The 57,671-nt window shown below is 44.8% G+C and carries 59 protein-coding genes (1 of these 59 cut by a window edge); 51 read left to right on the forward strand and 8 right to left on the reverse strand.

Annotated features, from left to right (window positions below; all coding sequences use genetic code 11):
* Window positions 1-225 precede the first annotated feature (225 nt).
* From BK582_RS28045 to spoIID, 26 genes are all read left to right on the forward strand, one after another.
* Complete coding sequence (locus BK582_RS28045; protein WP_078593514.1) at window positions 226-2,532, forward strand: S8 family serine peptidase; 2,307 nt, start codon at window positions 226-228, stop codon at window positions 2,530-2,532.
* 418 nt (window positions 2,533-2,950) lie between these two features.
* Window positions 2,951-3,172 (forward strand): AtpZ/AtpI family protein, encoded by a 222-nt coding sequence (locus BK582_RS06425; protein ID WP_088036773.1) that lies wholly within the window; start codon window positions 2,951-2,953, stop codon window positions 3,170-3,172.
* Window positions 3,169-3,555: an ATP synthase subunit I gene (locus BK582_RS06430; RefSeq protein WP_078593516.1), complete on the forward strand. Its 387-nt coding sequence runs from the start codon at window positions 3,169-3,171 to the stop codon at window positions 3,553-3,555. The genes BK582_RS06425 and BK582_RS06430 overlap by 4 nt, the downstream gene beginning before the upstream one ends.
* Window positions 3,556-3,630: 75 nt before the next feature.
* A complete protein-coding gene (atpB, locus tag BK582_RS06435; protein WP_078593517.1) occupies window positions 3,631-4,356 on the forward strand; it encodes a F0F1 ATP synthase subunit A in 726 nt (241 codons plus the stop codon).
* 89 nt (window positions 4,357-4,445) lie between these two features.
* Window positions 4,446-4,667, forward strand: a complete 222-nt coding sequence (gene atpE, locus BK582_RS06440) for a F0F1 ATP synthase subunit C (protein ID WP_078593518.1) — start codon at window positions 4,446-4,448, stop codon at window positions 4,665-4,667.
* A 196-nt stretch (window positions 4,668-4,863) separates the two neighbouring features.
* Window positions 4,864-5,379, forward strand: coding sequence for a F0F1 ATP synthase subunit B (gene atpF, locus BK582_RS06445; protein WP_078597828.1), 516 nt, complete (start codon window positions 4,864-4,866; stop codon window positions 5,377-5,379).
* Window positions 5,376-5,924, forward strand: a complete 549-nt coding sequence (locus BK582_RS06450) for a F0F1 ATP synthase subunit delta (RefSeq protein ID WP_078593519.1) — start codon at window positions 5,376-5,378, stop codon at window positions 5,922-5,924. Before atpF ends, BK582_RS06450 begins: the two co-directional genes overlap by 4 nt.
* Window positions 5,925-5,942: 18 nt before the next feature.
* Complete coding sequence (atpA, locus tag BK582_RS06455; protein ID WP_078593520.1) at window positions 5,943-7,448, forward strand: F0F1 ATP synthase subunit alpha; 1,506 nt, start codon at window positions 5,943-5,945, stop codon at window positions 7,446-7,448.
* 196 nt (window positions 7,449-7,644) lie between these two features.
* Window positions 7,645-8,523, forward strand: a complete 879-nt coding sequence (gene atpG / locus BK582_RS06460; RefSeq protein ID WP_078593521.1) for an ATP synthase F1 subunit gamma — start codon at window positions 7,645-7,647, stop codon at window positions 8,521-8,523.
* A 102-nt stretch (window positions 8,524-8,625) separates the two neighbouring features.
* Window positions 8,626-10,038, forward strand: coding sequence for a F0F1 ATP synthase subunit beta (gene atpD, locus BK582_RS06465; protein ID WP_078593522.1), 1,413 nt, complete (start codon window positions 8,626-8,628; stop codon window positions 10,036-10,038).
* 106 nt (window positions 10,039-10,144) lie between these two features.
* Window positions 10,145-10,555: a F0F1 ATP synthase subunit epsilon gene (locus tag BK582_RS06470; RefSeq protein ID WP_134163621.1), complete on the forward strand. Its 411-nt coding sequence runs from the start codon at window positions 10,145-10,147 to the stop codon at window positions 10,553-10,555.
* Window positions 10,556-11,680: 1,125 nt separating this feature from the next.
* On the forward strand, window positions 11,681-12,049 hold the full coding sequence (gene ndhC / locus BK582_RS06475) for an NADH-quinone oxidoreductase subunit A (RefSeq protein WP_078593523.1): 369 nt from the start codon (window positions 11,681-11,683) through the stop codon (window positions 12,047-12,049).
* Window positions 12,040-12,567 carry a NuoB/complex I 20 kDa subunit family protein gene (locus BK582_RS06480; protein ID WP_078593524.1) on the forward strand — a complete coding sequence of 176 codons (528 nt, stop codon included), beginning with the start codon at window positions 12,040-12,042 and terminating at the stop codon, window positions 12,565-12,567. The genes ndhC and BK582_RS06480 overlap by 10 nt, the downstream gene beginning before the upstream one ends.
* Window positions 12,564-13,130, forward strand: coding sequence for an NADH-quinone oxidoreductase subunit C (locus BK582_RS06485; RefSeq protein WP_078593525.1), 567 nt, complete (start codon window positions 12,564-12,566; stop codon window positions 13,128-13,130). Before BK582_RS06480 ends, BK582_RS06485 begins: the two co-directional genes overlap by 4 nt.
* Before the next feature lie 13 nt (window positions 13,131-13,143).
* Window positions 13,144-14,256, forward strand: a complete 1,113-nt coding sequence (locus BK582_RS06490; protein WP_078593526.1) for an NADH-quinone oxidoreductase subunit D — start codon at window positions 13,144-13,146, stop codon at window positions 14,254-14,256.
* On the forward strand, window positions 14,256-15,215 hold the full coding sequence (gene nuoH / locus BK582_RS06495; protein ID WP_078593527.1) for an NADH-quinone oxidoreductase subunit NuoH: 960 nt from the start codon (window positions 14,256-14,258) through the stop codon (window positions 15,213-15,215). Before BK582_RS06490 ends, nuoH begins: the two co-directional genes overlap by 1 nt.
* A 4-nt stretch (window positions 15,216-15,219) precedes the next feature.
* A complete protein-coding gene (locus tag BK582_RS06500; protein ID WP_078593528.1) occupies window positions 15,220-15,675 on the forward strand; it encodes a NuoI/complex I 23 kDa subunit family protein in 456 nt (151 codons plus the stop codon).
* Window positions 15,672-16,166: an NADH-quinone oxidoreductase subunit J family protein gene (locus tag BK582_RS06505; RefSeq protein WP_088036777.1), complete on the forward strand. Its 495-nt coding sequence runs from the start codon at window positions 15,672-15,674 to the stop codon at window positions 16,164-16,166. The genes BK582_RS06500 and BK582_RS06505 overlap by 4 nt, the downstream gene beginning before the upstream one ends.
* Entirely contained in the window at window positions 16,167-16,475 is a 309-nt protein-coding gene (nuoK, locus tag BK582_RS06510) for an NADH-quinone oxidoreductase subunit NuoK (RefSeq protein ID WP_078593529.1), read from the forward strand. It abuts the gene before it with no gap.
* Window positions 16,476-16,618: 143 nt separating this feature from the next.
* A complete protein-coding gene (nuoL, locus tag BK582_RS06515) occupies window positions 16,619-18,478 on the forward strand; it encodes an NADH-quinone oxidoreductase subunit L (RefSeq protein WP_078593530.1) in 1,860 nt (619 codons plus the stop codon).
* The gene (locus BK582_RS06520; protein ID WP_078593531.1) at window positions 18,475-20,007 is read left to right on the forward strand and encodes a complex I subunit 4 family protein; all 1,533 of its coding nucleotides are present in this window, start codon (window positions 18,475-18,477) and stop codon (window positions 20,005-20,007) included. The genes nuoL and BK582_RS06520 overlap by 4 nt, the downstream gene beginning before the upstream one ends.
* A gap of 5 nt (window positions 20,008-20,012) precedes the next feature.
* On the forward strand, window positions 20,013-21,491 hold the full coding sequence (locus tag BK582_RS06525) for an NADH-quinone oxidoreductase subunit N (protein ID WP_244895349.1): 1,479 nt from the start codon (window positions 20,013-20,015) through the stop codon (window positions 21,489-21,491).
* A gap of 1,216 nt (window positions 21,492-22,707) precedes the next feature.
* Window positions 22,708-22,941, forward strand: coding sequence for a DUF1146 family protein (locus tag BK582_RS06530; protein ID WP_078593532.1), 234 nt, complete (start codon window positions 22,708-22,710; stop codon window positions 22,939-22,941).
* 154 nt (window positions 22,942-23,095) lie between these two features.
* Entirely contained in the window at window positions 23,096-23,875 is a 780-nt protein-coding gene (locus BK582_RS06535) for a YwmB family TATA-box binding protein (protein ID WP_078593533.1), read from the forward strand.
* Between the two features lie 32 nt (window positions 23,876-23,907).
* Window positions 23,908-25,233 (forward strand): UDP-N-acetylglucosamine 1-carboxyvinyltransferase, encoded by a 1,326-nt coding sequence (gene murA / locus BK582_RS06540; protein WP_078593534.1) that lies wholly within the window; start codon window positions 23,908-23,910, stop codon window positions 25,231-25,233.
* A gap of 965 nt (window positions 25,234-26,198) precedes the next feature.
* Window positions 26,199-27,344, forward strand: a complete 1,146-nt coding sequence (gene spoIID / locus BK582_RS06550; RefSeq protein WP_244895350.1) for a stage II sporulation protein D — start codon at window positions 26,199-26,201, stop codon at window positions 27,342-27,344.
* A 510-nt stretch (window positions 27,345-27,854) separates the two neighbouring features.
* On the opposite strand, the gene BK582_RS06555 is transcribed toward spoIID, so the two are convergent.
* From BK582_RS06555 to BK582_RS06580, 6 genes are read right to left on the reverse strand one after another with little or no spacing between them, the layout of a single operon-like run.
* Window positions 27,855-29,114: an ABC transporter permease gene (locus BK582_RS06555; RefSeq protein WP_078593537.1), complete on the reverse strand. Its 1,260-nt coding sequence runs from the start codon at window positions 29,112-29,114 to the stop codon at window positions 27,855-27,857.
* On the reverse strand, window positions 29,107-30,009 hold the full coding sequence (locus BK582_RS06560) for an ABC transporter ATP-binding protein (protein ID WP_078593539.1): 903 nt from the start codon (window positions 30,007-30,009) through the stop codon (window positions 29,107-29,109). Before BK582_RS06560 ends, BK582_RS06555 begins: the two co-directional genes overlap by 8 nt.
* Window positions 29,993-30,916: an ATP-binding cassette domain-containing protein gene (locus BK582_RS06565; protein ID WP_078593541.1), complete on the reverse strand. Its 924-nt coding sequence runs from the start codon at window positions 30,914-30,916 to the stop codon at window positions 29,993-29,995. The genes BK582_RS06560 and BK582_RS06565 overlap by 17 nt, the downstream gene beginning before the upstream one ends.
* Window positions 30,909-31,313, reverse strand: a complete 405-nt coding sequence (locus BK582_RS06570) for a GntR family transcriptional regulator (protein ID WP_078593544.1) — start codon at window positions 31,311-31,313, stop codon at window positions 30,909-30,911. Before BK582_RS06570 ends, BK582_RS06565 begins: the two co-directional genes overlap by 8 nt.
* Window positions 31,306-32,040 (reverse strand): hypothetical protein, encoded by a 735-nt coding sequence (locus BK582_RS06575; RefSeq protein ID WP_078593547.1) that lies wholly within the window; start codon window positions 32,038-32,040, stop codon window positions 31,306-31,308. The genes BK582_RS06570 and BK582_RS06575 overlap by 8 nt, the downstream gene beginning before the upstream one ends.
* A gap of 16 nt (window positions 32,041-32,056) precedes the next feature.
* Window positions 32,057-32,788, reverse strand: coding sequence for a hypothetical protein (locus tag BK582_RS06580; RefSeq protein WP_078593549.1), 732 nt, complete (start codon window positions 32,786-32,788; stop codon window positions 32,057-32,059).
* A 236-nt stretch (window positions 32,789-33,024) separates the two neighbouring features.
* Here BK582_RS06580 and BK582_RS06585 point away from each other — a divergent pair, with 236 nt between their 5' ends.
* Complete coding sequence (locus tag BK582_RS06585; protein ID WP_078593552.1) at window positions 33,025-33,825, forward strand: stage II sporulation protein SpoIIQ; 801 nt, start codon at window positions 33,025-33,027, stop codon at window positions 33,823-33,825.
* Window positions 33,826-34,773: 948 nt separating this feature from the next.
* Here BK582_RS06585 and BK582_RS06590 read toward each other — a convergent pair.
* Window positions 34,774-35,748 carry a nuclease-related domain-containing protein gene (locus BK582_RS06590; protein WP_078593554.1) on the reverse strand — a complete coding sequence of 325 codons (975 nt, stop codon included), beginning with the start codon at window positions 35,746-35,748 and terminating at the stop codon, window positions 34,774-34,776.
* Between the two features lie 662 nt (window positions 35,749-36,410).
* Here BK582_RS06590 and spoIIID point away from each other — a divergent pair.
* From spoIIID to BK582_RS26835, 17 genes are all read left to right on the forward strand, one after another.
* Window positions 36,411-36,695: a sporulation transcriptional regulator SpoIIID gene (spoIIID, locus tag BK582_RS06595; protein ID WP_078593557.1), complete on the forward strand. Its 285-nt coding sequence runs from the start codon at window positions 36,411-36,413 to the stop codon at window positions 36,693-36,695.
* A gap of 124 nt (window positions 36,696-36,819) precedes the next feature.
* Window positions 36,820-37,824 (forward strand): rod shape-determining protein, encoded by a 1,005-nt coding sequence (gene mreB / locus BK582_RS06600; RefSeq protein WP_078593560.1) that lies wholly within the window; start codon window positions 36,820-36,822, stop codon window positions 37,822-37,824.
* Between the two features lie 377 nt (window positions 37,825-38,201).
* Window positions 38,202-39,029, forward strand: a complete 828-nt coding sequence (locus BK582_RS06605; protein ID WP_078593562.1) for a flagellar hook-basal body protein — start codon at window positions 38,202-38,204, stop codon at window positions 39,027-39,029.
* 61 nt (window positions 39,030-39,090) lie between these two features.
* Window positions 39,091-39,921 (forward strand): flagellar hook-basal body protein, encoded by an 831-nt coding sequence (locus BK582_RS06610; protein WP_078593564.1) that lies wholly within the window; start codon window positions 39,091-39,093, stop codon window positions 39,919-39,921.
* A gap of 41 nt (window positions 39,922-39,962) precedes the next feature.
* Entirely contained in the window at window positions 39,963-40,874 is a 912-nt protein-coding gene (locus BK582_RS27800) for a DNA-directed RNA polymerase subunit beta (RefSeq protein WP_244895351.1), read from the forward strand.
* Between the two features lie 170 nt (window positions 40,875-41,044).
* A complete protein-coding gene (gene fabZ / locus BK582_RS06620; protein ID WP_078593566.1) occupies window positions 41,045-41,476 on the forward strand; it encodes a 3-hydroxyacyl-ACP dehydratase FabZ in 432 nt (143 codons plus the stop codon).
* A gap of 679 nt (window positions 41,477-42,155) precedes the next feature.
* The gene (locus BK582_RS06625; RefSeq protein ID WP_078593568.1) at window positions 42,156-42,437 is read left to right on the forward strand and encodes a hypothetical protein; all 282 of its coding nucleotides are present in this window, start codon (window positions 42,156-42,158) and stop codon (window positions 42,435-42,437) included.
* 154 nt (window positions 42,438-42,591) lie between these two features.
* Window positions 42,592-42,741 (forward strand): hypothetical protein, encoded by a 150-nt coding sequence (locus tag BK582_RS26825; RefSeq protein WP_169910865.1) that lies wholly within the window; start codon window positions 42,592-42,594, stop codon window positions 42,739-42,741.
* Between the two features lie 57 nt (window positions 42,742-42,798).
* Window positions 42,799-42,957 carry a hypothetical protein gene (locus tag BK582_RS26830; RefSeq protein ID WP_167553026.1) on the forward strand — a complete coding sequence of 53 codons (159 nt, stop codon included), beginning with the start codon at window positions 42,799-42,801 and terminating at the stop codon, window positions 42,955-42,957.
* A gap of 234 nt (window positions 42,958-43,191) precedes the next feature.
* The gene (locus tag BK582_RS06630) at window positions 43,192-43,527 is read left to right on the forward strand and encodes a hypothetical protein (protein ID WP_078593570.1); all 336 of its coding nucleotides are present in this window, start codon (window positions 43,192-43,194) and stop codon (window positions 43,525-43,527) included.
* A 155-nt stretch (window positions 43,528-43,682) separates the two neighbouring features.
* A complete protein-coding gene (locus BK582_RS06635; RefSeq protein ID WP_078593572.1) occupies window positions 43,683-43,958 on the forward strand; it encodes a hypothetical protein in 276 nt (91 codons plus the stop codon).
* A 1,044-nt stretch (window positions 43,959-45,002) separates the two neighbouring features.
* The gene (locus tag BK582_RS06645; RefSeq protein ID WP_078593577.1) at window positions 45,003-46,673 is read left to right on the forward strand and encodes a C40 family peptidase; all 1,671 of its coding nucleotides are present in this window, start codon (window positions 45,003-45,005) and stop codon (window positions 46,671-46,673) included.
* Window positions 46,674-46,924: 251 nt separating this feature from the next.
* A complete protein-coding gene (locus tag BK582_RS27625) occupies window positions 46,925-47,233 on the forward strand; it encodes a helix-turn-helix domain-containing protein (RefSeq protein WP_139368201.1) in 309 nt (102 codons plus the stop codon).
* A gap of 29 nt (window positions 47,234-47,262) precedes the next feature.
* On the forward strand, window positions 47,263-48,171 hold the full coding sequence (locus BK582_RS06655; RefSeq protein ID WP_078592736.1) for an IS3 family transposase: 909 nt from the start codon (window positions 47,263-47,265) through the stop codon (window positions 48,169-48,171).
* A 247-nt stretch (window positions 48,172-48,418) separates the two neighbouring features.
* The gene (locus tag BK582_RS28050; protein WP_276328199.1) at window positions 48,419-48,550 is read left to right on the forward strand and encodes a hypothetical protein; all 132 of its coding nucleotides are present in this window, start codon (window positions 48,419-48,421) and stop codon (window positions 48,548-48,550) included.
* Window positions 48,551-49,022: 472 nt separating this feature from the next.
* A complete protein-coding gene (locus BK582_RS06660) occupies window positions 49,023-50,000 on the forward strand; it encodes a nuclease-related domain-containing protein (RefSeq protein WP_078593579.1) in 978 nt (325 codons plus the stop codon).
* Between the two features lie 22 nt (window positions 50,001-50,022).
* Window positions 50,023-50,196, forward strand: coding sequence for a hypothetical protein (locus BK582_RS26835; RefSeq protein WP_169910868.1), 174 nt, complete (start codon window positions 50,023-50,025; stop codon window positions 50,194-50,196).
* A 284-nt stretch (window positions 50,197-50,480) separates the two neighbouring features.
* On the opposite strand, the gene BK582_RS06665 is transcribed toward BK582_RS26835, so the two are convergent.
* The gene (locus BK582_RS06665; protein ID WP_078593582.1) at window positions 50,481-50,810 is read right to left on the reverse strand and encodes a four-helix bundle copper-binding protein; all 330 of its coding nucleotides are present in this window, start codon (window positions 50,808-50,810) and stop codon (window positions 50,481-50,483) included.
* A 316-nt stretch (window positions 50,811-51,126) separates the two neighbouring features.
* Here BK582_RS06665 and BK582_RS06670 point away from each other — a divergent pair, with 316 nt between their 5' ends.
* The 7 genes from BK582_RS06670 to BK582_RS06695 form a co-directional block, all read left to right on the forward strand.
* Window positions 51,127-52,332 carry a YncE family protein gene (locus BK582_RS06670; protein ID WP_078593584.1) on the forward strand — a complete coding sequence of 402 codons (1,206 nt, stop codon included), beginning with the start codon at window positions 51,127-51,129 and terminating at the stop codon, window positions 52,330-52,332.
* Window positions 52,333-52,504: 172 nt separating this feature from the next.
* Entirely contained in the window at window positions 52,505-53,197 is a 693-nt protein-coding gene (locus BK582_RS06675) for a response regulator transcription factor (protein ID WP_078593586.1), read from the forward strand.
* A gap of 382 nt (window positions 53,198-53,579) precedes the next feature.
* Window positions 53,580-54,206, forward strand: coding sequence for a nitrite reductase (locus tag BK582_RS06680; RefSeq protein WP_078593588.1), 627 nt, complete (start codon window positions 53,580-53,582; stop codon window positions 54,204-54,206).
* 184 nt (window positions 54,207-54,390) lie between these two features.
* Window positions 54,391-54,567, forward strand: a complete 177-nt coding sequence (locus BK582_RS26840; RefSeq protein ID WP_169910870.1) for a hypothetical protein — start codon at window positions 54,391-54,393, stop codon at window positions 54,565-54,567.
* A 214-nt stretch (window positions 54,568-54,781) separates the two neighbouring features.
* Entirely contained in the window at window positions 54,782-55,492 is a 711-nt protein-coding gene (locus tag BK582_RS06685) for a C40 family peptidase (RefSeq protein ID WP_078593590.1), read from the forward strand.
* Window positions 55,493-55,844: 352 nt separating this feature from the next.
* Window positions 55,845-57,278 (forward strand): sensor histidine kinase, encoded by a 1,434-nt coding sequence (locus BK582_RS06690; RefSeq protein WP_078593592.1) that lies wholly within the window; start codon window positions 55,845-55,847, stop codon window positions 57,276-57,278.
* A gap of 105 nt (window positions 57,279-57,383) precedes the next feature.
* Window positions 57,384-57,671, forward strand: partial view of a F510_1955 family glycosylhydrolase gene (locus BK582_RS06695; protein ID WP_078593594.1) — the 5' portion only. The gene runs 717 nt beyond the window's last position; only the first 288 of its 1,005 coding nucleotides appear in the window; the start codon lies at window positions 57,384-57,386; its stop codon lies off the right edge, out of view.

Consider the following 57,671-nt stretch of genomic DNA (forward strand, 5'->3'; position numbering starts at 1 on the left):
ACCAGCCGCTCACTTCCTCAATAAAAAAACTGCCGGCTCCACATTACAAACCCCTTCACATAACTCTTTCTGAATGAAATAACTGAGGCTTGGAATGATAAAAATAGTTCGATTATGAGCGCGTTTTTCATCAGCCCGCCCGTATACAATATTTCCTCTGTATCACAGTTAGTCACAGCTGTACCATGCCAGTCAACTTGCGGATGAGGGAGGGATTTATCAGTAATGAGGAAAAATAGTTTGTCGTTACTACTCGTTTATATTCTCATATTCAGCCTGTCTGTTCCGGCACTGCCATTACAGATCCAGTCCGTTTCAGCAGCAGGCAGTGGAACTGAAGCCATAAACAATGATGTTATGTTCCCCGACCGTCCTGAACCGCCGGATAAGGACGATGAAGCTGCGGTTTTTATTATCCAGGCAGAGGTTTCTCCATCGGAAATCGCAAAGCGTGTACAGGAATTGGTCCCTGAGGTGGAAATCCGTAAAACATTTACAACTCTGTATAATGGTTTTTCTTTGAAAATGCAGCGGAAGGATATTTCTAAAGTAAAGCAGATTGAAGGAATCAGCCGTATTGACGAAGTCGCATATTATGAGCCTTCGCTTGATGAAAGCATACCATTCATCGGCGGGGACGAGGTAAGGCAGATGCTCGATGAAGAAGGGCAGAAGCTGACAGGAAAAGGAGTTAGAGTTGCTGTAATAGATACAGGAGTAGACTACCGGCATCCTGATCTGAAAAATAATTTTCGGGGCGGCTATGATGTTATCGATGAAGATGCGGACCCGATGGAGACGGAACAAGGACAGGGAATGCCGACCCTTCATGGCACACATGTAGCCGGGATTATTGCAGCAAATGGAAGGCTGCAGGGAGTAGCCCCTGAAGCAGAAATATACGCATACCGGACTCTCGGGCCTACGGGTATGGGGACGACTGAACAAGTGATTTCGGCAATTGAAAAAGCTGTGGAAGACGGGGCGGACGTCCTCAACCTTTCCCTTGGAAACATGGTGAATGGTCCAGACTGGCCTACGAGTGTAGCTTTAGATAAAGCGGTGGAAAAGGGTGTCGTTGCCGTTACTTCAAATGGTAACAGCGGTCCGAACCTATGGACAGTGGGATCCCCTGGAACTTCCGCAAAAGCATTGTCTGTCGGGGCTTCCACACCGCCAATGCGCATACCTTACATTACAATTGACGTTTTTAAAGATAAAGAAATATCCATACAGCCGATGCAAAAAGCGGAAGAATGGAAAATGCAGAGAGACTATCCTCTTCAGTTTGTTGGCCTGGGCAGAAAAGAGGATTATGAAAACGTGGATGTAAAGGGGAAGATTGTCCTTGCTGAACGGGGGCAGATAAGCTTTACTTATAAAGCTAAACTGGCTAAAAAAGCAGGCGCTGTGGGGCTGATAGTATTCAACCATACGCACGGAGAGTTCGCCGGAATGCTTGAGGAACCTGTAGGTCTCCCTGTGGTGAGCATTTCCAAGGAGGACGGAGAAGAACTGAAGGCGAGCCTTGGGAAAAAAGAGGCGCATCTGCGTACTGTATACCGGGAGGAAGAAGATTTGATTGCTCCTTTCAGCTCCAGAGGGCCGGTGACACATACATGGGATATAAAACCGGATGTAGTTGCTCCTGGTGTTGCGATAGACAGCACGGTACCGAGAGGATATCTGGGAATGAATGGAACAAGCATGTCTGCTCCTCATGTTGCAGGTGCAGCTGCTCTTCTTAAACAGAAGCACCCTGACTGGACGCCTGACCAAATAAAGGCGGCGTTAATGAACACGGCTAAGCCCCTTTTCGACAGTGATGGAGAGCCATATCCGCCTCATATCCAGGGGACAGGGAGAATCCAGCTGACAGAGGCGCTTAAGGCGGAGACCCTCGTTTATCCAGGTGCTGTATCCTTTGGGAAGTGGGAGCGGACAGACAGCCGCCTTGAAAAAACAGTGGATATTACAATTGAAAATATCTCCGGGGAAAGAAAAAGGTATACGATAGAACCTCCGTTTGAAATACCCGATGGGATTCAGTGGAAGGTACCTTTCTCTCTTTATTTATCTCCCGGGGAAAAAAAGACCGTACAGCTTACGATGGATGTATTCCCGGCTGTTTTTAACGAAGGGATTTATCATGATACGATTCTGGTGAAAAGCGGTAAGGAGGAAATTCGGGTTCCATACATGTTTTTTGTGGAGGAGCCGGATTACCCAAGACTAATGGCGTTCATCTTTGAACAGACGACTGAGCCGTATACTTACAATTATGAAGTGTACTTTCCAGGCGGAGTCGACAAATTCGGCATAGCGGTATATGACCCTGATATTTTCCGGTTCCTTACCTATATCGATACACAGGAGGATATAGAGAGAGGAATGTTCGAACATGAGATCCAGGTGAGCGGCCTTGAACCAGGGATATATAAAGCATTAATTTATGCTGAAAAACAGGGACACGAAGACACAATAGAGAGGGATATATATATAGGAGCGCCAGGGGACGGAGAGCATGAGTAGGCTCTCCTTTTCCTCTTTTAGGGTTTCATAGGCAATACCCGGCTTTTGGTTTGCCTGGAGGAGCGTTCAGTATAAAGAAAACCTTAAAAGTTTTTAAAAAGTAGGCCTTAATTCCTGTGCCAATATTCGATTAATTAAGCGAATTTTCAAACATTAATTTATACCGTTTTTAAGAAAGACATTTTCTATACTTTTATGTATAATAATAATTGTGCTGAAAAGAGAGCAGTATTTACATCTTAGTGGAAGCGCTTTTAATTCAGGACAAATATTCGCAAATAATGGCGTTTTTATGCCGGTAAATCATTGACACCGCCCCACCCCTATTGTACGATTACTAAGGATATTTTCTGATTTTTTGCAAACAGACAAAAAGTGACAAAGAAAAGCCTCCAGACAAATTTCGAGGATGGTTAAGATGGATTTCCAAAGAATTGTCAGGTCCCTCGCAATTATGACCACAATAAGCTCTTATTTCATTGGCTCTATCCTTATGGGAATTATTGCAGGAAGGTGGCTGGACAACCACTTTGGCACTGGCGGGTTATTCCTTGCCGGCGGGTTGCTCCTCGGGATCGGTGCTGCTGTTACAGGAATATATTATGCCGTCCGCCGATTCTTAAAGGATGATTCATCATGAACGACTATGCTGTTATTGCAAGAAGGCACAGTATCTGGACAAGCATATTGATCGTACTGTTTGTTTTAGCCGCTTTTTTAACCGGACAAACTACTTTTTTTAACGGACTTGCACTGGGTGCTTTCTTCAGTTTGTTAAATATGCTCAGTACATACAGCCAGGTTAAACGGACTGGGGAAGCAGCTGTGCAGGGTGAACCCGGAAGATTGAAGAAAACCGGCTGTTCATTCGGAACAGTTACCCGGATAGCATTTGCGGTTGCCGCAGTGTACATTGCGGTTACATTCCCGATGCTGTTCGACGTAAGAGGTGTGATCATAGGTTTGTTAATAACCTATATCATGATATTAATTGAACCACTATTCCACATTAAGCGTTTGTAATCACTGGGTGTATGCTTGTTTGTTCAGCATTGAACGTCCCGGGGATACTACGATACAAAAGAGAGGTGAAATAACTTGGAATCACATTATTTTCCAATCGTGTACCTTTTTGGCAATGAAAACCTCGCAGTCAATCTTTCGAACATTCTGATGATTACTGTATCTATGGCAATTGTGTTTTTTGTCTGTTTTTTCATGGCCAGAAAAATCAGTATGTACCCTACAGGAGCGCAAAACGCGCTGGAGTATCTGGTCCAGTTTATTAAAAACATCATCTCAAGCAACATGGACTGGAAGCAGGGGAAACACTTTGTAATGCTCGGGCTTACGATTATCCTGTACGTATTTGTCGCCAACATGGCGGGTATTCCGTTTGAGCTTGCGACACAGGATCACGTCGTCTGGTGGAAATCTCCAACATCCGATCCGATTCTGACAATATCTCTTGCGATTATGGTAATCGTTTTAACGCATGTATATGGTATTAAGATGCGCGGCCTGAAAGAGTACGGAAAAGATTACTTCCGTCCGGCACCATTCCTTGCACCGTTTAAAGTACTTGAGGACTTAGCCAACACTTTAACTCTTGGAATGCGTTTATTTGGTAACGTGTACGCGAAGGAAGTGCTCATGCTTATGCTTGTTGCACTTGGTACATCCTCTCTAATGTGGGGAATATTCGCGTTTCTTCCAACGATTATCTGGCAGGCGTTCGGAGTATTTATCGGAAGCTTGCAGGCATTCATTTTCTGTATGTTAACTATGGTTTATATGGCACACAAAGTAAGTGCGGACCATTAATAAAACATACCTTTCCAATTGGTAATTATGCTCTAATAGAGCGTTACAAATAAAAATTTATTGTGAGAAATTAAAGGAGGATTTTTTAAATGGGTACAGTCGCTATTGCAGTCGCAATCGTAGCAGGTTTAGCAGCAATCGGAGGAGCATTCGGTGTTGCTATGGTAGTTAGTGCAACACTTCAGGGGATCACTCGTCAGCCAGAAATCAGAGGTAACCTGCAAACAGTAATGTTCATTGGTATTCCGCTTGTTGAGGCACTTCCAATCATCGCTATCGTTGTTGCGTTCTTACTTTACGGACAACTTTAATTCGGTTAACTTACAGTCCGGCCAGCGTATACGCCTGATCAAAGTAATCAGCGCAAATTAATACATGGCCACTCTGATAAAAACAAGACAAGGTTAGTGAGTACACTCAGTTTGTACTATATACAAGCTGGAAAAGTGAAAAGCTGTAATGGCGGAGAACGTATGTATGTCTATCTTCGCCATTCCTTATGTAAGGATGAATGATAAGGAGGCGAATCCATTGATTCAGGAATTCACATGGTTAGATGCGATCTACCAGCTCGCAGCATTTGCCGTCCTGCTACTTCTTCTGAAAAAGTTTGCCTTCGGTCCAATTATGGGCATGATGGAAAAACGGGAAAAACATATCGCCGATCAAATATCTTCCGCGGAGAAAAACCGTGAAGAAACTGAAAAACAACTTGCGGAACAGCGTCGTCTTATTGAAGAAGCACGCCGTGAAGCAAAGGAAATCGTCGAGAATTCCAGGAAGATGAGCAGCCAGCAAGCTGATGAAGTTCTTGCAAGTGCAAAACAGGAAGCAGAGCGTATTAAAGAAACGGCTCTTGCTGAAATATATCAGGAAAAAACGCAGGCTATCAATGCACTTCGTGAACAGGTGTCCACATTGTCTGTTCTTGTAGCGTCCAAAATTATTGAGAAAGAAATGGATGAGAAGGAACAGGAAAAACTTATCCAGGAAACTCTTAAAGAAGTGGGCGAAGAACTATGAGAAAGCATCCAGTAGCTTTCCGGTATGCCAGTGCTGTTTTTGAGTATGCGCAGGAGCGCAATGTGCTGGATCAGACAGCAGAAGAGCTTGAAGTGATTGCAAAAGTTTTAGAAGATACAAACTTATATGAAGAGCTGTTCAGGCACCCTAAAATCAGTACAGAAGAAAAGAAGAGAGTGCTGACTGAGAGTTTCACGGGAAAGGTTAGTGATTCTTCTCTTAATCTCCTTCTTCTCTTAGCTGATAAGAACCGCCTGGATATTTTCGGTGACATAGCCGGAGAATTCAAAGCTTTAGCATATGAGGCAAAAGGGGTAGCTGAAGCAACTGTATACAGTGCCAAGCCGCTCACCGGGGATGAAGAAACAGCTGTAGCTGAAGTTTTCACCAGGAAATCCGGTAAGCAGCAGCTGCTCATTAATAATGTTGTGGACAAAGAAATTATCGGCGGTTTGAAAGTTCGAATCGGCGATCGTGTATATGATGGAAGTGTAGCGAAAAGGCTTGAGCGCTTCCAGCAGCGAATGATATTTGGGAAACGTTAGCAGATAGGGGTGAACGATATGAGTATCAGAGCCGATGAAATCAGCTCTTTAATTAAGAAGCAGATTGAAGGATATCAATCTGAAATAGAAGTAAATGATGTCGGTACTGTCATCCGGATTGGTGACGGAATCGCTGTTGCACACGGCCTTGAAAACGTCATGGCTGGTGAGCTGTTGGAATTTTCCAACGGAGTAATGGGTATGGCTCAGAACCTTGAGGAAAATGCGGTAGGTATTATCATCTTAGGTCCGTATACAGAAATCCGTGAAGGTGACGAAGTTCGCCGTACAGGACGAATCATGGAGGTTCCGGTTGGTGAGCAGCTTCTTGGACGTGTTGTTAACTCTCTCGGACAGCCAGTAGACGGACAAGGACCTATTGAAACGTCTAAAACCCGTCCAATCGAAAGCCCGGCACCAGGAGTTATGGATCGTAAGTCTGTTCACGAACCATTACAGACAGGGGTAAAAGCAATTGACTCCCTGATTCCTATCGGGCGCGGACAGCGTGAGCTTATTATCGGTGACCGCCAGACTGGTAAAACAGCAATTGCCATCGATACAATCATTAACCAGAAAGATCAGGACATGATCTGTATTTATGTAGCAATCGGACAGAAAGAATCCACAGTTGCAGGTGTAGTTGACACGCTTCGCCAGCACGGTGCTCTGGATTACACAATCGTTGTTACAGCAAGTGCATCTCAGCCTGCACCGCTTTTATATCTGGCTCCTTACGCCGGTGTAACAATGGGTGAGGAATTCATGTATGACGGAAAGCATGTACTGGTTATTTATGACGACCTTACAAAACAGGCGTCTGCATACCGTGAACTTTCCTTGTTACTACGCCGTCCTCCAGGTCGTGAAGCATACCCAGGGGATGTTTTCTACCTTCACTCCCGTCTGCTTGAAAGAGCAGCTAAGCTAAGTGATGCAAAGGGAGCAGGTTCTTTAACAGCCCTTCCGTTTATTGAAACTCAGGCTGGTGACGTATCAGCTTATATTCCAACAAACGTTATTTCCATCACAGACGGACAGATCTTCCTGCAGTCTGACTTGTTCTTCTCAGGTGTACGCCCGGCCGTTAACGCTGGTCTTTCCGTATCCCGTGTAGGTGGTTCCGCACAGATCAAAGCAATGAAAAAAGTTGCTGGTACGCTGCGTCTTGACCTGGCGTCTTACCGTGAGCTGGAAGCATTCGCACAGTTCGGTTCTGACCTTGATAAAGCAACACAGGCGAAACTTAACCGTGGTGCACGTACTGTTGAAGTACTTAAGCAGGGTCTCCATCAGCCTCTGCCGGTTGAAAAGCAGGTTGTTATCCTGTATGCCCTTACAAAAGGACTTCTTGATGACATCGAAGTAGAGGATGTACGTCGATTCGAGTCTGAACTGTTTACTTACCTTGAGCACAATAACCGCGAAGTTCTTGACCACATCAAGAACACTGGAACTCTTCCGGAAGATGCGGATATTAAAGGTGCTATTGAAGCGTTCAAGAAAACATTCAGCCCAGCATAATAAATACCACGATAAATGACCAGAGATGAGATTGCCGGCTGTCTTGCCCGGCGATCGGCCTCTCTTCATAAAGGCTTGACTAAGATACCATGATGATTTCGGCAGAAGGTGCGCGCGCCTTGAAGAGGATATTAATCAGAAATCTTAACCCAGCCTTAGAAAAAAGTGTGTTCGTTAGTAAAGGTGGTGAAGTACGGTGGCATCATTAAGAGATATTAAGTCGAGGATCACCTCGACGAAAAAGACGAAGCAGATCACGAAAGCTATGGAAATGGTTTCTGCAGCAAAGCTGAACCGGGCCCAGAACAAAGCCCAGTCGTTCCTGCCTTACACAGAGAAAATCAGAGAAGTAGTTTCCAGCATTGCCTCAGGCGGCGGGGAAGGCACTTCTCATCCAATGCTTGAAGCACGTGATGAAATTAAGAAAACGGCATATCTTGTAATTACTTCCGATCGGGGGCTTGCAGGTGCCTATAACAGCGGGCTGCTCAGGCAGACGTTAAAGCTGATTGAGGAGCGCCATTCCTCCCAGGATGAGTACGGTTTAATCGTTATGGGCCGGATGGGGCGTGATTTTTTCAAAAAGAGAGGCATGCCTATATATCAGGAAATTGTCGGATTACCGGATCAGCCTGAATATGCTGATATTAAAAATATCGCCTCCACTACAGTAAATATGTTTACTGATGGTATCTTTGATGAAATCTATGTGCACTACAATCACTTTGTCAGTGCAATCAGCCAGCAGGTGACAGAGACAAAGCTTCTTCCACTGACCGGATTCAAGGAAGACAAAGAAGGGGACAGCACCCCTACTCTGGACTATCTGTATGAACCGAATCCAGCCGTTATTCTTGAAAGGATGCTTCCGCACTATGCAGAAAGCTTAATATACGGCTCACTGCTGGATGCGAAAGCAAGTGAATTCGGAGCAAGAATGACAGCGATGAGATCTGCTACAGATAACGCTTCTGATATGATCGACGAACTGACATTAAAGTACAACCGTGCACGTCAGGCGGCAATTACACAGGAAATCAACGAAATCGTCGGCGGTGCAGCTGCCCTCGAATAGTGAATTCTGTCATATAATGGGGAACTTTATAGGAATTCCCCGGGAAATGATGAACGGCCCCGCAAAGTGCGAGAGGCATTTAGGAAGCAAGGAGGAAAGAACATGAATAAAGGACGCGTCACTCAAGTAATGGGTCCGGTTGTAGACGTACAGTTCAACCGCGGCGAATTACCTGAAATATATAACGCATTAAAAGTGCAACATACAGCCCAGTCCTCTGGTGAAGTAGACGTTGACCTTACCTTAGAAGTGGCACTTCACCTCGGTGATGACACTGTCCGTACGATCGCAATGGCATCAACAGATGGTATTGTGCGCGGTATGGAGGTAATGGATACTGGAAAGTCTATTTCTGTTCCAGTTGGTGATGCTACCCTCGGACGTGTATTTAACGTTTTAGGAGAAAACATTGACCTGGACGAGCCTATCGGAGCAGATGTGCCCCGCGACCCGATTCACCGCGAAGCACCTGCATACGATGAGCTTTCTACACAAACTGAAATTCTTGAAACTGGTATTAAAGTCGTTGACTTGCTCGCCCCTTACGTTAAGGGTGGTAAGATCGGATTGTTCGGTGGAGCCGGTGTAGGTAAAACAGTTTTAATCCAGGAGCTTATTAACAACATCGCTCAGGAGCACGGCGGTATTTCTGTATTCGCCGGTGTAGGGGAGCGTACTCGTGAAGGTAACGACCTTTACTTCGAGATGAAAGACTCCGGAGTTATTAATAAAACAGCCATGGTATTCGGCCAGATGAACGAGCCTCCAGGAGCGCGTATGCGTGTTGCTCTTACAGGTCTTACGATGGCAGAACACTTCCGTGATGAAAAAGGCGCGGACGTACTTCTCTTCATCGATAACATCTTCCGATTCACACAGGCCGGTGGTGAGGTATCTGCCCTCTTAGGACGTATGCCTTCCGCGGTAGGTTACCAGCCAACACTTGCTACTGAGATGGGTCAGCTTCAGGAGCGGATCACTTCTACAAATAAAGGTTCCGTAACGTCTATCCAGGCGATCTACGTACCTGCCGATGACTATACTGACCCGGCACCAGCAACAACTTTCGCTCACTTGGATGCAACTACAAACCTTGAGCGTAAGCTTTCTGAAATGGGTATCTACCCTGCGGTGGACCCACTTGCGTCTACTTCCCGTGCACTTTCACCTGAAATTGTGGGCGATGAGCATTATGAAGTGGCCCGTCAAGTTCAGGTTACACTACAGAAATATAAAGAGCTTCAGGATATCATCGCCATCCTTGGTATGGACGAGTTATCTGAAGAAGATAAACTTACAGTACACCGCGCCCGTCGTATTCAGTTCTTCCTTTCTCAAAACTTCCACGTGGCGGAGCAGTTTACGGGTCAAAAAGGTTCTTATGTACCTGTTAAAGAAACGATTCGTGGCTTCAAGGAAATCATTGATGGTAAGCACGACGACTTACCAGAGGATGCATTCCGTCTAGTTGGAACAATTGAAGAAGTAGTAGAGAAAGCGAAGCAAATGCAATAAGAAGCGATCATCTTTAGTGTGAGCCTCGGTCAGCTCTGTAAGGTTCAGAGCTGCTGTACGGCATAACATGAAAGATGTTGCCGCTTCGTAAAGGAGGGTGAACCGCGTGAAGACGATGCAAGCGAATGTCGTCACTCCTGATGGCAGCGTATTCGATGGGCAGGTGGAAATGGTCAGCGTAAAAACCACGGAAGGTGAACTTGGAATTCTTCCAAACCACTTACCGTTAGTTGCTCCACTGGCTATTGGCGCTGTGCGTATCAAAGCTGATTCAAATGTTCAGCTGATCGCTGTCAGCGGCGGTTTTATGGAAGTTCGCCGTGATGAAGTGAATATTTTAGCTGAGTCAGCTGAATTACCGTCAGACATTGACGTAGCAAGAGCGCGGGCAGCGAAAGAACGTGCTGAACGCCGCCTTGCACAAGCTAAGAAAGATAACCTGGATTTCAAACGTGCGGAAATGGCCCTGAAACGAGCCATCAACCGCCTCGAAATCTCCAATATGGGTGGAAAATAGTAATTAGGATCCCCGTATCGCCTGGCGATACGGGGGTTTTTATTGTTGTTAGGGGATGTTAATTATTTCTTAGTTGAAGTTTTTATTGTTAAAGTTGGTTGGTAACCTGCGAAATTATTGTTCATTTGCGAAATGGAGCTGCCAACCTGCGAAAACGGAGGTTCAATTTGCGAAATAGAGTGTCCAATCAGCGAAGTGGAATCTTATTCTCGAAAATGGCCAGTCAATTCGCGAATTAGAAAATCCATTTCTCGAAATCAGGCATTCCATTCTCGAAGTAGAATCTTATTCTCGAAATCAGGCGTCCAATTCTCGAAATAGTGGATCTAATTCTCGAAATCAGGCGTCCAATTCTCGAGTTGGAATTCAATGCACGAAACCGGCGAGTCAATGAACGAAATAGCAGGTTCAGTGCACGAAATCAGGTGTTCAATGACCGAAGTGTAATTCAATGCACGAAAACAGGGAGTCAATGAACGAAATTGCAGGTTCAATGCACGAAATCAGGTGTTCAATGACCGAAAGTTAATCCTATTCTCGATACTGAAGACTCCAATATAGAGATCAAGTGTCCAACCTGTAAAACGCCCCCTTGTCATAAAAGAAACGGCCACATTAACAAACCCAAGCAGATTACTAATCCCATCACCCCGCAAAAATAATTAACCCCGATCTAACTACTAAAGACCCACCCCTTTATATTAATAAAAACCAGCCGCATTTTTTAAAAAAACCAACCCCTATTAACAAACCCTCAGCTATATTAACCAAACCCCCACCCCGCGACACCCAAACCATCTTACAAAACCCCGCTCTGGCATCCAAAAAAAGGTATATTCCCCAGGGCGGCATCATTAAATAGTAACAGAGACAACCAGGAATAATCTGTTCATTTCTATTCAATCTATTACATTAAAATAATTAATTGGCAATTAAAAGTTTCCCGGAACCATTTAACACAGGCAGGAAACTCCCTCATACAGGGAGATATTCAGTTATTACTATTAACATAGTGTTTAAGTTAATAAATCTAAGAATTCAGAATAGTATAGTATTAATTATTTCACTTTGCTATAATTTAACTGTAGTGAAGATCAAGCTTTTGCATTGGAGGGGAGTGAATATATGGATCTGGGAGTTTACAGCGATTACATATATATAGTCGTGTTTATATTGCTGGGTGTAGCGCTTCCAGTGGGAGCTCTTACTTTCGGACGCCTGTTGCGGCCTAACAATCCGTATGACAGGAAGTTATCCACGTATGAGAGCGGAATTGACCCGGTAGGAGATGCACAAGTCAGATATCATGTTGCCTATTATCTTGTTGCCCTGGAATTTGTGATATTTGATATTGAAACCGTTTTCTTATACCCCTGGGCGCTCGCTTTAGGGGAGCTTGGCTGGGTAGGGCTGAACGGCGGATTGATTTTTATAGCTATCCTGGCTCTTGGTCTTGCATATTCCTGGAAAAAGAAGGTGCTGCAATGGAATTAAAAGGTTTCAGAGAAACAGAACAGTATGATCCCCGTGTTCTTGAAGATGTAAACAAAAGCGTTTTTTTTACTAAAGTAGAGCAGTTAAAAGCCTGGTCCAGAACCAGATCCCTGTGGCCGCTCACATTTGGACTAGCCTGCTGTGCAATCGAAATGATGAGCACAGGAGGTTCGAGGTATGATTTTGACCGTTTCGGTGTAATCTTCCGTGCTTCCCCCCGCCATGCAGATGTCATGATTGTTGCTGGTACAGTAACTGCGAAGATGGCGCCGGTGCTCCGTACATTGTACGATCAGATGCCGGAACCGAAATGGGTTATTTCCATGGGATCCTGCGCAACTTGTGGCGGACCTTATAAAGAGTCGTACAGTGTTCTTAATGGCGTGGATAAAATAGTTCCGGTTGATATTTATGTGCCAGGGTGCCCTCCGACACCGCCTGCACTGATCGACGGGGTGGAACTGCTTCGTGAAAAAATACGGCGCGAAGCAAAAGGAGAGAAGGTGACTCAGGGATGAGCCAGGAAGTTCTTGATTTAGTAACTGAAAAAGTGCACAGCTTTCTTGGTGAAGAAGTGCTTGCATACGAGGAGCCTGAGCCTCCTGAAGAACCCCGTGAGGAGGAAGAAAAACCGAAGAGAAAGAAAAAGGAAGAACCAAAACCGGAAAGGCCGGCATCACTTAATTTTGGCCAGCCGATGATCATACTCAACACAGAACACTGGTCTCAAGCGCTTGCGGAAATGCTCCGGGATGATGAGGAACTTCAGTTTGATTTTCTCTCTTGTGTAACAGGTGTCGATTATCCGGAACATATGGAAGTTATTTATAATTTATATTCTACAGTTAAGGACCATTATTTATATGTGAAAGTGAAAACGTCCCGGGAAGAGCCAGCTGTCGCTTCATCAGAGCCGGTATGGAAAGCGGGCGACTATATGGAGCGGGAAATATATGATCTGATGGGAATAGAATTTCCAGGCCACAAAAATCAGAAAAGAATCCTGCTGGCTGACGATTGGGAAGGACATCCGCTCCGGAAAGATTACGTAACAGATAAGAAAGCGTTGGGCTTGGACTGAAGGGGGTGCTTGAATGTCAATTAAAACAGAAGAAATGGTGCTTAATATGGGGCCGCAGCACCCTAGTACGCACGGTGTATTCAGGCTGAAGCTCCATGTAAGCGGAGAAACAATTACAAAAGCGGAACCAGTTATGGGCTATTTGCACCGGGGCTCTGAGAAGCTTGCGGAAGGGTTTATTTATACACAGTTCATTCCATATACAGACAGGCTGGACTACCTGAATGCCATGACGAATAACTACGTCTACTGTGCAGGGGTGGAAAAACTTCTCGGCTGGGAGATCCCTGAGCGGGCGGAATATTTGCGGGTTATTACGATGGAGCTCAACAGGATAGCGAGCCACCTCGTCTGGTGGGGGACGTATTTACTCGATATTGGAGCACTGAGCCCGTTTCTTTATGCGTTCAAAGACAGAGAAATAGTTCTCGACAGGCTGAATGAAATCAGCGGAGCAAGAATGACTTTTAACTACATGCGTGTTGGCGGGGTGAAATGGGATGCTCCTGCCGGCTGGATTGAAAAAGTCCAGGAAACAGTAAAGCAGATTAGTGAAAGTATAGAGATGTTCAACACACTTGTTACAGGGAACGAGATTTTTCAGTCCAGAACGATAGGGGTTGGAAAACTCACGAAAGAGCAGGTGATCGACTGGGGATTATCCGGTCCGATTGCCAGGGCTAGCGGTGTGAATATCGACCTGAGGAAAACAGAGCCTTATTCCATTTACGACAGATTTGATTTTGACGTACCTGTAGCTGAAGAAGGGGATGCGTATGCCCGGTATAAAGTAAGGATTGCTGAAATACGCGAATCGATAAAAATCGTGGAACAGGCTTGCAGCCAGATTCCCGCAGAGGGAGAAATCATCCATAAAAAAGGCGCGAGAATCATGATGATCAAACCGCCTGCAGGTGAAGCATATACAAGGGCAGAAGCTTCCAAAGGTGAGATTGGCGTCTATGTTGTGAGCAATGGCAAAACCAAGCCGTATCGCGTAAAGCTGCGCCGTCCGTCTTTTGTTAACGTGGCAATTTTACAGGACCTCCTCGTAGGTGCGTCCATACAGGATGTGGTAGCAATCTTCGGAAGCCTTGACGTCGTACTTGGGGAGGTGGACGCCTAATGGAGCTCGTTTACATCATTCTGTATGCGGTCATCACTCTGGCAGTGCTCCTTGGGGCAGTAACCTACGCGATTCTGTTTGAACGGAAGGTTATCGGTTATATGCAGCTCCGTCCAGGCCCAAACAGGCATGGTCCCTGGGGAATGCTTCAGACGGTAGCGGACGTTATGAAGCTTCTCATGAAAGAAGATATTATCCCTAAGAATGCAGATAAAAAGGTTTTTATACTCGCACCAATCATTGCATTTGTACCTTCATTCGCGATTTTTGCCTCGATCTCCTGGAGTGATAATATTTACGGCGCTGATTTGAACATCGGCCTTTTATATTTTATCGGGATATCGTCCATTACTACACTCGGTGTGTTAATGGGGGGCTGGAGTTCGAATAACAAATATTCACTTCTCGGAGCGATCCGGGGTGTGGCTCAGGTAATCAGCTATGAAATTCCATTAGTCCTCTCCGTCCTTGGAGTAGTAATACTGGTAGGATCACTTAATTTCAGAGATATCGTTTATTATCAGGAAAGTATCGGCATGTGGCTCATTATTCCCCAGTTTCTCGCCTTTGTCGTCTACATGATTTCAGCGATTGCGGAACTGAACAGGTCGCCATTTGACCTTCCGGAAGCCGAGTCTGAGCTTGTATCAGGTTATCACACGGAGTACTCAGGATTCCGTTTCGCGTTTTTCATGCTTGCGGAGTATGTATACGCATACGCAATTGCGGCGCTTGCAACGACACTTTTCCTCGGAGGCTGGCTCGGTCCTGCGTTCCTGCCAGGCATCGTATGGTTCTTCCTGAAAATGAGCGTTATCGTGTTCTTCTGGTTCTGGCTGAGAGCAACTCTCCCGAGGGCGAGAGTGGATAACCTTATGAGATTCGGGTGGAAAGTGCTGATTCCGCTGGCTTTGCTGAATATCGTAATAACGTCGATTATTAAAGTGTGGATGGGGTGATAAAATGTTTCGGCTCTTAAAAGGATTCGGCGTAACTCTTAACTACTTCAGGCAGAAAAAAGTCACCATCCAGTACCCGGAGGAAAGAGTGGCTATGCCGCCAAGGTACCGGGGAATCCACCGTTTTTTTCCGGATAAATGTATTGTCTGTAATCTCTGTGTCCAGGTTTGCCCCACAGATGTTATAACGCTTACAGGGAAAAAATCAGAGGAAAATCCTAAGAAAAAAGTGATTGAAACGTATAATATCGATTTTCAGGGGTGTATATTATGTGATTTCTGTACGGAAGTCTGCCCGACAGACGCAATAGTAATGACTGCCCGTTACAACAATTTAAGTTCCTTTAACCGGGCAGAGCATTTCAAAGATATTAAATGGCTGTCCGACAACCATATTTACGGCAACTATGAGGAATCGGCCCCGGCTCCGGAAGCTGGAGAAAGAGGTGAGGTGAAGTGACCCCTCAGTTAATCTTCTTTCTGATCCTGGCTGTAATGGCGATAGCCTGCGCGGTGCTTGTCATTTCTCTTAAAAAAATCTCGCATCGGATCATCGCCATGGCGTTTTGTTTTTTTGCAATTGCGGGCCTTTACTTTCTTCTCCGGGCTGAATTTATAGGAATCGTGCAAATCATCGTGTATGTGGGCGCTCTTTCGATTTTGTTTATTTTCGGTATGATGATGACCGACCACCGAAACGTTACTTTCGTGCCCGACAGGAAGCGGGGGCATAAAATACTCAGCTTTCTTGGTGTTGGTACCCTCCTTGGACTGATGCTCTACGGCATTTCCACACTGGATTTTCCGGTTAACGAAGCGCAGGGAGGCACTGGAGAGGAAATCGGAATCCAGCTTTACGGACACTATGTCATCGCCGTACAGGGAGTAGGTATTCTCCTTCTGGCAGCTCTTGTTGGAGCCGTTGTCCTGGCGCGAAAGGAGGCGGAATAAATGGTTCCAGTTACATTTTTTCTTGCACTTGGGGCTGTTTTGTTCTGTATCGGCCTGTACGGAGTGCTTACAAGGCGCCATCTCGTTGTAGTGCTCGTCTGTATTGAATTGATGCTCAATTCGGTGAATATAAATCTCGTAGCATTCTCAAGCATCGGTCCGTTTGCCAATATCACAGGGCAGGTCTTCTCCTTGTTTATCTTTACTGTGGCAGCAGCAGAAGCCGCTGTAGGTCTGGCAATCCTGATTGCACTGTACCGAAACAGAGAATCCATCGATGTCATTAAACAGGACATTATGCGATGGTAGTGAGGCAAGCGAGCACTCATTACCTGTGACGAGTAACCGCAGGAGCGCTCCTTACCTGCGACGAGTAATCGCAGGAGCATCTATTTACGAAACTCAACTATCAAATTTTACAAAGCCAAAAAAAGAGAAGAAAAGGTGATGGTATGCTACAAAACGCCTGGTTAATACCGGTCTTCCCGCTGATCGCCTTCATCATCCTGTTATTATTCGGAAGATTTCTTAAAGATAAATCCTCCTATGTGGGAATAGCAGCGTTAGCCTTATCGTTTATTTTCTCCCTGCTTGTACTAATGGAGCGGATAGGCGGAGAAACATACGGATTTACTGTCAACTGGCTGACAACCGGAGACCGTACAATTTCAGCAGGTTATGAAGTTACCGCGTTAAACGTAATGATGCTGTTCGTCGTTGCTGCGGTTAGTTTACTTGTACATATATTCTCAAGGGAGTATATGCATGAAGATAACCGGATTCATGTATTCTACAGTTATTTAGCCCTTTTCTCGTTCTCTATGCTTGGGCTTGTGTTATCTCCGAACCTGCTTCAGCTGTTCATCTTCTGGGAGTTAGTCGGGCTAAGTTCCTTCCTCCTCGTAGGGTTCTGGTATTTTAAGCCGGAAGCGGCTGCGGCTGCGAAAAAAGCATTCCTCGTTACGAGAATCGGGGATGTGGGACTGCTTATCGGGCTGATCCTCCTGTTCAATGCAACAGGAAGCCTGGAGTATAGTGCTGTTTTCTCAGCGATTGAAGCTGGAGCAGCTACAAACACAATGTTAACAGTTATTGCAGTACTTATTTTTCTCGGAGCGGTTGGTAAATCGGCTCAGTTTCCGCTCCACGTCTGGCTTCCGGATGCGATGGAAGGCCCGACGCCTGTATCTGCATTAATCCATGCTGCTACGATGGTAGCGGCAGGTGTATATTTAGTCGGTGTCATGTATCCTGTGTTCCTTGCTTCCAGTACAGCGATGCTGATTGTCGCATGGGTCGGCGCAATTACAGCATTTATAGCAGCGACAATCGCGCTCGTAAACACGGATATTAAGCGGATTCTCGCATATTCAACAATCAGCCAGCTCGGGTTTATGATGCTTGCCCTCGGAACCGGGGGATATGTGGCAGGCTTATTCCACTTAATGACACATGCTTTCTTTAAAGCACTCCTTTTCTTAGGAGCAGGAAGCGTTATTTTCGCCCTGCATCACCGCCAGGATATACGAAATATGGGCGGGCTATGGAACCGTATGAAAATTACGTCGGTTACATTCCTGATTGGTACACTTGCAATCGCAGGTGCTCCGCCGCTGGCAGGCTTCTGGAGTAAGGAAGTTATTCTTGCAGCAGTACTTGAAGGCGGGGGGATTGTCCTGTTCCTGATTGCTGCAGTCACAGCCTTTATGACAGCCTTTTATATGTTCCGCCTCTTCTTCAGGGTTTTCACAGGGGAATTTAAAGGCGAACATGAACCAGTGGAAAATAAAAAGTTTATGACTGTGCCTCTCGTGGCTCTCGCAGTCTTTGCCGTTGTGGCAGGCTTTGTAAACACTCCGTTTGCCGCAGGCCTGGAAGGATTTTTAACTGAAGGCCTCAACGTAGGAGAGCAGGCACACGGAACGATCTGGCTTGCAGGTCTTTCTGTACTCCTTGCCGCAGGAGGCTTCGGGCTGGCATGGGCGATGTACTATAAGGGCACTGTCGCTCAGGACTTCTTCACGAGCAAGGCACCAGGCGTGCACAAGCTTCTTCTGAACAAATATTATCTTGATGAAATATATCAGGCAGCTTTTGCCCGTCCAACCGTTGCTGCCGGCAAATTCCTTGCAGAAGTGGACCGGCGGGTTATCGACGGTATTGTATTAGTTGCAGCAAGATCAGTGGAACGTTCAGGCCAGGTTATCAGGAAACAGCATAACGGCCAGCTGCAGACATACGGACTCGTAACAATAATCGGAGGCCTGGCAGTAATCGCGCTGGCGTTCGTCCTGAGGGGGTATTTCGGATGATCCCAAACATACTTTCCTGGCTAGTGTTTCTCCCGCTGGCGGGGGCATTGCTCATACTGGCCATCCCAAAGGAAAATAAAAATGTTATCCGCTCGCTGGCAGCGGTCACAGTGCTTGCAGCTGTGCTCCTTTCCATTCTCGTATGGATCAGCTTCGACCGCACTGTTTCAGGGATGCAGTTTCAGCAGCTGATTCCATGGATCGACCTGGGCTTCGTGCAAATAAACTATGAAATCGGAGTCGACGGGCTGTCCGTTCCAATGCTTGCATTGTCATCCATTGTCACAGCTCTTGCCGTATTTGCTTCCTTCAATATTCAGGAGCGGGTGAAAGAGTTTTATATTTTCATACTTATCTTGTTAACCGGGCTTTTCGGAGTCTTCGTTGCTCTCGATTTATTCCTGTTCTTCCTGTTCTTTGAGTTAACCCTGATCCCAATGTTTTTCATTATCGGAATCTGGGGCGGGAAGCAGAAAACATTCGCTTCTTTCAAATACTTGATTTATACAGGGATCAGCGGGGCAATCCTGATCATGTCATTCATCGCCATTTACTTTATCGGCATGCAGGCTTCCGGATGGACACATTCCACTTTCAGTATACCGGCCTTAGCTGAGATTTACGCAAATCCAGCAGCACCGGAAGTACTCACTTCCGGAATAAGAGGCGCATTATTTTTAGCCTTATTTATTGCATTTGCTATTAAAATTCCGGTCTTCCCGTTCCATACTTGGCAGCCGATTGCCTATGCAGAGGCGCCAACAGCAGCGACTATGATACTCTCTGGTGTCCTTCTGAAAATGGGAGGTTACGGATTAATCAGAATCGGCATCGGGGTCTTCCCTGATCAGGTTGCCAGATTCGCAACGCTCATTGCAATACTCGGTGTCATCAATATCATTTACGGAGCAGTGCTCGCACTCGTGCAAAACGACTTAAAGCGCCTTGTTGCTTTTGCAAGTATCAGCCATATGGGAATCGTTCTGCTCGGGATCGCCTCCTTTACAGCAGCGGGCATTCAGGGAGCGATTTTCCAGCTCGTGTCCCACGGCTTTATCACAGCATTGCTGTTCTTTATGGTCGGTGCCTTGGCAGAGCGGACAAATACGAGAAACATCTCAGAACTTGGGGGACTCTCCAAATCAGTGCCTGTCCTTGCAGGATTTACCCTTGCCGCTGTAATGGCAGCGATCGGGCTGCCAGGGTTGTCCGGATTTGTGAGCGAACTCCTTACACTCATCGGAGTATTCGGAGCACCAGCTGATATTTTACCGGCTGCAGCAGTCTTCGGAGTTCTTGCCGGACTCGGAATTATCCTGACAGCTGCCTACCTGCTCTGGGCCGTGAAACGGACTACTTTCGGGCCCATGCAGGAAAAATACAGCACACTGAAGGATGCAAGGCCAATAGAGTACATCCCAATGGTCGGGCTCCTCGGCTTAAGTCTTTTAATCGGGGTTTACCCGACGATCTTAACCGATGTAATTAACGTCACAGTAACAGACATCTTGTCAAGGATAGGGGGTTAAAGACAATGCTGTCAGCTTTTGATGCCAACTGGTCTTTAATGACTCCGGAAATCGTTTTAGCTGTACTCGCAATGATCATTTTCACGATCGACTTTATGACAGGAATTCATGGAAAAAAACCGTTTCTCGGCCGTTTAAGTATCATCGCCCTTCTCGTTACTGCGGTGCTTGTGATATTTGTCAATCCGCAGGGCGGGACGATCGGACATATTTTTATCCTGGATCCTTTCTCGATGATCTTTAAAGTTATTCTCCTCGTGGCAGTAGCGATCGTCATTGCGATCAGTATGTATTATGTGGAGAAAAATGAAGATATTTACCAGGGGGAGTATTATTCCATCATGCTTTTTGCCACCTTAGGCGCCATGCTGATGGTCTCCTCTGCAGACCTTATTACCCTTTTTATTGGACTTGAAATCGTGAGTATTTCTTCTTACGTTCTCGCCGGGTTTAAAAAGCACCGGAAAAAGTCCACGGAAGCGGCTATTAAGTACGTTATTCTCGGAGGTGCTGCATCGGCCTTTATCCTGTACGGCATGTCGTTTTTATACGGCTTGACAGGCACAACAAGCTTATACGAAATCGGCGCGGCGATCCCGGGAGTATATGAGCAGTATCCATTTATGATTATGTTGAGTCTGCTGTTCATGGTGGTTGGTTTTGGATTTAAAATTTCCGTGGCTCCATTCCATATGTGGGCGCCGGATGTATACGAAGGCTCGCCAACTTCTGTTACATCATTCCTTACAGTAGTTTCAAAGCTTGCGGCGTTCGCCCTCGTAATGAGAGTTCTCTTTATCGGATTCGGAGGAATAATTGAGGAATGGGCGTTTATCATTGCTGTCATTGCCGCACTAACAATGATTCTTGGAAACCTGATCGCTCTGGCCCAGAAAAACGTGAAGCGGCTTATGGCTTACTCTGGTATCGCCCAGGCAGGCTATCTGCTCGTTCCCATCGCAGCAGCGTTTAATATAAACGTGTCTGCAAGCACGATTGCCTTTTATGGTGTCGCCTATGTATTGATGGTGTTAGGGGCCTTCGCAGTAATAACTTTCGTCACAGAGGAATCTGGAAACGAAGATATCGCCAGCTTTTCGGGCCTGTATAAACGCTCCCCGTATCTTGCACTTGCAATGGGCGTCTTTCTCGTCTCTCTCGCCGGCCTTCCGGCAACAGCCGGGTTTATCGGGAAGTTCTACATTTTCGTAGGTGCAGTCTCCGGAGACATGCTCTGGCTGGCGATTATCATGATCGCTATGAGCATCGTATCATTCTATTATTATTTTGGGATTATCCGCCAGATGTTCATGAGAGAGCCGAAGACATCTTTGGACGGACAGCCGGCAGGCACTCTGAAGGCGCCAGCAGGTATCTCCACTGTTGTGGGAGTTTCCCTGGCAGGAACCATCATTCTCGGATTTTTCCCAGGCATACTCATAAACTTCTTCAACAGCTTCAACTGGATGTTTATGTTCTTTTAAGTTTTTATGAGTTTGGGGTAAAAATAAAGTGTATGTGAACGGCCACCGGCAGGAGTTGCACTGCCGGTGGTTTTTCATTACTGACTGCGAGGGGAGGGACCACAGTTTGTAATTAACGGCTGACTTCGCAGGTAGGAGGGTACCTAGCAATAAGCAGTATTCGTTTCGCAACAAGCTATGTTGATATCGCAAGTAGACTGCCAAATCGCAACAAGAGTCCCTGAATTCGCAACAAGGAAGCTGGATATCGCAACAAGGAAGCTTGATTTCGCAACAAGCTATGTTGATATCGCAAGTAGACCCACCTTTTTCGCAGGTTGGCAGGTCGATATCGCGGCTGAATCCATACATATAGCTTCCTTTCACAGAACAAAATTCAAACTATGTATTTTACTGAACATAATTTCCCAATTAACGCAGTATATTTAAAATCACGGACATAAATAAATTTACTCGTCCGTAAGATTAAGCGGGGCGTCCTTTTCCAGGAGGTTGGTTTTTGTGCGTTTATTTCAGCAAATGCAATCATGTGAAACGTTTGTCAATCCTCTGAAGCAAGAATACATCAGATGTAAGAAGCAGTTCTTCAATTCAGTGGCTGGAACCGCGAAGGACCGCCGCCACCAAGGCAGCAAAAAAAATTAGTTCACAATTTATTCACATTTAATTTAAGAACAACGTAACCGATTGAACAGTCTGTCGTCTATTCAATGTGTAGTACAGTACATATTGTTTTAGGAAAGGCAATTGGTCTGTATTATTTCTGAAAGTCAGCTTTTACAAAGAGGAAAATTTCCTCTCATGGCCTGAGAGAGCATTTCAGGCAGCCGTTGTTTAAGTTTGAGAAGAATGTGGAATGAGAGTGGGCATAAGGTATTAGTTGCTGTCTAAGGCAAGAGACCTTTTTTGGCAATTGTGTAAAAAATTTATTTATTTGGGTTTATTTTACCGGGACAAGTGATATTAAATATTACAAGGGTGTTACAAAACTTTTCGAAGCTAACATAATGCCCAAACGACAAAAACATGCTTTTTTTGTCAAAAATGCTACGAAAAACCTAGAAAATAAGCATAATAACCGTAGCTTTTTACTGCATTTTTAGTTATTATTAAGTTTGTGGACGTCTGACCTTTATTTTCATCAAGGCGGGCTTAAACAAAAAATGCAATTGACTGAGAGGAATAAGCAGTAGTTGTAGTTAGTGGAGGGAAGAAAATGCTTGAGTCTATGGGGCATCAGGCAGTCGTCAGCATTATAGTTAACCTGATGGTGCTTGTCGTAGTCTGGTGGGCAATCCAGTCTTTTAAGTTTGATCTGTTTTTCAAAAACCCGGAAGGCCCAAAGACAAAGGCATTTATGATACTGATTACAATTGCTTTGACACATCTCGTAAGCAGCTTTTTGCTCAACTACTTAAACTGGTCAATGATGCTCAGACATTTACTTTGAAGAATTACGTCTTTTTCTCAAAAAGCATGAAGAATTTGCACCATTGCAACAGATGTCGCGTTTTAGCGGATACTTCCATGTATGTCTTTTCTCCTTAAGGCAACAATGCTAATAAGAGTTCATAAAGAACGTTTATTAGCGGGAGAGATAAACTATGGGGAAAATAATGGAAGCCGCAGGGATCGTGGCGTTATTACTGATCAGCTTCATGTTTTTATTAGAAAAAAATGATGCTCGCTCTGAAGCAGAATTAACACAGCATCCGCAGTATACATTACAGCAAATTAATGAAGCAATTGCAAATTTGGAGATTGAACCGGATGGTTTTTATTTGTACGCACGGAATCACCAAGATGATGTTGCCTCATACGATAAAGTAATGGAATATCTGGATAACTGGAAACAGGATGATGAGCGGGTGAACTGGACGTTTCAAAAGACAAATGGACAGGAACAATGGACCGGAACTTTGAATCACCCTGATGTACCATACTCGGTGGAAACATCTGTTTATGCAGAACCGAAAGGAACGAAAGGAAAGTACGAAGTATACACTGTTGTTCAGGCATCATTCATTCCCACTCCCCAATGGGAAACCGCGTTCTCTGAACTGTTCGGAACACATTCATTAGCAGCAAGATTCGACACAGAAGACATCTTTTTACGTGCAGAAGGGACAGTAGCAGGGGACAATGCAGCAGATTTACAACGATGGGGACAAAAGCTTATGGAATCATTCAATGCAAACGTAGTAGAAGAACTTAATGAAGAAACATTCATTTCAATTTCAGCATATACCCCAAACTGGGGCAACGTGCTGGAAACGAACGGAAGAAAAATCAACCTGCAGGCAGCAATGCGCAGAGTAACTGATGGATTGGGCGGTAAAACAAACATTACAATTGGCACGCCGCTCATAACCACTGAATATTAATAATATAGAATATGGACGCGGAGGGGAATACTTTGGAAAAAATCATCGTCCGCGGTGGCAGGCGCTTAAACGGCACTGTCCGAGTCGAAGGAGCAAAGAACGCCGTTTTGCCGGTCATCGCTGCATCTATTCTGGCCAGCAAAGGCAAGAGTACAATTTATGATGTGCCAGCTTTGGCTGATGTATACACAATAAATGAAGTTTTACGCAATTTAAATATGGAAGTTGAGTACAAAGACGGAAAGATCTCAGCAGATGCTGAGAAAACGCTGAAAACAGAGGCGCCATTTGAGTACGTAAGAAAAATGCGAGCTTCGTTTCTTGTAATGGGACCATTATTGGCCCGGGTAGGACATGCGCGAATCGCGCTTCCTGGCGGCTGTGCTATCGGATCCCGCCCAATTGACCAGCACCTGAAAGGCTTCGAAGCTATGGGAGCTACGGTAGAAATCGGAAACGGATTTATCGAGGCGAAAGTAGATGGCCGTCTTGAGGGAACTAAGATTTACCTTGATTTCCCTAGTGTTGGCGCCACAGAAAATATCATGATGGCGGCGACAACAGCAAAAGGAACAACAATCCTTGAAAATGCTGCGGAAGAACCTGAAATTGTCTGCCTGGCAAATTACCTTAACGCAATGGGCGCAAAGGTGCGAGGAGCAGGTACAGGCACAATCAGAATTGAAGGTGTCGACGAGTTACATGGAGCTGAACATACGATTATACCGGACCGCATAGAAGCGGGTACATTTATGATCGCGGCTGCGATTTCTGAAGGAAATGTGCTCGTGGAGAATGTTCTTACTGAGCACCTTCGTCCGCTGATCGCGAAAATGATTGAGATGGGCGTTTCCATCACAGAAGAAGGCACCGGCGTACGTGTCATCGGCCCTGAAAAACTAAAGGCTGTAGACATTAAAACGATGCCTCACCCTGGATTCCCAACGGACATGCAAGCCCAGATGATGGCATTGCTGCTCCGTGCGGAAGGTACAGGAGTAATCACGGAAACTGTGTTCGAAAACCGCTTCATGCACGTGGAGGAATTCCGCCGCATGAACGGAAACATTAAAATTGAAGGCCGTGCCGCAATCGTAAGCGGTCCAAACGAACTGCAAGGTGCCGAAGTAGCAGCAACTGACCTTCGCGCCGGCGCTGCGTTAATCCTCGCAGGCCTGGTGGCAGATGGCTACACAAGAGTTACTGAACTGAAGCATCTTGACCGAGGTTATGTGGACTTCGCAGGAAAACTGAAGGCTCTCGGCGCTGACATCGAGCGTGTATACGAACTCGAAGAAAGCGAACTGCAGAACCAGGAAGCACCTGCACCACTAAAAATGGACCCTAACTTCGCATAGTCATCATTATCGGTTAATAATCATTAAAGTATACAAAAATGCATGAACGATTTATTAAAACCTCTGTCTGTGATAAAAAGCAGGCAGGGTTTTTTTGTATTTTTTAGTGTGGCTGGCAGTTGGCAATCAGGTGGTTTTGTTTTTTGTTAATAGGAAAGGCTGTTTATGATAATTGGATTGGATATCGGTAACAGGGCAGCTGATTTCGATATTAATTAAAACATTTGCTTAATTTTCGTTGCTGCTTCGAAGCCTCAAAAAGCAATCCAGCAAAGCAGTTAAGCAATTATTCATTGAATATCAGATTTCGCGCATTGGATCATAGTTTTCGTTCATTGAGTTACCGTTTTCGTTCATTGAATTTCACTTCGATCATTGAATATCAGATTTCGTGCATTGCACCTGGTATTTCGCACATTGAGTTACTGTTTTCGTTCATTGGGTCATAGTTTCCATGCATCGAATTTCACTTCGAGAATAGAAAGCCTGATTTCGAGAATAGAACCATCGTTTTCGAGAATAAGTTTCCCCTCGAGAATTGAGCACCTGATTTCACCGGTTGGCCACCTGATATCGCAGGTGGAACGTCTCATTTCGCAGGTTGGGCTAAAATTCGCAGGTTGAACCTTCATTATCGCAAGTTGGTCACCCGATTTCGCAGGTTAGCCACCTGATTTCGCAAGTGGACCCTCATTTTTCGCAGGTTGATATCTCAGGACGCTGGGTTTCCGAATTTAAAACCTAAACCTCGCAAACTGGTACCTCTGTCAACACGTTGCCACTGGATTTTTCCAGCTTATTCTATAGTTTATCCAGCTTTTATCCCGCGTAATCAATAGAACTCCCGACAACTGATATAAAGATAGAGAACTTTGCTAGAAATATAGAAAAATCTAGTATATAACTCGGCAAAAATGTTCTAACTAGTAATGTGATTTCATAGTTATATGGTGAGGGGTGAACAGATGAAAAAGACTGGAGGGATGAACTGGGTGAGGCTTATGGTTTTTGTCGGAATCGTTTTAATGGTAATCGTTTTAATAGTACCCGCTGTTCTTGTAACTGGTTTTTCCAAAGATGAAAAGGAGACAGCTTCACCGGCTGAAGGGATGAGCGAAGCTCCTGAACAGGAGGCGGCACAAGGTTCCTTCACTAGTGAAACAGCAACAAATGTCATGGATGCAGAGCCGGTTATATCCGTGTTCCGATCAGAATCCGAAAATATTGAAGAAGTAGCTTTTGAAGACTATATTATCGGTGTAGTAAGTGCAGAAATGCCTGCTGCATACGAGCTGGAGGCCCTTAAAGCCCAGGCGCTGACAGCGAGAACTTACATTTTAAAGAAGCTCACTGCAGGTGACGAACTCGGGTTGCCGGAGGGTGCTGATGTGACTGATACAGTAATGCACCAGGTGTTCAAAAGCGAAGATGAACTACGTGACTGGTGGGGAGAAGAGTTTGAGCAAAATTACACCCGTGTTAAACAGGCAGTAACAGAGACAGAGGGCCAGGTTATCACATTCGATGGCAGCCCGATCACAGCATCTTATTTTTCAACAAGCAATGGATTTACTGAGAACTCTGAGGAGTACTGGGCTCAGGAATTTCCTTACTTGAGAAGTGTGGAAAGCCCATGGGATGTAAGTTCTCCTCGTTTTTCCGGAAAAAAATCAGTTACAGTCGCTGAATTTGAAAATCTCCTTGGTGTGCAGCTGAGTGAAGGGGAAGTGGGGGAGATCACCCGGAGAACAACCGGCGGCCGCGTTGCTGAAGTGAAGGTTGGCGGAAAGGAATTTTCCGGACGGGAAGTGCGGGATCTACTTGCTCTGGATTCCAGTGATTTTTCCTGGACGCGGAGTGGGGATACTATAGAGTTTGAAACCCGGGGCTGGGGCCACGGTGTAGGGATGAGCCAGTTTGGCGCCCATGCGATGGCGAAGGAAGGCCACACGTACAAGGAGATCATTCACCACTACTACCAAGGGGTGGAAATAGAAGGAGCCGCTGACGCAATCGGAGTTGCTTTGGCTGCTGCCGGAGCATCTGGGGAGGACGGTTCCTCGGAAAAAGACAGTCAGCGTGTGGATGCAGGAAAAGGGAAGGATTCTTAATATGAGACTTGTGAGAAGAACGGGTGGGGCGAACCGCTGCAACGGGTATTTTGTTTGCAGCTGGAAGCTTTGCCCGTTTTTTGTGTTGGCTTTATTGCGTGAAAAATAAAGTTGGAGTGAAGGTAACCTCGTTAAGTTTCAGGTGATTGGTGGAACATGGGTAAAGTGGTTACTAGCGTGGGTGATTTCTCCATCCGTGGTAAACTCCCTATGAACGTGGGTAAAACCATTTTATCCATGGCTTCATAATAGAGTTAAACGATCATGATTAATACATTTCCCACCTGTCTTCGATCATTCTCCCATGTTTTCGAGAAGGAGATTCCGCTTCGAGAATAGGACCTGATTTTGAGAAAGGAACCCTCCATTTCGAGAATGAAACCACTGTTTTCGAGAATAAGATTCCGCTTCGAGAATAAACCCCCTCATTTCATACCAGCCCGCCCGATCTGCTTCAAACAAAATAGGCCAGGCTTACAAAAAGCCTGGCCGTACCCAATCAAAACAATATTAATTTTCTTTTTTAGATAACCGCAATGCCTGCTGGATGCCGCTCTTGAATGAGAATTTGCCGTACATGAGTACGCCGCCTTTATAGATTCTCGCTGCAAGAAGGTTAATGAGCACAGCACTGAGGATTAGAATGCCGATAATAACCGCGATTTCCCAGCCAGGCACTGTTCCCATGCCGATCCGCAGGAACAGCAGCTGCGGAGTGAAGAATGGAACATAGGATAAAACCTGTATAAACGGAGCATCAGGGGTGTTCAGCCCAAAGATTGCAATAAAGAAAGCGATCATTGCGATGAATATCAATGGCTGAATCGCCTGGTTGACTTCTTCGGCACGGCTCACCAATGCACCGAGCATAGCCGCGACTCCTCCGTACAAAAAGTAGCCGAGGAAAATAAATAACAGAGCATAAGCGATAAGCGAAAGATCGAGAGCGTCTCCGACCAGACTCTGCAAAAAGTCGTCCCCGCTCAGCTGGAAACCTGCAACGGCTGCTGCTGCTAAAACCAGCAAATTAACGAGACCTGCTACACCAATGCCGAGGATTTTTCCGGCCATCTGTGTCACCGGGTTAATACTGGAGACGATCAGCTCCATTACCCGTGAGGACTTCTCGGTCGCCACCTCAGTGGCGATCATTGTGCCGAACGTGATGACGATAAGATAGATGGCGAATACGAGACCATAAACCATCCAGTACGCCTGCATTTGCGACTCCTCTGTCTGCCCATCTCCGTTAATTGGCCGTTCATTAAATGTCACCGGGGTGAAAATCATTGCCAGCTCTTCGTCAGTTAGATCGAGCTGAGCAGTGGCAGCGGCTTCTTTTGCACGCTGGACATCCTGGTTAATCTCCATCCCTGACATAAAGCCGGTACCACTCGTGAATAAATCTGCCTGGAGGTTACTTGTATCTCCTGTTAAAGCAAGGACATACTCGAACTCTCCGTCTTCCGCAGCTTCAATTGCCGCATCAATATTTCCATCCGTGTATAAAGAATAGTCATAAGTACCGTCTTCCATTGAAGCAAGCATTTCACCAAACGACACGCCATTTTCAGCTTCCGTTTCGTCAACAACAGCAACTTCTGAAGCAGTATCTCCGTCGTCGGAGTCGCCAGCGAATGAATCTATGATATTATCAATATTTATTATGACAATAAGGAAAGCAGCCATGAGAGCAGTTGCGATCACAAAGGTCTTTGATTTAATTCGGCGCCCTGCAGTGTGGGCAATCGTAGTCCATAAATTATTCATTTGCTTCACCTCCTACTTTATCAATGAAGATATCGTGAAGGGATGGCTCTTCCACTTCAAATTTTCGTACAAAGCCTTTTTCAGTAATCCCGTGAAAAATATCTTCAGCAACAGCTTCGTTTTCCACCTTGACTGTCGCACCATTTTTATTTTTCTCAAGGGAGAGAACTCCAGGGATGTTCTGGATAAAACCAAGGTCGTAATCGGCATGTACGCTGATGCTTTTCATCCCGTAAGAGCGCTTGATTTCCCGCAGGTTCCCCTGAAGAACAGCTTTCCCGCGCTTCAGCATAATCAGGTCTTCACAGAGCTCTTCTACATTTCTCATCTGATGGCTGGAGAAAACAATGGTCGTTCCGTTTCGCTGTAAATCAAGGACAGCATCCTTTAACATGTCGGCGTTTACAGGATCGAGGCCGCTGAAAGGCTCATCGAGGATAAGCAGCTCAGGCTTATGGAGAACCGCAGCCATAAACTGAATCTTCTGCTGGTTCCCTTTAGAAAGCTCCTCCATTTTTTTATTTTCATACTCTTCCACCTGAAAACGGCCAAGCCACTGGCGCATCTCCTGGATGATATCTCCTTTTTTCATCCCTTTCAGCTTCATTAAATAAATGAGCTGGTCTTTCACTGTGAGCTTTGGAAACATACCCCGCTCCTCCGGCAGATATCCCACCAGATTTGTTCTGTCGTAGGAAACAGGGCGCCCGTCCCATTCAGCTGATCCTTCGGTAGGATCCAGGAGTCCGAGAATCATCCGGAAAGAAGTCGTTTTGCCCGCCCCGTTAGCACCGAGCATTCCGAACATCTGTCCTTTTTCCACTGTCACATTGATTCCATCAACAGCGTACTGGTCTGTAAATTTCTTTTTCAAATCTTTAAGCACTAAACTCATCTGTTTTTTTCTCCTCTCTGTTTCTTAAAAGTGTACGAAGTATTTCTGAGAACTCAAGTCCCTGCTGGAGAACAATCTCTATATTTTTACCAGCTAAAGCGTTCTCTGTCTCCTCAAGATCTTCTGTAATAATTTCACAATTATTTCCACTCCTCTTTACGTCAATAACTCCCGGAAGGTTTCGGATAATTTCTTCCTGGCTGACTGAGCCCCCTGCAGAAACCCAGAGGCGGCCGTAGTTTTCCTGCAAAGAATCTTTTTCAAAACGTCCGGTGAGAGTGCCCTCTTTCATGCAGACGACATAATCGGCAAACCCCTTGATCTCCTCCGGAATATGAGTGGAAAAAAGAATAGCCCGTTCCGGATCCTTTTCGAGATAGGAAACCCATTCTTCCCGTATGATTTCCTGGCTTTCAATGTCCACTCCTGAAAGTGGTTCATCCATTACGAGAAACTTCGAGCTCCGGGAAAGTGCCAGCAGAAGCAGACCCTTCTTCTGCATTCCGCCGGAAAGGGAGTCGAACCGTTTTTTTAACGGAAGACTGAATCTGTCCGTCAGCCGGTCAAATTCCTTCCAGTCCCAGCTCCTGAAGCCTATTTCGTGAAGCTCCGCCAGCTGCTTCAATGAAAACCGCTCATACCCAATGGACGTTTGAGGCACGTAGGCAATCTGCTCTTTCCAGGTGACTTCGTCTTCACGGCCGCCGGAATCAATACTTTTACCAAAACGAGTGATCGTGCCATTGTCAGGAAAAACCATGCCGGTGAGCATCCGGATAAGCGTGCTTTTTCCCGCACCGTTATTCCCGACCAGAGCAGTAACAGTGCCTGGTTCTATATAAAAATCAAGAGGACCGATCTGCACATCCCGGTCGATATTTTTTTGCACTCCGTCAAATTTAATCACTTTCGTTCTCCTCCTTTAATATCTTTCTGAACCAGTCCATTAGTTCTTCCTCTGAGTATTGATAGCTTTTTCCCAGCCGGGCAGCTTCCTTCAAAGCTTCAGCAACTGCTTCCTGCTTCTGTTCATCCTGCTCAGCCACGTTTATCTCCGCAACAAAGGTGCCCTTTCCCTGGAGAGTTTTAATGTAGCCGTGCTGTTCCAGATTCTGATAGGCCCTTCTCGTTGTAATAACGCTGCAGGAAAGGGAGGCGGCCAGCTTTCTAATAGAAGGAAGAGCCGTTCCGGCGGGCAGTTTGCCGCTCATAATGAGTGTTTTTACCTGGGATTCGATTTGGTCGTAGATCGGTGTCCGGCTCGTTTCATTTATTTTAATTGGAAGTAATCCAGATTCAGACATGATAATCAACTCGTTTCAGACTCAGATTCATTCTCCACTTCCAGAAGGCGAAGCCCAGGAGGAAGAACACCAGTCCAAGGCCAGCTGCTGCTAAAGGTGTGCCACCTGCAATGACAGTAATTCCTTTGACGATCCCTGTCCCTGTAACGGAATAGAACAAATTTATTCCAAGGAGGAGGGGGATGGAAAGAAATCCACCGACCAGCGCCATTAAAGGCACAGCGGTTGAATTTTTCCCAAAGGAGATTTTCCTTAGTTTCGTGCCAGCTTCCAAGGCGGAATAAAAGCTGCTGATCCCTGTTCCAAGACCCAGCCATAAAAGGAAGGCTGACGGAACTGCCATCCCTGGGAGCTCTGCCCGGAACAGGGGAGTCAAGGCGTATACTGCCAGGAAAAAAACAGTGTAGAAGAATCCCAGCAGGATGGCAGTGGAGACAAACCGGCTGGCAGCAATGATGCTGGCAGGCAAAGGCATAGGACGAAGCACATAGTGAAAAGGTGTCCCAGGATCGTTGCTCCGCATTGCAAAAGGAAAGTAGCGGTTTAACTGCAGAGCAAAAGTGCTGACTACAAACAAAGAATCAAAAGCAATGAGGTGCCTGCCCTCAAAATCTCTCGTGTTGATCACTGATGAGGCGAGCAGGGCAAAAGTTACAGCAATAAGAACAATAATGATGTAATTCCATGCTGGTGTGTGCTTCAGTTCGAACAAAATTAAATTCTTCACCTCGCGAGGCACCTCCTTATATATGATAGTCCGTCTTCGTTAAATACCTTTTCATATACCAGGCCCAGATAATAATCATTCCTGCAGCCAGGAGCAGGAGTACGCCGATCAAAAGCAGCGGCGCCAGGGCGGCTCCGGTCACAATCCACTCCATAAGAAACTTGCCGGAGGCGAAACGGACGATAAGGCTTAAGAGAAAAATTCCGCCAAAAATGACAATGTTCCAGAGATAAAGAGCTGGTTTTGTGAAATAATCACCAGGCTCTGCAGCAGCAATTACACCGGAACCTGCCAGGGTAAGAATCACCCAGGCAGCAGCAAAGGCTGCGAAATTAGGGAAAAGAATTGCCAGATCCTCTGCAGATAAAAAGAAATAAAACGATCCCATAAACAAAACAGAAAAGAAAAAGCTCAGCAGTCCACTCATCATCATCCGGCTTACAATAATTGTTTTTCGTGAAACCGGCATCTGCCTTAAGAGCAGCTGGATCGGTGCTGCATAAAAGTTACTGTTCACCTCTCTTATAAAAAAAGAGTAAGGGCGGGTAATATAAATATTCACTAGTAATCCTAAAAAGAGAAAGAAGTCTGTGACCATGGTCGTCTGATTCTCAAGTAAACTGCCAGGCAGCAAGACGGCGAACAGCCATCCATAGACCAGCGCCATAAAAATATGCAGTAAATAAAAGTGGAAAGGAGTGTTCTTCCATTCAAACCCTATTAATTTTTTGCAATGTATCCAGTCCATCGTTTTGGCCTCCTGTAATCTATTTGGTTTAGCCATTTTTTGGTGTTTATATCTATATACACAGTATCACACATTCAGAACAGTGACAAATTATTTTTCCGTAAAAGGCGGACGCCTGGTGAGGGAAGAGGGAGGAAAGCCAATGGCGGCGCGGATTCAGCGGGAAAATAAAATTTTCTAAATAATGTATAAACTCACGTGTTTTTGATCAGAATGATTGCTGAGGTGATGATTCCATGAATAATCATGAGGAGAAACAAGCTTCCAAATGGGGGCAAACTCAGGCGAAAATTAAGCGTCTGATGAAAAAACGCTGGGCAGTGCCTGCATTATATCTGGCGCTGGCTGCAATGGTGCTGACTACGTACATGTGGATTTCAGGTTCAGGTGAGGAAGTAACCGAGGACCAAAGAGACTCAGAGTTTGATATAAATCAGTCTGAGAATCTGGAAGACGGTGTGGCAATGGATGGTGAAGAAGCTGTTCCGGCCGCTGCTGTAAACGAAGTATTCCAAATGCCTGTACTTGACGAAAACGAAGTCGATGTTGTCGGAACTTTCTTTGATCATCAATCATCTGTAACAGACCAGGAAAGCGCATTAGTACGCTATGAAAACTACTACTACCAAAGTAAAGGCGTCGACCTTTCTTCCGCAGAAGGTGAAAGCTTCGACGTAACAGCAGCTTTAAGCGGTACAGTAGTAAAGGCTGAGGAAGACGCGCTGTTTGGCGAAGTCGTTCATATCGAACATGACGAAGATATCGTAACAGTTTACCAGAGTCTCGAAGGTGTACTTGTCGAGCCAGGCCAGACTGTGAAACAAGGGGACGTTATCGCAAGAGCGGGACGCAACCTCTATAACAGTGACGCCGGCGTGCACGTACACTTCGAAATCCGCAAAGACGGCGTAGCGGTGAACCCATTAAACTATATGAACCAGCCAATGGCCGAACTACCGGACGTTGACCCTGTCGAAGCAGCCGACGAGCGTGGTGCAGAAGAAGTACCACAGCCAGCGGACATGCTGGAAGAATAATTTCAGCTGACCTGATGAGCAGCAGGGGGCAGATCAGAGCTGCCTCCTGAAACATCAGGTTACCCTGATTGTGGATGGCAGAAGAATAAACTGCCTTTATAAAAAATCAAGTTACCCTGATACTAGTTTGCTGGCGGAGCCCGCAGCAATCACTGCATTAAATCTAACGTGCTGGCCGGCGGCTCTGGCCGCGTAGCTGAATCAGGGGTTGCTTAAGCAGACGGAGCGGGGCGGCTCCGGCTCCGGCTGGACCGGGCCGCCCTGCCCCCTGGCAAATAAGGCGGAGTTTACTCCGCTTTATATAAAATAGAAAAACCGGAGAGCGAGTCAACTGTGACCGCTCTCCGGTTTTTTGTTTTGGTTTTTAGTGGGTGGATTTTGGCAATTTAGGTCTTGTAATTGGATGCAATGCACGAAATGAGTGATTCAATGAATAATTGCTTAACTGCTTTGCTGAATTGCTTTGTATGGCTTCGAAGCTGCAACGAAAATTAAGGTTCAATGAACGAAACCAGAAGCAATGAACGAAATAAGGAGTGTAATGAACGAAAGCAGCGGTGCAATGAACGAAAATTAAGGTTCAATGAACGAAAGCAGAAGCAATGCACGAAATAAGGAGTGTAATGAACGAAAGTAGCAATTCAATGAACGAAAATTAAGGTCCAATGAACGAAACCAGAAGCAATGCACGAAATAAGGAGTGTAATGAACGAAAGTAGCGGTTCAAAGAACGAAACTTAAGGTTTTAGGAACGAAAGCAGAAGCAATGCACGAAATAAGGAGTGTAATGAACGAAAGCAGCAATTCAATGAACGAAACTTAAGGTCCAATGAACGAAAGCAGAAGCAATGCACGAAATGAGGAGTGTAATGAACGAAAGCAGCAATTCAATGAACGAAAAGCGGATACCAATGAACAAACACAGAACAACTCACAACACATAATTAACTAGTGCTCTATAGGAAGATAAAAAACACGATATCGTTGCTTTCCCCGGTGGGTAACCCCCATAGATTGCACAATTCTAAAAGCAGTTGTTCTGGAAGGTATGCGGAGAAAAGTCCGTAACTGTGGATTAGTGATTTCAGAACCAAAAATTAACGCATAGTCATCAAGAGCTGCCAGATGACAACTTCGATCTTCATATTTACAAGATTGATTAATACACCTCCAGTTGCCATGAATCCTTTCCATTGGCCTCCACCCGCACTTCGGGCAAAAAACACCAGTCATTATATCGACAGGAGAAATACTATATTTTGAGAGAAGGTTTTCCCATGAGGGAGTATGCTGCTTAATGAGCTGGCGGCAAATCTTTTCAAGATCTTTATGCGAAAAAACGGGGCGCCGGTATTTTTGCTGCAAACCAGTAATTTTTTCTATTAATAAACCATTTTTTATGATACGTCGCCTATAGGGGTGTCCATTTAATATTGTTAAGTAGGCGTTAGGGTGGGTAAAAACAACGAGGGATTCAAAGGGAAGAACGTTGTGTTTGTTCACTTGCATCCATTCTCGGAGCTGCATTTCGTGGCGTTTTATCTGGAGGGTGGGATCATTATATACATCTGACTCATTATTCAGTCGCACCCGTTTCATCTGTCCTAAAGTATGGTCAATCTCAATTTTTCCTGATAGGTGCTTGGCATCAATATGAAGAAAAAAGTATGGGGAGATGAGCAGGGAATCAAGTTGAAAATGTTTACCTTGGTGGGGCAGCCGAAGATCGCTGAGTATGAGGAATTCATGATCTCTGAGGAAAGTGAGGTCATAGTCCAGCTGCTGTTCGCCCTTATAACCGGCCCTTGCTTTAAACAAATCATCCTCCACATCTTTCCTTCTTGGGTGATTAGTGTTTAATCTCCGGAAAAGAGCTTCAAGCTGCCGTAATTTAATAGATGGTTTGCGGTGTTTTTTGATCACATAATAGCCTCCTTTTTTTAAAAAAAATACTACTAATCCACTCTATTAATTCTTCATTGAAAAATAATTACCTTCTATTATATCAATTTATTCTCTCAAAATTTAACTTATAAATGCTTAACTGCTTTGCTGAATTGCTTTGTGGAGCTCCGAAGCTGCAGCTGTCAATTAAGCAAGGTTTTTATTAATAAGGAATTTTGAAACATATGCTGGAGAAGTGAAACCTTATTAGCGAAGTTGTGCCTCCAACCAGCGAAATCAGTTGTCCAACCAGCGAATCGAATCCCAACCATCGAAAAGAGAGGTTCCACCTGCGGAGTCGAGCACCCAACCTGCGAAAAGGAGACGCCAACCTGCGAAGTAAACCGCACCCAGCTAAAACACCCTGTGTAACCTCTGAATCCCTCCCTGATTACTGCTTTTTTCGTCGGAAAAACACTGTTCCTTGATTTTAGGCATATATGGAGGGCGTGGTTAATAAAATTTAACAAACCTAACCACAAATTACGATAGGGCCGTTCAGAAAGTATGGGGAGAGTGTGGCAGTCAACCTGCATACACCGGGGAACGCAGCTTAGTCATCATGAGCAGCTAACGCCAGGGAAGCGCTGTCTTTTCTTCGTCTTTTTGAACTCCGGAATCACTTTAGGGAGGCGAGAGGTGTGCACGATTACATCAAGGAAAGAACAATCAAGATAGGCAGGTACCTCGTAGAGACGAGAAAAACAGTCCGGACAATCGCAAAAGAGTTTGGCGTTTCCAAGAGCACAGTGCATAAAGATCTGACAGAGAGACTCCCGGAAATAAACGCGGAGCTGGCGAACGAGGTAAAGGAGATCCTGGAATACCACAAATCCATCCGCCACCTAAGAGGAGGCGAAGCGACGAAGGTAAAATACAGGAAAACAGAGGCGCAAAAGGAAAAAACAGTGGAAACAAAAGTATAAAATTGTTATTTTCCTCCCTTAAATTCAACATATTATGATAAAATGATACAATGGACATAAAACTATATACAGATGCGGAATGTAAAGGGTCATTAGCCATATTTTTTCAGGGAGGAAAAATGTAATGTTTGGAAGGGATATTGGAATTGATTTAGGAACTGCAAACGTACTCATTCATGTGAAAGGCAAAGGCATCGTGCTGAACGAACCTTCCGTAGTAGCAATTGATACATCAACAAAAAGAGTTTTAGCAGTCGGTGACGAAGCTTTTCGCATGGTTGGACGGACGCCTGGGAACATCGTTGCGACACGCCCTCTTAAAGACGGGGTTATTGCCGACTTTGATACGACAGAATCAATGCTTAAGCACTTTCTTAATAAAATTAAAGTTAAAGGTATGTTCGGGAAGCCCCGCATATTGATCTGCTGCCCGACGAATATAACTTCTGTAGAGCAGAAGGCAATTCGTGAAGCTGCGGAAAAAAGCGGGGGGAAGAATATTTACCTTGAAGAAGAACCGAAAGTTGCCGCTGTTGGAGCAGGAATGGATATTTACCAGCCAAGCGGAAACATGGTTGTTGATATTGGCGGTGGCACTACAGATGTAGCCGTGCTTTCTATGGGAGACATCGTCACCGCCTCTTCCATCAAGATTGCCGGGGATCGTTTTGACAACGACATCCTCAGCTACATCAAGAAAAAGTACAAGCTGTTAATCGGTGAGAGAACAGCCGAGGAAATCAAGAAAACAGTAGGAACCGTCTTTCCGGATGGACGGGATGAAGAAATGGACATTCGCGGAAGAGATATGGTGAGCGGTCTGCCTCAGACAGTGACTGTAAAATCCGAGGAAGTTCGTTCAGCTCTCGAAGAATCCATCTATCATATTGTACAAGCTTCCAGAAACGTGCTTGAAAGAACACCGCCAGAACTTTCTGCGGACATTATCGACAGAGGAATTATCCTCACCGGCGGAGGCGCTTACCTCCACGGGATTGATCAGCTGCTCGCCTCGGAGCTCAAGGTACCTGTGTTCGTAGCCGAGGAACCAATGAACTGCGTGGCGATCGGCACCGGAATCATGCTGGAAAACCTGGACAGAATTAACCAGCGGAAGCTGAAAATCTAAGTTGGTTTTCACTGCAAATCATCGCCGCTTTTCAGAAGAAGTAACCAGCGACGCTGAAAAATAACACTGTTTTTACACTTTAAATATAAAATTTTTGCGGTGAAGTTGATACAACGGAGTGAAAATTTTTAAGACTAAAGTATAGGTGCAACTACGCCTCTGTCATCGCCAATCGGCAAGTTTTCTTTACCAAACGAAGGAACCAGTTTTTTCTTCACCGGCATCTTCCCTGGAAGATTGTGTGAAAGACTGGGCCTTTAGTTTGGTTATTTACATAATAATGAAAGAAGCCGGTTGTTTTTCCGATATATATAGTAAGGTTTTTCAAAAAGGACTGTTTTTAAAAACAGGCTGTTGATATAGATGAGGTGAAAAAAATGCTTCGTGGCATATATACAGCCGGTGCCGGGATGATTGCCCAGCAACGGCGGCAGGAAATGCTTACAGATAATATAACTAATGCAAACACACCAGGCTTTAAAGCGGATCAGGCTTCTCTTCGTTCTTTTCCGAACCAGCTCATTAAAGCAATCGGAACTGGCCATGCCCAGAGATTCGGTTCTCATACAGTTGGAGAACTGACGACAGGGGTATACCTTCAGGAGAGGACACCGGACTTTCGTCAGGGGGACATTCAGGAAACGGGGAACACGACGGACGTTGCTCTGCTTCAAAGTGTGGTTCCAGTCAATGAGGAAACTGGAGAAGAAGCCATGCTTGTTTTCAGTGTGGAAACAGACGGCGGGGATGTTCGTTTTACCCGTAATGGCAGCTTTGCTTTTGACGGGGAAGGATTTTTAACAACACCTCAGGGGAACTATGTGCTGGACCTTACTGGCGAGAGAATTAACATCGGGAATGAAGATATCCGGATTGCTGAAAACGGCGAGATTTTTTCAGCAGCTGATGATGAATTGATCGCCCAGATTAATGTAGGTGTGATCGAGGATCCGAGCCAGCTCGTGAAAGAAGGAAACGGCCTTCTTCGTTACGACGGAGAAAACGAAATCGGCACTGCGGTCGGTAACGAGGAAGTTGCATACCAGCTCCAACAAGGGTTTGTTGAGCGGTCAAACGTTGATGCTGCCAGGACTATGACTGAAATGATGACTGCACTCCGCTCATTTGAAGCGAACCAGAGGGTGCTGCAGGCATACGACAGGAGCCTGGAGCGAACGGTCAATGATGTTGGCAGAATCGGTTAACGGGTTTTTGAGGGCTTTTTGCTGAAAAAAATATTTTCTCTTATGAAACGGAGGGATTCGGATGAACCAGTCGATGATAAGCGCGGCGGTTACAATGGGACAGCTGCAGTATAAAATGGATACAACGGGCCATAATCTGGCTAACCTTAATACAACGGGGTACAAACGGCGGGATACGTCATTCGCCGATCTGCTGTTTCAGCAGGTAAACAACCAGCCTGTGGCAGGGCAGGAAGCCGGCCGCCTTACGCCGAATGGTATTCGGGTCGGTTCCGGCGGAGCAATTGCCCAGACTTCCGTTCGATTTGAACAGGGGACGATCCGGGAGACGGGACGTGACCTGGACGTAGCACTTACGGAAAAAGGCTATTTCTTTGAAATCTCCCCAACAGATGATGGAGACCGGAGATTCACCAGGGACGGAGCATTCTATTTGTCCCCGAACCCAGCGGTGGAAAATGAAAACCTCCTCGTAAACCGGGACGGAGAATATGTTTTATCCGGTACGGGTACACCTATATCAATACCGGCCGGCCATGAAGACTTGCTGATCAGGGAAAACGGCATTGTGGAAGTGACGATGCCAGGTGGTGCAGTAGTGAATGCAGGACAGCTGCAGCTGGTGGAAATTACTAAGCCTCAGCTTTTAAACGCATTAGGAGGCAGTAACTTTATTTTTTCCGGCCTGGAAGAACTCGGTCTTGAAGAAGCTGATGTAATGGCGGAAGCTGCAGGGACGGACGTTTTCCGGCAGAAGGCGTTAGAAATGTCGAACGTGGATATGGGGCGGGAAACAGCTGAAATGCTTCTCGCACAGCGGAATTATCAGTTCAATGCCAGAGCCATCTCTATCGGCGATGAGATGATGGGACTTGTCAACAATATTCGGTAAAGCTACAATCTTAGAGAAGCCGTAATGTCGAGGGGTTTGTCATGAGCAGAGAAGAAAACAGGAATAATAATGAAGAAAATAATATAAACGAGCCGAAAAATCAGGACTCCGTGTCAGATAAGGCAGGGACCGATGCTGCCGCTGATAGTGCTGAAAAAGAAAGTACTGCTCCAGGTGAGGCAGATAAAGAAATTGCTGCCCCAAATGTGAGTGGAACAGAAGCCGGCTCTTCAGGTAAGGCTGACAAAGAGGGCGGTGCTTCAGTTGAGGGCGAAAAGCCCCCAGCTGGTTCAGATGTGGAAAGCGTCCATGAAGGGGATAAGCCGGAAGCTGTTTCTGAGGACCGTAATTCCGTTGCGGGTTCTGGCGGAGAGGCTGTGGGCTCACCTGATTCTGGAACGGCTCCTGGTCTCGAAGACAAAGGCGATGGAACGGACAGTAACTTAGAAGATACTATTATCGCACCGTCTTCCCGTGCCGGGGATTCTTCCACGAGAAGCCGGAGTAAATACGGAGTTTCCAAGCGGGAGTCTGTGTTTGTCACTCCTGCTGCTGTTTCTGCTGGAGAGAATGACAACACGGAGAAGATTATCGGGCCGGACACTGATAAGGAAGCAGCAGGAAATACAGCAGCTGAGACAGAGGAGGCCCGGGAAGAAGATATGGCATCAGGTAAACCGAAGACACGGGAAGAGCGCCGGAAAGAAAAAGAACAGCAGGAAGGTAAAAAGGGAAAAAAGAAACGGAAAGGCCGTATCCGTTTGATTCCTGTATGGCTCAGGCTCGTCATTGTGCTCTTTTTATTCGCAGCCAGTCTCGTAATTGGCGCCATGGTAGGCTACGGAATCATTGGTGAAGGGAACCCAATGGACATCTTCGAGCAGGAAACATGGCTTCATATATATGACATTATTTATGAAGGTACAAACCTGAACGGTGGCGGAGGCGAATAATTCAGAGCTATCATCAGGAATGGCCGATCTTTGAGCGGAACCTTGCACGGAATAAAGAGTGCAAGGTTTTTTTGTTTGTGGAGGAAGTTGAACTGGGTTGCGATGTTTTTAAAAAGACAGTAAACTGAGAAAGAAGATTTATAACCTGAACATAGCAGGAGGTACTAATAATGCTTACTATTGAAGAAATAAAAGAAATCATTCCCCACCGTTATCCTTTTTTACTGGTGGACCGTATTTTAGAAGTGGAAGAGGGCCAGCGAGCAGTAGGGATAAAGAATGTTTCAGCTAACGAAGATTTTTTTAACGGACATTTTCCCGATTATCCAGTAATGCCAGGGGTCCTGATTATCGAGGCGATGGCTCAGGTTGGAGCTGTAGCGATTCTGAAAAAAGAGGAAAACCGCGGCCGACTTGCGTTTTTTGCTGGTATTGATAAAGCAAGATTCAAGGGGCAGGTAAAACCAGGGGATCAGCTGCGTTTGGAAGTGGAAATGACCCGTGTGCGGGGAAGCATTGGCAAAGGAAAAGGAACAGCTTATGTGGACGATAAACTTGTCGCCGAAGCAGAACTGACATTTGCGCTAGGCGACAAACAATAATATTTTTGCGGTGTACCACAATTTTACACAAAATTGTGCGGGGTCTGGCCCCTGAACTTTTTGAGAAAGTTCAGGGGCCAGGCTTTTTTGTTATGGGGAGGGTGTTTTGAGGAGGGTTTATTATAGTTATTTTAAGTTGTGCGAGTGAGGGGGGGAGTTGTGCAATTGAGGCAGCAGGCTGTGCGAATGGTCCCTTGACTTGTGCGATTAACCTGGAGTTGTGCGAACGGCTGCCGAAGTTGTGCGAAAGACACCTTAACTTGTGCGAACCCCACCAGATTCCTGCCCAAATGTCCCCCTTAAACCTTCATATTAAAGCACTTCCCCAAAATTCTGTAACACCACCACCCCCCTCCTCAAAACCCACTTACTTTTTTACCAAAAGACATAAAGAGAATTAATTATACGAAGAAAATTACCACAGGGGGAGGATGGCTGGCGCCGGGGCATTTTCCTGCCCAAAAAGTAATTCTCTATTTTAAAATACCTGTTCCGTTTTTCTCCCACACATTCACAGAGAATTTTGTGACTCTTTAAAAAGAATGTGTGACATTGTAAAAAGTGTTCCGAAATGGTTTATGTGAGAAAGAATCAGTGAAATAATCAAGTAGAATCACCGCAAGAATTTGCAGCATCGAAAAATAACTACACTGTTTTCAAAGAAGAGGAGGACAGAGTCGTGAAGAAAAAGCCATTATTAACTTTTGCATCAGCTGCGATGGCGTTAAGTATTTTAGGCGCCTGCCAGGGCCAGGACGGCATTGAGGATAATGGCAATGTAAACAATGCGGATAATGGCCAGCCAACACAGTCAGGTGACACTGGAGACGGTGGCGCCGGGACAGGCGACAATACAGATGATGCAGAAATTACAGAAGACGATGCTGGCATCGACGTGACAGAAGAAAATAACGAAGATACGGAAGTTGATCTTGGTACAGATGAAGACAACAACGGGTAAGTTAGGTTGATGAAACAGCTGTTTTCTAAAGGTAACAACAGCCTTGTATGAGAAAAAAGTTTAATTTCACTGCAATCAACGATTCAATTTTACAAAACCCCTTATTACGAGGCTGATAATATAAATTTTTAATTCCACTAAGGAGGAATTGGAAATGAAAAAGTTTATGCTGTCGATAGTCTCCGGGGTATTTGCCCTTGGAATGGTGACAGGCTGCGGAGATGTGGAGAATGATCCAGGTGCAGACGATCCGACTCTTGAAGACAACGGATTTAACGACGGCGGAACAAATGAAGATTTCTAAGTGCATTTAAACAGGAAATTTAAAACATTTTTTAAAAAAACTAAGGAGGAATTTACAATGAAAAAACTTACTTTAACTCTTTTGGCAGGTGCAATGACAATCGGAATGCTTGGTGCATGTGGTGAAGAAGGAAACGACCCTGGAATGGATAACGGGTTTAACGACAACGGTGGCTTTGAAGATAACGGAGGCATGGACGACAACACGGATATGTAACGAAAAGGTTTCACTGGTATAAAGGTTTAGATAACTCTTTATGGTGGTAAAAACACAGTGGCGGCCCTTTTCGATAAGGAAAGGGTCTTACTTTCCAAATAAGCCTTTAACCTTGTTAAACGGTAAAGGTGTAATGTATTAGAGAAGTGAAGTCAAAGCATCAGGAAATTACCCGAAGCTTTTCAATACTTTAAAAAAACTATCTTTAGAAAATTACTTTAGGAGGATTTCAAAATGAAGAAAAAATTAACACTTTCTATCTTATCAGGTGCACTAACAGTAGGTATGCTTGGAGCTTGTGGCGACAACGGAGAGAACAATGATGTTTTCAACGGAGAAAATAACGGGTTTAACGAAAACGGACCAACTGAAGAAAATAACGATGCAGGCGAAGATGCAAACTTTAATGACAACGGCAATGACGGCCTAGGTGACAATAACGACAACGACGGCATGCTTGATGACGACAACAATGACGGTCTTGGCGACGACGACAATGACGGCTTTGGCGACGACAACAATGACGATGGCATGCTTGATGACGACAATAATGACGACTTAAACGGATAATTTTAAAAAAGTATAAATAAATTCATTTCAGGTCATCCTAATCTCGAAGTACTTTTGTACCCTTCACTTCAGGCTGGCCGCCAAAATGCCGGCCTGATATTCCTATCTGAAGGATAGAGACTGCAACAGCATGAAACACAACAGGAGGAAAAGAGATGAAGAAAAAGATGATGCTGTCTGTCTTATCCGCTGTACTCACTGTAGGCATGTTAGGTGCTTGTGGTGGCGGGGATAACGACAATAATATGATCAACGACCCAGTCGACAACGACCCAATCATCGAAGACGATATGAATAATAATTTCAATGACGACCTGGGTAACGATGATCTTGGCAACAACGATTTCAACGATGACCTGGGTGATGAGGATAATCTTAATAATAATAACGATATCCTCGATGATGAAGATCTGAATGAAAATAACGGATAATCTTTTTTGAAAAAAGAGGTTATTTATGATCTTCAGAAGTTTGTTTGCGATTTATTTATTGAGGCGGCTCTCCGTCATAAAATGCCGGAGGGCCAACCCACTTTGTGGGTAAGGAAGCATGTATTGACCTTCCACCCGAAAAAGGAAAGATCAGTATGCTGCATTCCTGTTACTGTTGATTGCATAAAGCATGAAAATGCGGAGCAAAAACAGCAAAATAACATCCCTTTCTTATTAATATAAAGCTAAACGTTACAGGGATAAAGCAGCGGGAAGCTGTCCCCCCAGCAGCCCGATGCCCTTATCTCTTGAAAATTGTCCGGGGTCTGGCCCCGCACAATTTCCCATCCCCCTTGATTTTAATAAATATATATGTGCGCAGATTTGAAACCAGCAAGACTCCCCCTCTTGCTGGTTTCGTTTAATTTTAGGGTGGACTTTTTATTCCTGGTTGGGGCGTGGGTAATTATATGATCCGCTTGCTCGAATGCTGGAAGAAGGTTCGTTAACCCATCATACCCGAACTGTTGGAGGTAACGCTGGAGGGTCCATCATGCCCGGGGAAAAAATGTAATACTTGCCTTCTCGTCAGAAAAACAATTGATCCGCACCCATCTTAAGATGCTTTCCGGAACAAACGCCTGGTGCACCAACACTATCCAATAATTAGTGCCTTACCGTTCACCATATTGAACAACTTACTCAACCCATTATTGTCAAATTACTGTTTTTTTCCTAATAACAGGTTATAATTTAAGTACAATTAATTAATCAAAGTTGAAAACCGTGTCAAAATAGTCGAAATAAATGTGTCTAAAGTTGCTAAAATAGTTCAAAAGTCCCTCTTATTCTGGCGGGTTACTTGTTAAACTTTTTATACAGCCTGGTATTACATAATGATTTGCAACCAAGTTTCTTCTATACTATTACGGTTCATCCGAAAGTAACATGACAACATAGAAACAGCAAAATGCCAAACCAGTTAATCTATGAAAATACCATGTTATAAATCAAGTACTTAAATTTTCAGAAAGAGGTGGAGAAATGACGAGCTTACAAACAAAGTTAGGAACTACGATCGTTGCGTCCGCTGCCGCCACAGGAGTTTTCCTTGCAGGGCCTGCAATTGCGGAAGCCTCCTTCGGGGAACGGACACTTTCCATTGGCTCACAAAATTCTGATGTAACACAGCTTCAGGAGGAGCTGAGAAAGCTGGGCTATTTCACCTTTCACACATCGACAGGTTACTACGGCACAGTAACGGAGCAGGCAGTAAAAGACTTTCAGCGCGCTAACAGCCTGACACCGGACGGAATCGCCGGACCGAAAACCTTCGCTCAGCTTACAGGAGGAAATGCAGCAGCAAAACAGGCAGCATCCACTCAGACTGCTTCTGCAAAAACAAGCTCAAGTTCATCAGGTAGTTCCAGCTCCTCATCGTCCAGTTCATCAGGCAGCATCGGTGAAATCAGCACAAGCCAGCTGTTAAGAACAGGCTCACGGGGAGATGACGTAGTAAAACTGCAAAGCTATCTGAAAAAAGCAGGATTTTTCGATCACCATACAGCCACCGGATACTACGGTTCTGTTACAGAAAGAGCAGTTCGGAATTTCCAGCAGGCAAGAGGCCTCACGGTGGACGGACTCGCCGGCAGACAGACAATAGCAGCCATGAATAAAGAAATCGGAAGCACTTCCACATCGTCAGGAAGCTCATCAACATCTTCCAATTCAGGAAGCTCAGGCTCTTCCAACTCAGGAAGCTCAAGCTCAGGCAGCACTTCTTCTGCATCCGGAAATCTTCTTTCCAGCAATGCGGTTTTAAGAGAAGGAAGCAGAGGAGACAACGTCCGTCAACTGCAAACACACTTGAAAGAACTGGGGCACTTCAATCACCGGGAAGTAACTACATATTTCGGCTCCATCACAAGAGACGCAGTGCGAAGCTTCCAGCGCTCCGCAGGCATCAATGTGGACGGAGTAGCCGGCCCGCAAACATACAGAGCGATCGAACAGGCATTAAACGGCAGCGGCAGCTCATCAAACAACAGCGGAAGCAGCAACAGCAGCAACAGTTCAAGTTCAAGTTCATCCGGAAGCTCCCTGCTGAAAGAAGGCAACAGAGGATCTTCCGTAACAGAACTGCAAAACATGCTGAGAGCCACAGGCCACTTTAACCAGCAGCCAACAGGCTATTTCGGCTCGGTTACAAAACGTTCAGTAACCGCATTCCAGAAAGAATGGGGCCTCGTATCTGACGGGCTCGTAAGCCAGGCAACATGGGATAAGCTTGAAGAAGTTTCCGCGGTACATATGAAACACGCAGAAACCCAGACCAAAAGCTCAACAAGCGGATTCAACGCAATAAATCTGATTGCCGACGCATCCGAACTGGTCGGCGTACCATATGTGTGGGGAGGAACCACAACAAGCGGCTTCGACTGCAGCGGGTTCATCCAGTATGTCTTCAAAAAGAACGGAGTTAACCTGCCGCGGACAGCAGCACAGCAGTATAACGCAGGGTCATCCGTGTCCAGCCCTCAAGTAGGGGATATTGTATTCTTTGAAACATATAAATCCGGACCATCACACAACGGCATCTACATCGGCAACAACCAGTTCATCCATGCCGGCTCCTCCACAGGAGTCACCATCGCCAACATGAACAACTCCTACTGGTCACAACGCTACCTCGGAGCAAAAAGAGTACGTTAAGTTCTTTGTGGAAAACAACGTTTCTATGTAAATATGAAAGTTTACCAGCTTAGGAAAAGCTGTTTGATGCGCATAACATACCGTTATCCGCATCAGGCAGCTTCTTTTGTCTTTGAAGGGGGCGGTATCGCGTTTCGCAACAAGGATGGCTGAAATCTTTTAAGCCCCCTTAATCATTTAGACACCATATACAGGTTATGAAAACACCTAGATGATGGCAAAAATGATTTAAAAAAGGGAGAAAGTACAGAATGGCTAAGAGAATTGATGTTATTGAAGATGTAAAAAAGAAATACGTTCGCATGGCCTTGGAGACTGGGAATTATACCTCTATCGCCAGAAAGGCTGGAATATCCAGAGAAACTCTTAGGAATTGGTTCAAACTTTACGAAGATGAAGTTCGTGACGTGATGGAAACCGAAGGATCAACGGGTTTATCCGATAACCCCACAAAGGAGGAACTTCAAAAGAAATATGAGCAGGCGATGCTTCTATTAGGCGAAAAAGAGTTGGAAGTTGCCATGCTCAAGAATGTTATAAAAAAAAACGAGTTCCTCTAATCCTCCTGCTAAAAGAAATCGAGGAGTGGGTGAAAGACGGTTTTCCAGTAACTAGAACTACAAGAGCATTAAACGTGGAACGTTCGTTGTATTATTACCATCAAAAAAATAAACAGGTCACAGAAGAGTCCTTCCAGGGCCGGCCAGTACCAGGATTTTCCTTGGCTCAGACTGGTATAAAAATATCTGATGAGCAGATTGAAGAATTCCTAATGGAAGCTGTAGAGGGTGAGGAAGGTATCTACGGATACCGAAAACTCACCAACTACCTTAAAGACCAACATAAGTTGGTAATAAACCCTAAAAAGGTCTATCGCCTCTGTGAAAAGTTAAATATTCTGTTACCTCAGCGAAGAAAATCTAAGTATCCTCGAAGGTTGGCGAAGCAGCACACGATAACAGCTTCTAACCAGCTTTGGCAAGTGGATATAAAGTATGGCTCGATTGAAGGTAGTGGACGATTCGTTTTTCTAGCTAGTGCTATTGATGTATATGACCGGTGTATCGTTGGATACTATCGCGGTCCAGAATGTAAAGCAACAAACATTACGAAAATGCTTCAAGGGGCGTTATTGAGACGCGGTATTCACTATGAAAGTGAGACTTCTTCGAAGTTGATTATTCGTACAGATAACGGCCCACAATTTGTCAGTGAACATTTTGGCAGATTTTGTGAGCATCAACACCTATATCATGAACGCATACCAAGCAAATCACCGGATTTAAACGCCTATATTGAATCGTTCCATAGCGTCATCGAAAGGGAGTGTTACCAACGTTACCGTTTTGAATGCTTCGAAGAAGCCTATTACAGGATTGATGAGTATATGGATTTTTATAATAACCGGCGCTACCATGGAAGCCTAAAATATTTATCGCCGGCAAAGTTCTATAAATTATATAGCAAAGGAAACTGTCCACAAATAATTAACTTATAGAACCAAGGGGAGTGATTTTCCTCTTCTTCACCTAACTACCCAGCAGTTGATTAAGCGTAAGGGTCAAGCGGTGTTGGCTTGATGCTTGCGCGCAATCAACTATCCTTCGAAAGGTGAAGAAGTGACTACCTAAAAGTGAGCAGTAGGTGTCTAAATTGAAGGGGCCAAACCGAAATCGCAACAAGAGGCGTGGATATCGCAACAAGATGTGTGAATATCGCAACAAGGAATCCGAATCGCAACAAGGATGGCTGAAATCGCAACAAGGCGGGTGAAATTCGCAACAAGAGGCGTGAATATCGCAACAAGGTGTGCTGAAATCGCAACAAGGATGGCTGAAATCGCAACAAGGCGGGTGAAATCGCAACAAGAGGCGTGAATATCGCAACAAGGAATCCGAATCGCAACAAGGGTGGCTGAAATCGCAACAAGGCGGGTGAAATCGCAACAAGGCGGGTGAAATTCGCAACAAGAGGCTTGAATATCGCAACAAGGAATCCGAATCGCAACAAGGATGGCTGAAATCGCAACAAGGCGGGTGAAATTCGCAACAAGATGCGTGAATATCGCAACAAGGAATCCGAATTGCAACAAGGATGGCTGAAATCGCAACATGGCGGGTGAAAATCGCAGCAAGAGGCGTGAATATCGCAACAAGGGTGGCTGAAATCGCAACAAAGTGGACCCCTTTCAAAAACCCTTATTAATAAAACATTTGCTTAATTTCCCGCTGTTGCTTCGAAGCCCCACAGAACAATCCAGCAAAGCTGTTTTTTATATAATTTTGAAGGAAATTGTTGTGAAATGGAGAATTATATAGACGAACTTATATTTAAAAGGGAGGCTATTATGTGAATGTGATCAAAAAACCTCGTAAACCATCTATTAAATTAAGACAGCTTGAAGCGATACTCCGACGATTAAACACAAATCATCCCAGGAGGAAAGACGTGGAGGAAGATTTTTTTAAAGCAAGGGCCGGTTACAAAGGAGAACAGCAGCTTGACTATGACCTCTCCTTCCTCAGAGATCATGAATTTCTCATACTGAGTGATCTACGATTGCCCCATCAGGACAAATATTTTCAACTTGATTCCCTGCTTATCTCCCCAACTTTTTTTCTTCATATTGACGCAAAGCACTTGTCAGGAAAAATTGACATCGATCATAACTTAGGCCAAATGAAACGGACAAAATCAAATAACGTGGAAGATGCATACTCTGACCCCACTCTTCAGATAAAACGACACGAATTGCAGCTTCGAGAATGGATGCAAGTGAACAAACACCCTCTTCTTCCTTTCGAATCCCTCGTTGTTTTTACCCATCCCAACGCCTACGTAAAAATATCTGATGGCCATCCCCACATGCGGCGCATCATAAAAAACTCCTTAGTAACAGAAAAGATTAATGAGTTACAGAAAAAATTCCATCACGCTCTTTTTTCAAAAAAAGAGCTCCAACGAATCAGCCGCCAGCTCATTAAACAACACACTCCACCCTGGGAAGACCTTCTCTCAAAATATAGGATTAATACAGATGATATTTTGACTGGCGTCATTTGTCCGGAATGCAGAGTCACACCGATGATAAGGATGCACAGTAAATGGTTATGCCACAATACTTCTTGTAATTTTTCAAATCGGAAGTGCCATCTTGCAGCTCTGACTGATTATGCCCTCATTTTTGGCCCGTCAATCACAAACCCCCAGTTAAGAAAATTTCTTCACATTCCTTCTGTATATACCGCAAATAGAATACTAACCTCATTAAAATACCTCTATGCAGGCGAAGGCCCCCACCGAGTCTACCATCTCCCTTTAGAATAAATACGGAGCTTTTGTTAAAAATATGAGACGGATCCTTCAGTGGGATTTCATTTCGAAACTACGATCAGCTGTAATCGCAACAAGAGGTGTGGAAATCGCAACAAGGTTCGCTGGAATCGCAACAAGACGTGTGAAAATCGCAACAAGATGTGCGGATAACGCAACAAGGAATCCGAATCGCAACAAGAGTAGCTGAAATCGCAACAAGGCGTGTGAAAATCGCAACAAGATGTGCGGATAACGCAACAAGGAATCCGAATCGCAACAAGAGTAGCTGAAATCGCAACAAGACGTGTGGAAATCGCAACAAGCTGTGCGGATAACGCAACAAGGAATCCGAATCGCAACAAGGTTCGCTGAAATCGCAACAAGGAATCCGAATCGCAACAAGGCCAGCGAATATAGCAACAATGTAATGAGTTAAAAGAAGAAACCTCCTGCTAATCCAGGAGGTTTCCGTCGCATTGATGCCGCTATTAATTAAGCAGCAAGCTTGCGGCATTCTTCAGCACATTTGAAGCATGCTTCCGCGCACTTCTGGCAGTGGTCGTGATCATGCTTTTTACACTCTTCCCCGCAAGCCTCACAAATTTCCGCGCAGACAGCAGCCAGTTGAGAAACAAATGGTGTCCCTCTTCCTAAAGCTTGTTCTAAGTATGCGCAAATATCAGCACATTCTCTGTCCAGTCGGATACATTCTGTCATCATTTTCACGTCGTCTTCCTTCAGGCAGGCATCATAACAGTGGTTGCACGCTTCCATACATTCGTGCAGTGCATTAATTGCAGACTCATATTTTTCATGAGACATGTTAAATCCCTCCTTTAATGTCACTTAGTTGTCTCTTACCACACTTCCAATACGTTAAACCAAACCGGTAAATCAAAAAAATATTTAACCTTCCATTAATAATTGGTAGCGAAAATGAAAACTAAACTACACAAAAACTCCATTTTTTCGCGTTATAATCCATTCCGGAGAAGTCCCGTAAATGTAAAGAAAGTTTGAAGAAAGAGAGACGATATTTTGAACGGGAAAAATATTTCTTTTTATTATGTGACGAGTCTCACTCTTGCTCAGACGCCACTCCCCTAAAATAAAACTATAAAATTTAGGAGGAGATAGTATGGCGAGAAAAACAATTTTACTTTTCATCAGCATTCTTACAGCAGTTCTTTTACTGGCTGCTTGCGGAGAAGAAGCGGACTCAGCAGTGGCAGAAAACAACGTGAATAACGAGGGGCCTGCACAAGAAAACGCAGTTAATGAAGAAGAAACAGAGGAGAACGCCGCTAATGAGGCAGCTGTCGAAGAGTACATCGTAACAGTTGCAAATGAAAAAGACGAGACATTGTCGGTGATTTATTATCCGGAAGGCAGGCAGGAACTGATCGAGCTGGATGGCCAGGCGCATAACGTGGAAGTGAATAAAGAAACAGGATTGATTTGGGTGACGATAAATCCTCCTCACGGGCACGGCCATGATGATGAGGAAGACGGCGGGCACGGCCACAATAATAATGAAACAAACAACGACAATCATAACAACGATGAAGAAAACAACCACGGACACGGTAGTGAACATGATGAGGGAACAGGAGAAAAAGTGGTAGCTTATGATATATACACGCTGGAAAAAGCAGAAGAGTATGCTGCTGGCAGCCATCCGGCACACGTTTCAATCACTAAAGACGGGAACACCGTGGTTTTCAGCAATTCAGGGGATAACACAGTGACTATAATCGACCGTGTGACAGAAGAGGCTGCAGTGATTGAGACTGGCGAGTATCCACACGGACTTCGTATTTCACCAGATCAGGATTACGCCTATGTTGCCAATATGCACAGTGGGGATGTAAGTATTATCGATCTTGAGGAAAAAACAGAAGTGAACCGCATTCCGGCAGGTGAAGGAGCAGTGCAGACAGGTTTCTCCCATGATGGAAAATACGCGTTTGCCGGCCTCCATCTGGCCAATCAGCTGGCAGTTATAGAGACAGCCAGCCAGGAGCTTATTAAAACAATCGACATTGGCGTTGGTCCGGTGCAAATGTATGCCAGCTACGATAATGAATATGTCATAGTCGCAAACCAGGGCAGTGCCGACAGTCCTTCCGATACTATTTCCATCATCAGTCTTGATGAATTGGAAGTGGTGAAAGAACTTCAAGTAGGAAAAGGTGCTCATGGTATTGTTATTTCCGACGACAGCCGTTATGCTTTCGTGACAAATATGTTTGAAGACACCATCTCCGTCGTTGACCTGGTGACACTGGAAGAAACTGAGCGTATCGACACTGGAACATATCCGAATGGAATATCCGTTTACTAAGTAAAGCATCCTTAATGTCCCTCCACCCGCATATGGGGGGAGTCCTTATCTTTATTCCGGTGCAGCTTCCGGTTAAACTATAAATAAAGGTCCGTAACTTCATATATTTTTCATGAATTTGTTTTATGATAAAAAAAAGAAGCCAGGCAGGGACAAACAGGAGGTCCTTTTTATGAATGAACGTATTCTTATTGTAGACGACGAACAGGAAATGAGAAAACTGCTGGCTATCTGCCTGCGGCCAAATCATTATGTAATAGATGAAGCGTGTGACGGGGGAGAAGCACTGGAAAAAATAAAGGAGTCTGATTACCAGCTTGTCATCCTCGATATTATGATGCCGGTAAAAGACGGTTTTGAATTGTTAAAAATGATACGTTTTCATCTGGAAAAAAACGTACCTGTTATCCTTCTCACCGCGCTCGGCGATTCAGACAGAGTTGTGGAAGGTTTGAAATTAGGGGCGGACGATTATATTGTAAAGCCCTTTGAACCGAAGGAGCTGCTGGCAAGGGTGGAAGCTATATTAAGACGGGCAGAGAATAAGTGGGGGACATCAGAAGGCTTTAAAGTGAAGGGGCTTCTATTTCAGCCGGACAGCTATAAAGTCTCCTATAATAACAAAATTCTTCCGCTGACAAAAAAAGAATTTCATATTTTTTACCGGCTTGCCGGCAACCGGGGGAGGGTATTCAGCAGAGAAGATCTCCTTGAACTGGAATGGGGCCTGGCCTATGAAGGGGATAACCGGACGGTCGACACTCACGTAAAAAATATCAGGGAAAAACTGAAGAGTATGGGCTACGAGGGTACAGTAATTGAGACAGTATGGGGTATCGGATATAAAGTACCAGAGGCGGAATGAGTCATCAATTGCAGTGATTCGGCTGAAATTTTCCATAAAAGGTATGATCCTCTTCAGGAACATACCTTTTTGCATCCCGGACAGGTGGAAGCTCCGGCATATCGCTTGTATCGCCAGGCGATTTGCGAGACTTTCAACCGGGCAGGCTACTGTAGCATTTTCCTATCGGACATATCGCCACCCGATACAGTCCTCTTACTATTAAATAGAAGGCTTGAAGATATTGTGACGGAAAAGGGATAGTTATAAATTGCCTCCCCCGGAATTTCCCTGGATCAGTATTTGATAAATTCACAATAAGCTAAATTCTTTTTGAATACCAGGCGGGGGTATAGTAAGATGAGCGCAGGAACTCAGAATTCGATACCATGGGAGGCGGCATATGAAAAATCCAAAGATGGTGCCATTGGCAGTAAACGGAGGCATAGGGTTTGGGGCGAAATTGACTCCTCGGCAGCTAATCACCTTAGGATCTTATCTGGACGAGGATGCGGAAGTGGAATTAACAACTTTCCAGCAGTTGATTATAAAAGTGGAAGAAGATAAAGTTCAACAAGCAACAGAAGAATTAAAGAATGCAGGATTCTCTGTCTATAAGGCTGGAAACTATGTGAAAAGCCTGCGCACGTGTAATTTCTGTAAAGGAGCTGAAGTGGAAGGAATGCCTGTTGCTAAGGAACTTAATGACCGGATTGCAGGCCAGGAAGTTCCATTCACACTTCGTCCGGCGTATACCGGGTGTCCCAACGCGTGTGGTGAGCCACTAATTAATGATATTGGCGTGATAAAAAGGGACGAGCATTTCCAGTTATATATTGGCGGAAAAGCTGTCGGCGAAGATGCTCAAACGGGAGTTCTTTTAAAAGATGGACTTGAACCAGAGGAGTTATATGAGCTGGTGGACAATGTACTGGAAGTGTACAGAAAGAACGGCAGAAAGCGGGAAAGAATGGCGAAATTCGTATCGAGGTATGGATTTGACAAAATGAAACAAGAGCTAAATATATAGAATCAGACAAGGAACAACCAGCATAGGAGACTGGTTGTTTTTCTTTCTTTTAATTTCTTACATACCTTGTCCATATCGCCTGGCGATACGGCATTTGATAATGGAAGTAGTCATTTACAGACATATCGCCACACGATATGAATCGGAAAAAGTTATATAACGGGAGCCTTAAGAGGTTCCATCTATGAATCCACTACCAGATTTAAGCATCCAATTGAGCCATCTGCCTCATTGTTTCGACGAAAATGTCTTTAATCTTCACACATTCGCCATACTTTTCGTTACAGATTACTTAAAAAATAGAAAAGTAGGAAGTTATTTTGCGGAATTATATCAAAAACAAGGTACAAATACCTCGTAAAACGGTAATTTTATCCAAATTTATTGGCATATATTACATGAATGTAACAGGTAGTTTTAAGTTCGTTGACATTTGTAAAAAAGGGTTTTATTTATACCCGCCTGCCTGTAATATTAAACCTGCAAGCGAGACGAGCAGTCAAAAAACTTATTTTCAAAACTTAATAGACATTATATAAATAAAATTATTTTGAGAAAGTGGGAGAACAAAGAAAATGAAAAAATTCATTATGAGCATAGCATTGGCAGGAGCATTTTTCGCGGTACCGGCAATTTCAGAAGCATCTATGAATATCGGTGACAGAGGAGACGACGTAAGACAGTTACAGTCAGCACTAAACAGCAACGGTAAAAGCATCTCAGTAGACGGCATCTTCGGACCAGAAACACTAGGAGCAGTAAAAGCATACCAGCTGAGAAACGGCATCTCCAGCCCGGCAGGAAACTTCTATGGAACAGCTGGCCCGGCAACAGCCAGTTCACTGGGACTGTCAGGATCTAACAGCGGTACTCAGACAGCAACAAGAACTACAAGCACAGCAAGCAGCACTGCATCTTCATCTGCAACAAGCAGCAGCGCAAGCGGAGTTATTTCCACTGCAAGAAGCTTAATCGGAAGCTCCTATGTATGGGGAGGAACTACTCCACGAGGATTTGACTGCAGCGGATTCATTCAGTATACATTCGCTCAGAATGGTACAAGCCTGCCACGTACAGTAGCGCAAATGTGGAGCGCAGGTTCATCCGTATCAAGCCCGCAGGTGGGAGACCTTGTATTCTTTGAAACTCGCACAGGTCCTTCACACGCTGGTATCTACCTTGGAAACAACCAGTTCATCCACGCTGGATCTTCAACTGGCGTAACAATCTCAGACATGAACTCTTCCTACTGGGGACCACGTTACCTTGGTGCGAAAAGATTCTAATAGATATTAATAATAAACTCAAGGCACTTCGGAAATCCGGAGTGTCTTTATTTTATATGGTGGGAAGGATGGTATTTAGGAAAACATCCGTTTTGGTTATGAAATGAGAAAGACGAAGATTTAACTGCGAAATCAGGCGGTCTATTTGCGAAACAGAATATTTTAATTGCGAAATCAAGGTGTCTTGTTGCGAAACGGGATAATCTATTTGCGAAATGAAATGAGATCCTGCTTGCAAAAAGCAACTTCATATTTCCTTCAAAAAATTGTATTAAGATAACAACAAATAGAATACAAACTCTAGTACGATAATAAAAAAACTGGTGAATGGTGAGAGAAAGAAGGCTTAATTATGTTCCCAAAAAAACTGGCGACAAAAATTACCGCCATGGTGGTAATGATCCTGTTAATACTCGTAGTGACTCTTATAGGCGGGGCAAACTGGATAACTAAAACGTATTATCAGGACCATGTTACAAGAGAAATTGAATCCAGAGCAGTTGCTCATGCTGAACTCCTGCAGGAAACCACCGATGAAGCGGCATTTAATTATATTGAAGAAGTGGAAGCAGGCAAGCACAGTTTTTTTATTCTGCTTGACGAAGATCTGACTGTTCAGAGAATGCCGGCAGATATTTCAGACGAGTTTTTAAATATATTCTCTCAATGGCTTAACAATAATCAGGAGACGATCGAAAATCTGGATGAGGAACCTTTTATCGACCATGTAGAAACTTATATGATTACACACATTCCTCATGTTTGGGCAATCATTCCTGTTACCGATGATACGGGCACTAATTCAAGTTACCTCTTTCTTGACCAGGATACTGGGGAACTGAATGAGGCGAGGATTCAGCTTCTTCTCCTCCTGGTTGTTATGAGTATTTTTATCATTCTTATCAGCTTTTTTCTTACCAGATATTTAACGAACCGGGTTTCAAAACCTCTTAATGATATTAGTGAAATGACAGAAAAAATCGCTGAAGGGGACCTGGATATAAAGCTGAATATCGGTGGAGAGGACGAAGTGGGGCATCTTGCAGACAGCATACAGTCGATGACAGAGCAGCTGAAAACCTACCGGGATTCACGAAGGCATTTTATCTCCCATATTTCCCATGATCTCAGAACGCCGATTACTTATATAAAAGGATATTCCGCTGTAATGAAAGAGAGCACGGAGATCAACCAGGATGAATGGAAGGAACATATAAGTGTTATTTACCACGAGGCTAACCGGATGGAGAGGCTTGTGAGCGATTTGTTTCTGCTGACAAAACTGGAAGAAGGCAAAATAAATCTACTTACAGAAGAAGTGCCTGCAGAGGAATGGCTTGAACAGATTTACCGAAGCAGGGTGCTGCTTTTTGACCAGAAGTCGATCAGGCATGAACTGAATATATCAGGCAGATGCAGAGGCAGCACCCTGAGAATAGATCCTGCAAGAATGGAGCAGGCACTCGTCAATATTTTAGAAAACTCGATCCGTTACACCCCTAAGGGAGGGAAAATCACGGTCTCCCTTACTGATGAAAAGGGCGGTTTTCTTCTCTCTGTTAAAGATTCCGGGCAAGGCATTGATGAGAAAGATATTGACCATATATGGGAGCGGTTTTATAAGGGTGATAAATCAAGGACTCAAAATGACAGCGGAACAGGTCTGGGTCTGGCGATCGTGAAGGAAATTACAGAGCTTCACGGAGGGAAAGTGTGGGTAAAAAGCAAGCCTGGTGAAGGTACTCAGTTTTTTATCTGGCTGCCGGATGAACAGGACCTTTCTTAATTCTCTGCACTTAAATGTTTTTAAATTGTTAACATTAACTTCAAACATTCTACACAATTTTTTTGCAAACTATTATAAGACCCGGCTGACAAAGGAGAGAGCAATGTGAAACGAGCAGTAACAGGGATTGGTATCTTACTAATAATAGCCGGCTGCGGAGGCGTTAATGAAGATAAGCCTTCAGAAAATAATCAGCCAGCAGAGGAAGAAGCAAGTTTGCAGGATGAAGACATAAATAATGAAGAAACTGGTGAGCAGGACGAAGAGGATGTCAGGGCAGCCGTGGAGGAAATCGAGCACATCCATGATATGGCTTTTGACAGAGAAGAAGAAGGCATCCTCTACGTTGGCACCCATCATGGACTCATGCAGGCCGACCTTACCAGCAATGAT

It is taken from the genome of Evansella clarkii (genome assembly GCF_002019695.1).
GTDB classification, from domain to species: domain Bacteria; phylum Bacillota; class Bacilli; order Bacillales; family Salisediminibacteriaceae; genus Evansella; species Evansella clarkii.

Coding starts and splice junctions, on each gene's coding strand:
- BK582_RS28045 (WP_078593514.1), top strand. CDS start 226: ATGAGGAAAAATAGTTTGTCGTTACTACTCGTTTATATTCTCATATTC.
- BK582_RS06425 (WP_088036773.1), top strand. CDS start 2,951: ATGGATTTCCAAAGAATTGTCAGGTCCCTCGCAATTATGACCACAATA.
- BK582_RS06430 (WP_078593516.1), top strand. CDS start 3,169: ATGAACGACTATGCTGTTATTGCAAGAAGGCACAGTATCTGGACAAGC.
- atpE (WP_078593518.1), top strand. CDS start 4,446: ATGGGTACAGTCGCTATTGCAGTCGCAATCGTAGCAGGTTTAGCAGCA.
- atpF (WP_078597828.1), top strand. CDS start 4,864: ATGAATGATAAGGAGGCGAATCCATTGATTCAGGAATTCACATGGTTA.
- BK582_RS06450 (WP_078593519.1), top strand. CDS start 5,376: ATGAGAAAGCATCCAGTAGCTTTCCGGTATGCCAGTGCTGTTTTTGAG.
- atpA (WP_078593520.1), top strand. CDS start 5,943: ATGAGTATCAGAGCCGATGAAATCAGCTCTTTAATTAAGAAGCAGATT.
- atpD (WP_078593522.1), top strand. CDS start 8,626: ATGAATAAAGGACGCGTCACTCAAGTAATGGGTCCGGTTGTAGACGTA.
- ndhC (WP_078593523.1), top strand. CDS start 11,681: ATGGATCTGGGAGTTTACAGCGATTACATATATATAGTCGTGTTTATA.
- BK582_RS06480 (WP_078593524.1), top strand. CDS start 12,040: ATGGAATTAAAAGGTTTCAGAGAAACAGAACAGTATGATCCCCGTGTT.
- BK582_RS06485 (WP_078593525.1), top strand. CDS start 12,564: ATGAGCCAGGAAGTTCTTGATTTAGTAACTGAAAAAGTGCACAGCTTT.
- BK582_RS06490 (WP_078593526.1), top strand. CDS start 13,144: ATGTCAATTAAAACAGAAGAAATGGTGCTTAATATGGGGCCGCAGCAC.
- nuoH (WP_078593527.1), top strand. CDS start 14,256: ATGGAGCTCGTTTACATCATTCTGTATGCGGTCATCACTCTGGCAGTG.
- BK582_RS06500 (WP_078593528.1), top strand. CDS start 15,220: ATGTTTCGGCTCTTAAAAGGATTCGGCGTAACTCTTAACTACTTCAGG.
- nuoK (WP_078593529.1), top strand. CDS start 16,167: ATGGTTCCAGTTACATTTTTTCTTGCACTTGGGGCTGTTTTGTTCTGT.
- nuoL (WP_078593530.1), top strand. CDS start 16,619: ATGCTACAAAACGCCTGGTTAATACCGGTCTTCCCGCTGATCGCCTTC.
- BK582_RS06520 (WP_078593531.1), top strand. CDS start 18,475: ATGATCCCAAACATACTTTCCTGGCTAGTGTTTCTCCCGCTGGCGGGG.
- BK582_RS06525 (WP_244895349.1), top strand. CDS start 20,013: ATGCTGTCAGCTTTTGATGCCAACTGGTCTTTAATGACTCCGGAAATC.
- BK582_RS06530 (WP_078593532.1), top strand. CDS start 22,708: ATGCTTGAGTCTATGGGGCATCAGGCAGTCGTCAGCATTATAGTTAAC.
- BK582_RS06535 (WP_078593533.1), top strand. CDS start 23,096: ATGGGGAAAATAATGGAAGCCGCAGGGATCGTGGCGTTATTACTGATC.
- spoIID (WP_244895350.1), top strand. CDS start 26,199: ATGAAAAAGACTGGAGGGATGAACTGGGTGAGGCTTATGGTTTTTGTC.
- BK582_RS06555 (WP_078593537.1), bottom strand. CDS start 29,114: ATGAATAATTTATGGACTACGATTGCCCACACTGCAGGGCGCCGAATT.
- BK582_RS06560 (WP_078593539.1), bottom strand. CDS start 30,009: ATGAGTTTAGTGCTTAAAGATTTGAAAAAGAAATTTACAGACCAGTAC.
- BK582_RS06570 (WP_078593544.1), bottom strand. CDS start 31,313: ATGTCTGAATCTGGATTACTTCCAATTAAAATAAATGAAACGAGCCGG.
- BK582_RS06580 (WP_078593549.1), bottom strand. CDS start 32,788: ATGGACTGGATACATTGCAAAAAATTAATAGGGTTTGAATGGAAGAAC.
- BK582_RS06585 (WP_078593552.1), top strand. CDS start 33,025: ATGAATAATCATGAGGAGAAACAAGCTTCCAAATGGGGGCAAACTCAG.
- mreB (WP_078593560.1), top strand. CDS start 36,820: ATGTTTGGAAGGGATATTGGAATTGATTTAGGAACTGCAAACGTACTC.
- BK582_RS06605 (WP_078593562.1), top strand. CDS start 38,202: ATGCTTCGTGGCATATATACAGCCGGTGCCGGGATGATTGCCCAGCAA.
- BK582_RS06610 (WP_078593564.1), top strand. CDS start 39,091: ATGAACCAGTCGATGATAAGCGCGGCGGTTACAATGGGACAGCTGCAG.
- BK582_RS27800 (WP_244895351.1), top strand. CDS start 39,963: ATGAGCAGAGAAGAAAACAGGAATAATAATGAAGAAAATAATATAAAC.
- fabZ (WP_078593566.1), top strand. CDS start 41,045: ATGCTTACTATTGAAGAAATAAAAGAAATCATTCCCCACCGTTATCCT.
- BK582_RS26825 (WP_169910865.1), top strand. CDS start 42,592: ATGAAAAAGTTTATGCTGTCGATAGTCTCCGGGGTATTTGCCCTTGGA.
- BK582_RS26830 (WP_167553026.1), top strand. CDS start 42,799: ATGAAAAAACTTACTTTAACTCTTTTGGCAGGTGCAATGACAATCGGA.
- BK582_RS06630 (WP_078593570.1), top strand. CDS start 43,192: ATGAAGAAAAAATTAACACTTTCTATCTTATCAGGTGCACTAACAGTA.
- BK582_RS06635 (WP_078593572.1), top strand. CDS start 43,683: ATGAAGAAAAAGATGATGCTGTCTGTCTTATCCGCTGTACTCACTGTA.
- BK582_RS06645 (WP_078593577.1), top strand. CDS start 45,003: ATGACGAGCTTACAAACAAAGTTAGGAACTACGATCGTTGCGTCCGCT.
- BK582_RS27625 (WP_139368201.1), top strand. CDS start 46,925: ATGGCTAAGAGAATTGATGTTATTGAAGATGTAAAAAAGAAATACGTT.
- BK582_RS28050 (WP_276328199.1), top strand. CDS start 48,419: ATGGCTGAAATCGCAACAAGGCGGGTGAAATTCGCAACAAGAGGCGTG.
- BK582_RS26835 (WP_169910868.1), top strand. CDS start 50,023: ATGAGACGGATCCTTCAGTGGGATTTCATTTCGAAACTACGATCAGCT.
- BK582_RS06665 (WP_078593582.1), bottom strand. CDS start 50,810: ATGTCTCATGAAAAATATGAGTCTGCAATTAATGCACTGCACGAATGT.
- BK582_RS06670 (WP_078593584.1), top strand. CDS start 51,127: ATGGCGAGAAAAACAATTTTACTTTTCATCAGCATTCTTACAGCAGTT.
- BK582_RS06675 (WP_078593586.1), top strand. CDS start 52,505: ATGAATGAACGTATTCTTATTGTAGACGACGAACAGGAAATGAGAAAA.
- BK582_RS06680 (WP_078593588.1), top strand. CDS start 53,580: ATGAAAAATCCAAAGATGGTGCCATTGGCAGTAAACGGAGGCATAGGG.
- BK582_RS26840 (WP_169910870.1), top strand. CDS start 54,391: ATGAATCCACTACCAGATTTAAGCATCCAATTGAGCCATCTGCCTCAT.
- BK582_RS06685 (WP_078593590.1), top strand. CDS start 54,782: ATGAAAAAATTCATTATGAGCATAGCATTGGCAGGAGCATTTTTCGCG.
- BK582_RS06690 (WP_078593592.1), top strand. CDS start 55,845: ATGTTCCCAAAAAAACTGGCGACAAAAATTACCGCCATGGTGGTAATG.